Genomic DNA, 57,671 nt, shown 5'->3' with positions numbered 1-57,671 from the left:
TGCGCGCCCCGGAAAGATGTGCTGGTAGGCCGGGTTCACTAGTTGAAACACGAGGGCGGGGCCGTCGAGAATGACGATGGGCGCCGGGGCTTGCATAAACAGCTGCTCCAATTCCTGGCGCTGTACTTCGCGCTCCTGGCGGGCCAGGGCTTGCTCGGTGACGTCGAAGGCGAAAATAGAGACCCCCGCCACTTCCCCGTTTTCGCGGTAGGCCTGGTAGGTGAAGTTGAAGTAGTCGGTGCGGGGTGGCTGCCCAGGGGTAGGCTCCCGCACAAAGGGCACTTCCTGCCCGAAGTAGGTTTCGCCGGTTTGGTACACCTTATCGAGCAGCGCCACAAATCCCTGGTCTTTCAGCTCAGGCACGGCCTCCACCACGTTCAGGCCCACAATCTGGCGGCCGGGAAACAAGGCCTGATAGGTCGGATTAACGTATTCGTAGCGGTGGCCCGGGGCGCGCAGCAGTGCCACAAGCGCGGGGGTTTGCTCAAAAATCTGGTAGAACGCCAGGCGCTCGGTGGCCTGGTGTTGGGCCGCAACCAGCAACTCGGCATGCAGGGTCTCGGCCTGCTGCCGGGTCCGCACTTTATCGGTCACATCCACGATGAAGGCCAACACGCCTTGGGTCTGGTGCTGCTCATCCGTCAGGGGCTGATAGATAAAATCCTGGTAGCGTAGCTCCGGCTGGCCGGTGGCTGCGTCGAGGAGGTGAATGGGCTTCTCGGTGCCAATAAAGGGCTGGCCGGTGGCATACACCTGGTCGAGCAGGCCGATGAAGCCTTGCGCCACCACCTCGGGAAATACGTCGGCTACGGTAAGGCCTAGGTGCACGCGCCCGGCAGACAGGCTCTGGCAGGCCTCGTTGAAAAACGTGTAGTGGTGCTCGGGGCCGCTAAGGGTGGCAATGGCGGCCGGCACCTGCTGCATAATCTGCGTTAGCAAGCTTTGCTGGTGGTGCAGTTGCTGGGTGCGCTCCTGCACATGCGTTTCCAGCTCCTGGTTGAGCTGCTCGACCTGCCGGCGGGCGCGTACCTGCTCGGTTATGTTGTAGGAAAAGTCGAGGATGCCGTCGATACAGCCTTGCGCATTGCGCAGGGGGTGCAGGGAGAGATTAATGAATATCTGCTCGGGCTGGCCGTTGCCCTGAAAATCAAACCAGCCTTCCATTTCGGGTAGGTAGTGCGGCTCGCCGGTCTGGTACACTTGGTCGAACAGGGCCGCTACCCCTAGCCCTTCCGATTCGGGGGTGCCTTCGCGAAACGGCCGGCCCATGAAGGAGCGGTGCGGAAACAGGCTTTGGTAGGACGGGTTAACGAACTGGTAGATGTGGTCGGGGCCGTGGTAGACGGCCACGTAGGCGGGCAGCTGCATCAGTACCTCGTGGAAGCGCTGGCGCTGGGTTTCCGCCTCGATGCGGGCCACCTGCTCGGCGACCTGACTTTCGCGCAGGTGCGCCTGGGCCTGCACCTGGGCCGTGACATCGAGCACGGAATGGATGAGCTGCACCACCTGGCCCTGGGCATCGAGCACCGGGGCATTCAGCGGCTGCCAGTAGCGCTCCACGAAGTGGCCGGGGCGGGCGGGGTCAGGTACGTCGTAGCGCTGCTGGGCCATTTCGTGGGGCTGGCCGGTGGCTAGCACCTGCGTCAGCGAAGCGCGCAGGTTGTGCATGCTATTCGCTTCCGGGGTCTGCGGGTTGTCGGGAAAGACCTCAAACACGTACTTTCCCAATAAGTGCGCTCGCTCGGTCAGCGTGGCGGCTAGGTAGGCGTCGCTCACGGCTTCAATGACCAGCTCGCGCGAGAGCAGCAGGTAGGGCCGGGGCAGGGCGTTGAACAGGAGCCCTAGGTCTGGCGTAACTGGCATAAGCGAAAGTCAATAAAGTACAGAGCGATGATGAAGGTGCGTTACCTGCCCTAGGCGGTGGGCCATTCCTTCGGGAACCAGCAGCTGGCAGTAGTCAGGACAAAACGCGAATTGAGCGGAGCCTACCAGCTATTTAACAAAGAGGCAGCTTGCCTACGCAAAATGCTGCGCCAGCAAATCTGCCACCTTTTCCTTAGTCAGCGGCTTGTTGATAAAGCTCGCAATGGGTAGCTCCTGGGCGCGGGCCAAGTCGACGGGATGCAAGGAGGTAGTGAGCATCACAATAACGATGGGCTGCTGCGACAGCTGCATTTGCACGTACGCTTCCAAAAAGGCTAGCCCATTGAGCACCGGCATATTCATGTCGAGCAAAATGAGCTTAGGACACCCCGGCCCCCCAGCGTTGGTACAGCTCTGGGCGAGCGTGCGCAGCGCCTGCTCACCGTTTTCGGCTATGAGTACTTGCTCGGTCACCCCCATGCGCTGGAGCAATAGCTTGTTAAGAAAATTGGTGGTGGGGTCGTCATCGACCAGCAACACACTTGCTAAGGCGGACATATAGAAAGGATAAGTACTTAGATAGGAAAGGTAACGGTGAAGGTGGTGCCCACGTTGGGCTGGCTCGCCACGGCAATAGTGCCGCCGGCATTCTCAACCAGGCGCTTGGTGATGTACAAGCCCACGCCAGTACCCTCCACGTGGGTGTGCAGGCGCTGAAACAGACCGAAGAGCTGCCGCTGTTGTAGCGCGCTCATGCCTAGGCCATTATCCTGGACGGTGAGCACCACGGCAGGTCCCGTGCGCACTGCCCGTACCCGCACCCGCGACAAACGGTCCAGGGCGCGGTACTTGATGGCGTTGCTGAGCAGATTATAAACGATGCTGCGCAGATTGGCCGGCGAGAAAGAAACCACCAAGTCGGGAGCTACCTCGACCGTAAGCTGGGTGCCCGCCGCCGTTAGGGCCGGGGCTAGGTCGAGGCGAACGTTCTCCATCACCGCCGCGAGGACTACCGGCTCGGCGGGCCCGGCATGGGCTAGTTGCAGGCGTGATATGTCGGTGAGCTGGCCGATGGTGAACCGGAAGCGTGCCACCGTGGTGTCGAATAAACCTAGCAGTTCGGTCACCAGCGCGTCTTGCTGCACTTCGAAGGGCAGCGTGTCGCGCAGGGCCAGGCCAATGCTTTCGATGTTGGTAATGGGCGCTTTCAGGTCGTGCGAGGCCGTGTAGACGAACGTGTCCAGGTCCACGTTGGTGCGCGTGAGTTGGGTATTGCTCTCGTGCAGCTCCTCGTTGGTAGCCGTGAGTTCTTCGTTAATGGCCGCCAGCTCCTCGTTCAGACGCTGTACTTGCTGGCGGGCCCGTACCTGTTCGGTTACTTCCATTACAAACGCCAGAATGCCATTGATACCGCCCTGCTCGTCGCGCCGGGCCTGGTAGACGATGGTAAAGTAGCGGTCCTCCAGCTCGGCACTGCCGTCGGCGCGGGCCACGGGGATGAGCAGCTCTTGCTCCTGCTGCGTTTCGCCCGTTTCGTACACGTGGCGGAGCAGGGTTTCCACGTTGGTAGCGGCCATTTCGGGAAACACGTCAAAAAAGCGCCGGCCGACCAACTGCCGGTCAGGTACCATCCACAGGTAGCTGGCGTTGTGGAACTCATACACGAAGTCAGGTCCGGCCTGGATGGCGATGCCGATGGGCGCCTGCTCGAATACGCTTGTGAGCAACCGCTGCTGGGCTTCGCGCTCCTGCCGGGCCAGCACCTGCTCCGTGACGTTGAAGGCAAAAATGGAGATGCCCGCGATTTGGCCGGCCTCGCGGTAGGCTTGGAAGGTGAAGTTGAAATAGCTCGTGCGCGGCAGCTGGCCCTCGGCCGGTGTCGGCGTAAACGGCAGCTCGTCACCAAAAAACGTTTCGCCGGTCTGGTACACCTGGTCCAGCAGTGCCACAAACCCTTGCGCGGCGCCCTCCGGTAGCGCCGTAACATAATCTAGGCCCACCAGGGGGCGGCCTGCGAAGAGCTGTTGGTAGGCGGGGTTGACATACTCGAAGCGGTGCCCCGGGGAACGGAGCAGCGCCACGGCGGCGGGGGCTTGCTCAAACACCTCATAAAAGGCTTCGCGCTCGGCTACCTGGCGCTGGGCAGCGGCCAGCACGTCGGCTTGCAAAGCTAGGGCGGCCTGCGTGCGCTCGGCCACGCGCTCTTCCAGTTCTTGGTTGAGTTGCCACAGTTGCTGCTGCGTCTCGGCGAGCGTCGCGTTGGTCGTTAAGTACTCCTCGTTGCTGGCACGCAATTCTTCGTTGATGGCTGCCAGTTCCTCGTTGAGCGTCTGCACCTGCTGACGCGCGCGCACTTGATCGGTCACATCAATCGCCGAGGCGATCAGGCCCGTAATGTGGCCTCGCTCATCGTAGGCAGGCTGGTAGCTGATGTTAAAGTAACCCTGATAGGACTGGTGGGCCTGCGCAATGGTGACGAGCAGCTCCCGAAAATAGTACGGCTCTCCCGTTTGCAGCACGCCGGCAAACACGGCTTCAAAGCCTTGGCCCGCTAAGTCGGGCAGCGCCTCGAAGTGCGGGCGACCTATAATCTGGTCGAGGGGGCGGCCCCAAATCTGCCCCATGCGGGCATTGGCCAACTCTACCACGAACTCGGGGCCACGCAAGCGAGCCAGGGCAATAGGCGCCTGGGCGAAGATGCGCTGTAACTCGGTTCGTTGCGCTTCGGCCTCGGCGCGGGCGGCCTGCTCGCGGGCCTGGCTTTTACGCAGGGCCTCCGACGCCACGGATTGCTGCTCGGCCGTGTCGGAGAAACTTACCAGCAACAGGTCGCCGCTACGCTGGGCCGAGAGCAGAAAGAAGTTGTCGAGCCCGTCGAAGGAGTAATTTACCGCGTACTGCCCGGGTTGGCCCGACAGAAATGTATCGCGGTAGAAGGCAAAGATGCCCGTTTCCCGCGCGTTGGGATACAAGGTGCGAAACGTCTCGATTGGTTGGGCGGGCAAGCGCAGCATGCGCTGCGCTGCGGGGTTGAGCTGCACGTAGGCTAGGTCGACGAGCTCACCGCTTTCTTCGGCCGCGTACACGGGGCGAAACAGAATAATTCCCGTCAGCGAAACCGCGAGCAGCGCGTGCAGTAGCTCGTGGCTGGGGGTAAGGTCAGCTGGTAAGCCAGCTGGGGAAGGATACATAGACACTAAATAATAAAGGCAGCAGATAACAAGAACGGCCTAAGGTACCACATTACGCTCGTCTGCTGCGTTTAGGTCGTGTCAAACTTGTTGTCCGTCAATAGCTGCTGCTTTCGTTGAAGTTGTCCCGAGCTCTTGTTCCTGCAGCACTTCGGCCTGGCGAGAGCATCAGTACCTAGCTCCACCTGCCGCGCTCAAGGCCCGATTAACGAACCCCCTTACTCCGTGTTAAGCCAGCAGCGCGGGCAGGGTAATGACGAAGGTAGTCCCCACACCTTCCTGGCTGTGGAACGTGATGGCGCCTTCGTGCAACTCTACAATGGTCTTGATAATGGACATGCCCAGGCCCGTGCTACGCTCTCCGTGCAGGCCAGGGCGCTGCGCCTTGGTGAACTTCTCAAACAGCCCGGGTTGCAGCGCCTCAGGAATGCCGATGCCCGTATCGGTTACACGCACTACTGCTTGGCTTTCCTCACGGCTCACGGCCACCGTGATGGTGCCTCCCTCCGGGGTGAACTTAATGGCATTGCTGAACAGGTTGTTGATTACCTGCATGAACTTGTTTTGGTCCATCTCCACGTAGAGCGGCGTTTGCTCTGCCTGAAAGACAACCCGTTGGCCGAGCATACGCTCCCCGCCCTGGTACTGCTCCAGCACCAAGCGTAGTTTTTCCACCAGATCTACCCGCTCGCGCTTGAGGGTAATGTGCACCGAATCCAGAAACTCCTCGTCGATAAAGTCGCGAATCAGGTTCACGCTGTTCCCGCAGAGGATGCGCATGTGCTCGATCAGTCCCGTGAGTTCTGGATTTTGCAGCGGCGCCGTTACCTCGCGGAAATAGTCGCTCATCTGCTCCAGCACTGAGAAAGGACCGGCTAGGTCATGGGAGAGAATCTCCAGGGTGGTGTTCTTCTTGGAGTTGTACTTGTCGGCGTGCCAGAGCATGCGCTTGGTGGCCGTAATATCATCGACCAAGCCCACTACTTGCGTCGTACTCTCAGCCTCTACCCGCCGATGCGGCGTCACACAAAGGTGCTGGTCTTCTCCCTGGGGCGTGCGCAGGCGCAGCTCGAAGGGCTCGTGCAGCTGCCCGGCGCACCAGCGCTGCCAGCAGTCGGCGGCGTGTTCCTGATCATCGGGGTGCACGCGGGCGAGCAAGACCGGCAGCTCCTCGTTTACCTGGGCGCAGTGGCCTTGCAGCAGGTGCTCATAAGCCGGGTTCACGTAGCTAACGTGCTGCTCACCTAGCTCATAGACAAAGAAGAGCTGCGGAGCATCGTGCAGAAAGCTCTCGAAGGAAGCAGCGACAGAGGACATAAGCAGGGGAAAGCAGTACGTGGCTAAAGGTAGGTGCTTTCGCGAGAACCGGCGGGCGGTTGTGCCCAGGCGTTCTGTATTGCCCGTGCTGTCTGCGAGTAGGGGCTAGGTTTGGGGAAAATGCTCCTGAATTAAAGTCGTTACTTTTTCCCGGGTCAGTGGCTTGGTCAGGTAGCCGGCAATGGGCAGCCCTTGCATCTTCACCACATCCTGGGGGTTCAGCGACGTGGTAAGCATAATGATGACCACGGCCGGATTTTGCTCGGCGGGCCGCTGCGTGTAGGCTTGCAGAAACTCCACGCCGTTCATGCCCGGCATTTTCATATCCAGCAGAATAAGCGCCGGACAAGTGGGGGAGGCGCCAGCGGCACAGTGCGTGTGTAGCACCTCGAGGGCCGGCCGGCCATCTTGGGCCACTAGGATGGTATCCGTGACGGCCATGCGCCGCAGCAGTATTTGATTCAGAAAATTCGTGGTTTCGTCATCGTCCACGAGCAGGGTGCAGGAAATAGCCGCCATAGAAAAGCAGTAAGCAAAATAAAGAAACTAGCGGGTGACCGCTTGCGGCAGGAACACAAAAAACGTGGTGCCCGCGCCAATCTGGCTGTGTACTTCAATGCGGCCCCCGGCGTTTTCCACCATGCGCTTCACCATGTAGAGGCCAATGCCGGAGCCCTCCACGTGCGTGTAGAAGCGCTGAAACATGGTGAACAGCTTGGCCTGGTGCGCCGCCTCAATTCCTAGCCCGTTGTCATGCACCTCTAGCACGGTGTAGCCGGTTCGCACATGAGCGCGCACATCGATGTGGGGCGTGCGGTCCGGCGCGTGATACTTGAGCGCGTTGCTGAGCAGGTTGTAGACCACCGAGCGCAGGTTCTTCTCCGAAAATAGAATAGGCGGCGAGGCGGCAACCTCCACCCACAAGCGGGCTCCTACTTGCTCAATGACGGGGAGTAAATCTTGCCGGACCTCCTCTATCACCGCGGCTAGGTTCAGGGCGGCGGGTACGGGGGCGTGCTCTTTCTGTAGCTTCGTGACGTCGGTCAGGTGGCCGATGGTGCGCTTGAAGCGCTCCACCGCGCCGTGCATGCGCGCCAAGATGGGTTCGAGCGACTCGCCAGCGGCTAGCTCGGCGGGGAGTTCTTCCTCGAGCAGGTAGAGCAGGCCTTCAATGTTGCTGATGGGCGCTTTTAGGTCGTGGGAGGCCGTGTAGATGAAGTTGTCGAGGTCCACGTTGGTGCGGCGCAGCTGGTCGTTGCGGTCGTTGAGCGCCTGGTTCGTGACCTGGAGCTGCTCGGTGCGCTCCTGCACGCGGGCTTCTAGCTCCTGGTTGAGCTGCTGCACCTGCTGGCGGGCCCGCACCTGCTCGGTCACGTCGAAGGCAAAACTAAGCAAGCCGTCCACCTCTCCTTGCGCGTCGCGCAGGGCTTGGATAAAGACGTTGAAGTAGCGTTGCTCCAGCTGGCCGCTGCCGCTGAAATCTCCCCACGTTTCCTGCTCTAGGTCGTAATACGCCTGGCCGGTCTGGTACACATGGTCCAGTTTTTCCAGAATACTCTGCCCGTGCAACTCGGGCAGAGCCTCCCGGACCGGTAAACCTAGGATCTGGCGCGACGGAAAGAGCTGCTGATAGCGGGCATTGGCTAGCTCGTAGACGAGGGCGGGCCCGTGGTGCGTGGCCACGCTGGCGGGCAGCTGCATCAGCACCTCGTAAAAGTGCTGCCGCTGAGCCTCGGCATCGGCGCGCGCAGCCTTTTCGGCGGCTTGGCTTTCGCGGAGCGCCATTTCGACCGGGGAGCGGGGCTGGTCGGCGGTATCGGTGAAACTGACGAGCAGGCCCTGCCCCGAGCGCCGGGCCGCTAGGCGATAGTAGTTGTCGTAGCCATCGAGCTGGTAGTTGATGTTGAGCTCCCGGGGCTGGCCCGACTCAAACGCGTCGATGTGAAACGCGAGCGTGCCCTGCTGCCGGCTGTGGGGCCACTGCTGGTTGTGCGTGAGCGTCGGGCGCTCGGGCATCTGCATCATGCGCTGGGCCGTAGGATTCAGATACACAAAGGTGAAATCGTCGATTTCGCCCGCTGGGTCGTAGATCGGGGTGTAAAAGATGATTCCAGTAAGCGAGACAGCTAGTAACTCGCCGAGTATCTCGGGTGCAGGGCCAAAGGGTTCCAGGGCAGCAGCATCAGAGTAAAACGGAAACGGAACGGCAGGCATAAGGCAAGGGCAGCAGCAACGGTAGCACGTGAAGGTACGGGCTTCTAGGAGGATTGTAGGATGCTGCCAAGACTAGCCGGGTTTGCTGGAAGCTGCCAATCACCTTCCCAGGGGGCCTACGCGTACGCAAACTTCCTGGTTAAGCTAAGCAAATAAGCTGGCGTTAAGTCTACAGCAAACCTGCACGTGGGTGGAGTAGAGGCTGCAACTACTTGCTCCAGGGACCAGCCAGGCTCCTCAAACCAGCGGCTCCCGCCGGTGCACCAGCCGCTGCTTGAGCCACAAAAATGGCACCCCTAGGGCAATGATAAAGCCCCAGTCTGCCAGAAAGCGCTCCAGGCCTTCCCATGCTAAATCCAGGCGCCCTACCACGAGCCCGGCGCCGATCAGCGCCGCGGCCGGAATAAAAGCCATGGCAATCAGGGGCCCAGCCTGAAAGCTGCGCCGGAAGGCTGCCAGCATCACCACACCGGCCAGCGCCCCGGAAGCAGCCACCAGCAGCTCGGTTAGCTTGGGATGCGCCAGGTGCTGTACTTCCAAATTGCTCGCCAGCATTTGGCTACTGGTTTCCCCCGTAGCCACTAAGACGCCCATGGTGGCTGCCGCCGCCACGATGAGTACAGCATACCCGGCCAGCGCCGATTCCACGCCTCGCCGGATTAAGCTCCAATGACGCAGGACTAGGCCCAACGGTATTTTCGTCATCGGGTCGAAGCCCGGCGCAATCACGGCCGAGGCCACAAAGGCCACGGCTTGGGGCACCGGCTCGGACACGAGCCCCACGGCGGCGATGATGCCGCCCAGCGCCATCAGCAGCAAGTAGTTGGTGGTAATGCGGCCTTGGTGGCGCAGGCCACTTTCCATCTCTTCCCAAATCGCCTCGTCGCGGTCGTCATCTACCGTGTGGTGATCGGCCGGGGCAATGAAGCTGGCCACCTCGCTGGTGACCACGCTCAAGGCGTTGCGGTCGGGCACGGCCGCCCTGGCGCGGCGCAGCACCTCATCGGCCCCGCGGTTGAGCACGTGCACCGTCAACACATCCCCGGCCGGCTTCAGCGAGGCCCCGCGCAAGACGCTCAGGCCAATAACTTCGTCGAGGGCGGCTAACTCGTGCTGCAGGGTGTCGGTGACGGCGGCGGGGACGGTGAGTTCTAGGGTACGATGCATGAGTAGGAGTAAGGCGCTGAGACGCAAAAAGCCTACTGACAGAACCAGCAGGCTTTCACAAAAGGAAGAACCTGCCTCAAAGCAGGCGCCCCGCTCACTGTACGGCGTGAAAACCAAGAAGTTCTTACAGAAGAGCTAGGGTTGCTTGTGATACCCGTGGCATCCTGGAAGATCCATAACCCGCTGTTTGATTGCAGGGGCGTATAGCCAAGTCAGCTGCGGCACTGACCACTTCCCACACCCTCTAACCTTTTTACTGATCATGGCTAAGCTAAATGCGGCTGAGGCAGCCCCTCATTCTGCTAGCTGTACCCTGCTGCGGATAGGCGGAAGATAGACCATCGGCGTGCCGGCTACTCTCGCCCGGTGTAGTACCTAGGACGGGCAGCTGCTTCCTTGCTGGTGCCGCGCATGCTCTGGTCGGCCTTGTTCCACTGCTCAGGTAGCAGCTGCACGCCGGGGGAAAAGCTACAGGTGCCCAGTAAGGATTTTATAGCGCAAGTATATGGTGCGGGTGAGGCGAGTCGTAAGCGGTGGGCCCGGCGCCGGCCTATAAGTGCAGTCATTTGGCAGCGTAGCGTTAACTTTGCACCGTAAAAAGGGCACCAACACAATCGGTGTTGCGTTGTTGTCTTCCTGCTGAAAGCGAATAGCCTTAATTTGAGGCGGAAGCGCGGTTTTTATCAGCGGGTATCCTACTGCGGCCGGAAACTTTGGACTTCCGGGCGTTTTTCCAACTTCTATGAATACGACCAAAGGACGGGTGCTCGTCGCGATGAGCGGCGGCATCGACAGCTCGGTGGCAGCGGTATTGCTGCACGAGCAAGGCTACGAAGTAGTCGGCATGACCATGAAAACCTGGGACTACGCCACGGCGGGCGGCTCTAAGAAGGAAACGGGCTGCTGCTCCCTCGATTCCATCAACGACGCGCGGGCCATTGCCGTAGAGCTAGGTTTTCCGCACTACATCATCGACATCCGCGAGGAGTTTGGGGACTTCGTTATCAACAATTTCACCGACGAGTACCTGGCCGGCCGCACGCCCAACCCGTGCGTGCTCTGCAACACCCACATCAAGTGGGATGCCCTGCTGCGCCGCGCCGATCAGCTGGGCTGCGAGTTCATTGCCACCGGTCACTACGCCAACATCCGCGAGGAAAACGGCCGCTACGTGATTAGCAAAGGCCTCGACGACAACAAAGACCAGAGCTACGCGCTGTGGGGTATTTCGCAAGCTAGCCTGGCCCGCACGATGTTTCCGCTTGGCGGCATGCGCAAAACCGAAATCTACGAGGAGGCGCGCCGCCGTGGCTTCACCGAGCTGGTGAACAAGCCCGAGAGCTACGAAATCTGCTTTATCCCGGATAACGACTACCGCGGTTTCCTGCGGCGGCGCGTGGAAGGGCTGGAAGCCCGCGTAGCCGGCGGCGAGTTCATCCTGCGCGACGGCACCGTAATCGGCAAGCACGAAGGCTACCCGTTTTATACTATCGGGCAGCGGAAAGGCCTAGGTATTGCGCTGGGCTTCCCGGCCTACGTAACCGAGATTCGGCCCGAAACCAACCAGGTCGTGCTCGGCAACTACGACGAGCTGGCCAGCTCCCAAACCATCGTGGGCAAGCTGAACCTAGGTAAGTATGCCTCGCTGGAAGGTCGCGGCCTGGTGCCGAGCATCACCAAAATCCGTTACAACCACGACGGTGCGCCGGCGTTTCTGGAGCAGATCGGCGACAAGATTCACGTCTACTTCGAGCAGCCCGTGCACGCCATCACGCCCGGTCAGGCGGCCGTGTTCTACGACGGCAACGACGTGCTGGGCGGCGGCTGGATAGAACGGCACGTTATTGGCGAAGCTCCGGTAGCCACGACGGGCGCTACCGCGCTGACCGTCTGATTTATATAGATCATCACTAGCTCAGAGGGCGCCCTTCGGGCTAGTGAATTCTAGCTACCACCTAGGTTTCTGTTTGCTTCTATGCCGCAGCGGTTTACTTTTTTCCACGGGTTGCAGCGTGGGTTGTTGGGCGTGAGTCTGCTGGCGCTGGCCGCCACCACGGGCTGCAAAACGGAGCTGGAGCCGGGCCTGGAAACCGGCGCCGCGTATTACCCGGTGGAAGTCGGCACGTACCGGATTTACAACGTAATCGACAGCACCTGGAACAGCAACGTGATAGGCGTAACGCGCTACCAGTTTCGGGAGCGAATCACGGAAAGTTTCACGGATGCCGCCGGCAAGCTGGCCTACCGCGTGGTACGCTCCCGGCGCACGCTCACCACCGATGCCTGGAAAGATGACAGCGTGATGCAGGTAAACCCCTCCATGCAAACCGTGCTGCTGACCCGCAACAACCGGCGCACGGTGGAGCTGGTGTTTCCCGTGCAGGAAGGAACCTCCTGGAACCGTGATGCTTATAATACCCTGGATACCGTCACGTTTCATAACCGCAGCTACGTGCGCGCCGGTCAGCCCTTCGACGCCACTACCAACGGCCAAACTGTGCACTACGAGCAAACCGTGACCACGGAAGACAGCGGCGTGAACTCGGAGGGGCAAACCATCGACGATGGCATCCTGCAAGTAGCCAAGTTCCGGCAGGTGTACGCCCGGAACGTGGGCCTGGTGTACCGGGTGCGGCGGCGCTATTTCTACTGCCCCGTGGGCGCCTGCGTGCCGAACAAGTCGTACATCTACCTAGGTCGTGTGCGCTCGGAAACGCTGGTGGAATCTGGGAAGCTGTAGCGTTCCGGTAAGAAATAATTACAGTAAGCGAAGCGGCTGGCACAGGGTACCAGCCGCTTTTTTGTGCGCAATTTTATAGGATAAACCTAGATGGCTGAGCAAAACTTTTCGCAGGGAAAGTCAATTGTAAATGGGAATCCCTACATTTAACCACCAACCAATCAACATTCTATGCGCATTTCTACTCTTCTGTTGTCCTCGGGGCTATGGCTGGGGGCACTGGCTCCCGCGGCGGTAGCCGCCTCGCCTGCTACCGTTGTGGTAGAACCCACGGCGGTACATAAGTACCTGATCTATTTTAAGGACAAGGCCGGCTCGCCTTACAGCACGGCGCAGCCTCAGGCGTTTCTATCGACGCGGGCCATTCAGCGCCGCACCAAGCAGGGTATCGCCGTGCTGTCGCGCGACCTGCCCGTGAACCCCAGCTACGTGGCCCAGTTGAAGGCTGTGCCCGGCGTGCAGCTCTGGTACACCTCGCGTTGGTTCAACGCCGCCGTGGTATCCTGCGACGAAAGCGTGCTGGCCACCCTCAACGCGTTGGCTTTCGTGCGCAGCAGCCAGGTGCTGAACCTGACGGACGTGGCGTCTAACATCGTGAAGGACGAGCCCGAAGAAGCCGAAACAGCTACGGGCGCCAAGGAAGCCGGTAATCCGGCCGACTACGGCAACGCTTACATTCAGGCCAACATGATCGGGGCGGTGCGCGCGCACGACGCCGGTTTTCGCGGCGAAGGCATGCAGATTGCCGTGTTCGATGGTGGCTTTCCGGGCGTAAACACGGGTTCGCCGTTTGCGACGCTCCGCAGTGAGAACCGCATTGCCAGCGTGTTCAACTTTGTAGAAAAAAATACGTCGGTGTACACGCGCAGCAACCACGGCACCAATACGTTGTCGACGATGGGAGCCAGCCAGACGGGCCTGTTTATCGGCACCGCGCCCAAGGCAACCTACCGGCTGCTGATCACCGAAGATACCGACACGGAAAGCCCCGTGGAGGAAGCCAACTGGCTGATTGCGGCCGAGTACGCCGATTCGGCCGGGGTCGATGTCATCAGCTCTTCGCTGGGCTACACCACCTTCGATAATACGGCCCTGAGCCACACCTACGCCGACATGAACGGCCGCACCACTATCGTGTCGCGGGCTGCTACCATTGCGGCGCGCGTGGGCATGCTGGTGTGCAACTCGGCCGGCAACGACGGCACCGCCGCCTGGCGCTATATCGGCGCGCCCGCCGATGCCGACTCCATCATCAGCGTGGGCTCCGTTACCTCCACGATGGTGCGCTCTTCGTTTAGCTCTTACGGCCCCACGGCCGATGGCCGCATCAAGCCCGATCTGGCGGCCCTAGGTACTTCTGCGGCCGTTATTTCGCCTACGGGCACTTCGGTGCGCAGCAGCGGTACCTCGTTCTCGTGCCCGATTCTGGCCGGTATGGCTACCACTTTCTGGCAGGCCAACCCGCGGCTCACGGCCCAGCAGGTAATCTTCTACCTGAAGCGCTCGGGCAACCAGGTAAATGCCCCTGACAACAGCCTGGGCTACGGCATTCCCGATTTCGTAAAGGCCTATAACCTGGCGAACCCCAACATGCCGTTGGCTAACGCCCGCGCTTCGGCCCGGCCGCAGTTGGTGGTGTACCCTAACCCCAGCCACGGCGAGGAGCTAGCTTTGGTGCTGCCCACGGAGCTGCGCGGTCAGGCGCTATACGTGCGCATCTACGATGCGCGTGGTGCCTTAGTCGCTGAGCAGCAGCTCCGTGCTACCAGCGAGGCCGCGGTGACGCTGAAGCCCGGCCCGCTGACGCAGGGCGTGTACAACTGCACGGTGCAGTCGGAAAAAGCTGCTCCGCGTGCGGTGCGGTTTGTCAAGCTGTAGACCGGCCGATTAGGCACAGTACATAATCAAAAGCAGAAGCTTCGCAGGAGGCTTCTGCTTTTCTGTTTTCGGGCCTCACAATGTTGGGCTGGCCAGAGCGTTTACCCGGCGGCGGGCTTGGTTAACCAGCCAACAGAACCTAGGTTATTTTGCCTTAGGAATATGCGTTAGTTATCAGCAATTGTTACCAACCAGCACCGGCTACTGCTTACTTTCGTGCTATGAATGATACTGCTACCCGCCACATGGCGCCGCTGCTGGCCCCTTCGCTGCTGGCCGCCGACTTTGGCAACCTGCAAGCCGAAGTAGAACGCCTCGCCACCAGTGCTGCTGACTGGCTGCACTACGATGTGATGGACGGCCGCTTCGTCCCGAATATTTCCTTTGGCCCCGGCATTCTGCAAGCCGTGCACCGCCACGCCAAGCAGCCCTTCGACGTGCATTTGATGATCGAGGAGCCGCAGAATTACCTGGCGGCCTTCCGCGACGCGGGGGCGGCTGGCCTGACGGTGCACTACGAAGCCTGCCCACACCTGCACCGCGTGGTGCAGCAGATCAAGAACCTAGGTTGCCGCGCCGGTGTAGCCCTGAATCCGCACACGCCGGTGAGCTTGCTGGAAGACATTGCCGCCGACCTAGATGTGGTGCTAATAATGTCGGTGAACCCCGGCTTTGGTGGTCAAACTTTCATTCCCAACACCTTGCGCAAGGTGGCTGACCTGAAAGAGCTGCTGGTCGACTGCGGCTCGTCGGCGTTGATTGAGGTCGATGGCGGCGTAACGATTGATAACGCTACGGCCCTGGTGGAAGCCGGTGCCGACGTACTCGTGGCTGGCAGCTTCGTGTTTAACTCACCGGAAGGACCCGTGGCCACGCTGGCCAATATGCGGGCGCACCTGACGGCTACCATCGGCGCGCAAGAACAAGGGAAAGGCTAATGCATTCTATTTACCAAAGTGGCGTAAGAAAACCGCTGGTCTTGCTAGGATTGCTGCTCCTGCTGGCGCCGCTGCCGCTGGCGGTGGCGCAGCAGGTGGCGCGGGTACTCGTGTCGGGGGCGGTGCGCACGGCGGCCGGGCAACCGCTGGAGCTGGTGGTGGTAGGAGTGGAGGGCGAGCCCGGCGGCACCACAACCGACGCGCAAGGGCGCTTTTCCTTCAGCGTGGCGCGGCCGGCCGCAGGCACCAAACCGCTGATCCTCATTGCCCGGCGCGTGGGCTTTCAGAGCCAGCGCCTGCCCCTGAACCTAGGTGCTGCGCAAAACCTGACCATCATCCTGGGGACTGATAACCGGCTGAACAACGTGGTTGTGCGCGGCCGCTCCGATGAGGCCGACACCCGCGAGCAGGTCAGCGTCACGCACCTGGACCCACGTACGGCCAAGGAACTGCCTTCGGCCTTTGGTGATTTCAACAAAATTCTGACGACGCTGCCCGGCGTGGTAGCCAACAACGAGCTGACCAGCACTTACTCGGTGCGGGGCGGCAACTACGAGGAAAACCTCGTGTACGTGAACGGCTTTGAAATCTACCGGCCCTTTCTGGTGACGGCGGCGCAGCAGGAAGGCTTGAGCTTTGTGAACCCGGATTTGGTGAGCAAGATTGAATTTTCGACCGGCGGCTGGCAGCCGAAGTACGGCGACAAGCTGTCCTCGGTGCTGAGCATTGATTACAAGAAGCCCACCCGGTTTGAGGCGTCGGGCACGGCTAGTTTGGTGGGCGGCACGGCGCACGTCGGGGCCACCTCACCTAACAAGCGCATCAGCTACCTGGCTGGTATCCGCTACAAAAACGCGCAGTACGTGCTCCGTTCCTTGAAACAGGCGCAGGGCGGCTACAATCCAACGTTTTACGATGGGCAGGCCAACATTAACGTAGACCTAGGTCCGCGCAACAACCCCGAGCGCACGACCCTGGGGCTGCTCACGACCTTCGCCCACAACGATTACCGCTTCACGCCGGAAACCGGCGTCGCGACATTCAGTACCGGGCTGGATCAGCTAACGCGGGTGTTCATCGCCTACGATGGCCGCGAGCGAATGCAATATGATACCTACCAGGGGGGGCTGAACCTGCGCCACAACTTCACCCCGAACCTGCAAGGCGAGCTGCTAGTGGGCGCCTTAATTTCCCGCGAGTTTGAGTACCGCGACGTGGAGGCCGGCTATACCTTCGCCGACGTGAACCGCGACTCGGCTGACTACAACCAGCCAGTGCGCCAGCGTGACGTGGGTTCGCGCTTCGACCACTCGCGCAACAACCTCACGGCGCGTATTGCCACGCTGGAAGCGCGGGGACGCTGGACGCCCGGCCAGCACCACACCGTGCGTTGGGGCGTAAAGGGCGGCCGTGAAAAGATTCATGACACGCTCGACGAGTACAGCTTCGTGGACTCGGCCGACTATGTGCCTGACCGTCGCCGCTCCGTACTGCGCTCCGACCTGAACCTGGCCAGCTACCGCTACCAGGGCTACGCCCAGCATACCATCGACCTAGATTCACTGCACACGCTTACGTATGGCGTGCGGGCAAATTACTGGACCGTGAACGGGCAGCTGACCGTTAGTCCGCGGGTGCAGTACGCCTTCACGCCCCGGAAGCGCCCGAATGTGTCCTACAAGTTTGCGACCGGCGTGTACAACCAGCCGCCTTTCTATCGGGAGCTGCGCAACCAGGTGGGCAGCCGCGCCACGCCGCAGGATGTGCTCGTGCAACAGGCGCAACTGAACCCCGAGCTGCGAGCGCAACGCTCGCTGCACTTTATCGTGGGCAACGAAGTTCGCTTTAAAAACCGCTCCGGCCGCGACTTCAAGTTCACCGGCGAAGCCTATTATAAGTACCTCACCGATGTAGTGCCCTACGACGTGGACAACGTGCGGCTGCGCTACTACGCCAAAAACAACGCCCGCGCGTACGCCGCCGGCATTGAAGGCCGCGTAGCCGGCGAGTTCGTAAAAGGCGCCGAATCGTGGTTTAGCCTGGGCCTGCTTACCACCCGCGAAAACGTGGCCGGCGACTCCCTTACCGTTTTTAGCAGCGATGGCAACCCAGCTGGCAAGCAGCCCAAAGGCTACATTCGTCGCCCTACCGATCAGCGGGTGAACCTAGGGGTATTCTTCCAGGACCACCTGCCCAACAATCCATCGGTGCGGGGCTACGTAAATCTGGTGTTTGGTTCGGGCCTGCCGTTCTCGCCACCCGACCTACCGGAACTGCGCGGTACCAGCAAGCTCAGCCGCTCCTACAAGCGCGTCGACCTAGGTTTCTCCAAGGTTATTTCCCTGGGCAACACTCACGAGGCCAGCCGCCGTGCCGGGCAGCTGGAAAGCCTGTGGATTGGTTTGGAAATTCTTAACGTGTTGGCTGCGAATAATGTAGGGGGCTACAGCTACGTACAGGATATCAACGCCGTAACTTACTCCGTGCCCAACTACCTGTCCCAGCGCGTCGTGAACCTGCGGGTAATAGCTAGGTTTTAAGTGGTGAGGTGGTGAACTAGTGAGATGGTGAGTTTTCGTAGACTAATCCACCGTAGCAAAATCACCACCTCACCACTTAATATGCTTTTCCTTGCCACTCCGTCAGGCGCACGCGCATGTCGGGGAGCTGGTTTTTGAAAGCTACATCGTTTTTATCGCCCATTTTGAGGGCTTTGCGGCCGAACTCAATGGCGGTAGTGTAGTCTTTCTGGGAGGCTAGCAGCCGCGCCTTGATCCAGTTATTGCTGTACACGTCGTGCAGGCGGATCGACTCATTGATGTAGCGCAACGCTAGCTCGGCCTGCATGTTATTCTGCACCAGGTACTCGGCGGCCTGAGCCAGAAGCTGCCAGTTGCCGGGATTCTGCGTCAGCGTTTGCGTAATACCGGCCAGGGCCCTGCCGTGCACGTCACTTTCGATGAGCAGGCTCACGGTGCGTTTCTCCCAGGTCAGGTTGAGCTTGCCACCGGCGGGCACCACGTCGGAAAACCAGTACAGCAGCGTTTCGTGGAAAGGCGCTGGTTCGGAGGCAATAGGCAGGCGCACCAAGTCGTCCTTGGGGTCGTAGCCCTCGCTGCCCCAGTGCGTCGTCACGCGGTTCAGAATCAACTCCCAATCCCGTGCGGCGTGGGGCAGTACATAAAAGGAGTACTGGCCGGCCGGAACCACTTGCCCATTCACCGTTAGCGTGTCGGAAAACGTCAGGATGGTGTTTTCATTGGCACCCGCCCGCCACACTTCGTCCCACGGCACCAACTGGCCCCACACCGGGCGGCCTTTCACGCCGGGGGCGTGGTAGTCGACCGTAACCGTTGCCAACCCCAGGGCTTGTTGAAGCACCACGTGAGGGCTGGCCTGGGGCAGAGGCAGTTGCACGCTGGCCGTTGGTTGGGCGGAAATTGCTGAAAGTGGAGCAGTTGGAGTATCCGAGGCTGTCGTTTGCGCCAGGGCGGGCGAGCCAACAAGCGTCAAACCCAGACAACAACCAGCAAGCAGACGAGGGAACAACATAGGCAGGCGCAAGTAGGTGGAGGTAGGAACGCAGCGTAAGTCGGAAAACCAACAAAACAATAATGCCAGAAACGACTTTACTAAGCACAGGAGCTGTAAAGGTCCGCTTTCTTGCTAATTTTTTGAAGGAAAAGTTTTCATACCTCACCAGAGCGCTTACTTTTGCTCCGCAATTCAGTCCTATGTCTCTCGCCGCGCCACTCTTTCGCACTCCTGGTTTTTGGGCCGCCCCTGCAGTGGGCTTGGCCACCAGCGACCTGCGCGCGCCGCACCATCATGAGCACGGGCATCATTCCTCTTTCTAGAGGAAGCACACAATCATATTGCCCCCGTTGGGGAACTACGCTGGTTCCCTGGTCGCCCGAAAGGCGGCCCTGGCTGCTTTTGCCGTTTTCGGCCGCTCGCCAATTTCTACTACTCTCCGTTAGTGAATCCGAATGTTGAGCTGCCCGAAGCCAATTCAACATTCAACCCTCAACATTCAACATTTCCCTTATGATCCGTCTGGCCATCCAGAAGTCGGGCCGCCTGAGCGAAGATTCCCTGAATCTGATTCGTGAGTGCGGTATTTCGTTCGTCAGCAGCACGTATAAGCTCAAGACGGAAGCCACCAATTTTCCCCTGGAAATTCTGTTCCTGCGCGACGATGACATCCCCGGCTACGTGCAGGACGGCGTGGCCGACCTAGGTATTGTGGGGCAGAACGTATTAGTCGAAGCCGGTTTTCCGGCCCTGGAAGTCGAAGCCCTAGGTTTCAGCAAGTGTCGGTTGTCGCTGGCCGTACCGCGCGGCGAGGAATACAGCTCGGTAGCTAGCCTCCAAGGGAAGAACATTGCGACTTCCTACCCCGAGATCCTAGGTCGTTACTTGGCCGGCGAAGGCGTGCAGGCGCAACTGCATACCATTAGCGGCTCGGTGGAAATTGCCCCCAGCATTGGCCTGGCTGATGCCATCTGCGACATCGTGTCGTCGGGCTCGACGCTGCTTGGCAATGGTTTGCGCGAGGTAGAAACCGTGTTCCGCTCCGAAGCGGTGCTCATTGCCAATCAAAACCTAGGTGCCGAAAAGCAGCACCTGCTGGAGAAACTGCGTTTTCGGATGCAGGCCGTGCGCCGCGCCCGCCGCAACAAGTACATCATCCTAAATGCTCCGGTTGCCGCCCTCGACCAGGTGAAAGCGCTTTTGCCCGGCATCAAGTCGCCCACTGTGACGAAGCTCGCCGAAGAAGGCTGGGTATCGGTGCAGTCCGTGGTAAACGAGGATGACTTTTGGCACGTAACGGACCAGCTCAAGGCCGTCGGTGCCGAAGGCCTTCTAGTACTCCCCATCGAGAAAATGATTTCGTGATATAGCTGCTAGCTGTTGCTATTTAGCTGTTAGCTTCTGTTCAAACAGGAAAGATAAAACAGCTAATAGCCAACAGCTAGCAGCTAATAGCTATTAGCTGCCCATATGCAAGTCTTTCACTATCCCGTTCCGGCCGAGTGGCCCGCGCTACAGCAGCGCGCCGCGGCTGGCGAAGCCCGCCAGGTGGAGGAGCGTGTCCGCCAGATTTTTGACGATGTGCGCCAGCGCGGCGACGAAGCCCTGCGCCAGTACGCCGCCGAACTCGACGGCGCCACGCTTACCGAACTACGGGTCAGCCCGGATGAAATTGGGTCGGCCGTGGCGCAGGTGCCCGCCGATCTGCAAACGGCCATTCGTCAGGCGCACGCCAACTTGTGGAAGTTTCACGCCACTCAGCGTGCAGAGGAACCTAGGGTCGAAACCATGCCGGGCGTGACGTGCTGGCGGCGGTCGGTGCCGGTGCAACGGGTGGGCTTGTACATTCCCGGCGGCTCGGCGCCGCTGTTCAGCACCTTATTAATGCTAGGGGTGCCGGCTCGGTTGGCGGGCTGCCCGGAAGTTGTGCTCACCACGCCGCCCCAGAAAGATGGCTCGGTGAACCCCGTGATTCTGTTCACGGCTCAGCTGCTCGGTATCCAGACCATCATCAAAGCGGGTGGCGCGCAAGCCATTGCGGCGCTGGCTGGTGGTACCGACAGCGTGCCGGCCGTCGATAAAATTTTCGGGCCCGGCAACCGCTACGTCACGGCGGCCAAGCAGCTCGCCACTCAGCACGGCGTGGCCATCGATATGCCGGCTGGTCCGTCGGAGGTACTGGTTATTGCCGACCGCACGGCCGATCCGGCTTTCGTGGCCGCCGATCTGCTCAGTCAAGCCGAACACGGTCCCGATTCGCAGGTGCTGCTGCTGACCGATTCGGTGGAGTTACTGCCGCTGGTAACGGCCGAGGTAGAGCACCAGCTAGCCGAGTTGCCGCGTCGCGATGTTGCCGCCCGCGCCCTGACCGAAAGCCGCGCCATCCTGCTGCGTACGCCGGAGGAAATGTTGTTCTTCTCAAATCAGTACGCGCCCGAGCACCTTATCCTGGCCGTGAGCGACCCGGAAGCGTTGGCTGCTGGCGTGACCAGCGCCGGCTCCGTATTCCTAGGTCACCTCACGCCCGAAGCCGCCGGTGACTATGCCTCCGGCACGAACCACACCTTGCCCACCGGCGGCTACGCCCGCAACTACAGCGGCGTGTCGCTCGACTCTTTCCTGAAGAAAATTACCTTCCAGCGCATCACACCCGAAGGCTTGCTGCACGTGGGTCCGGTGGTCGAAACGATGGCCGAAGCCGAAGGGCTGCACGCCCACGCTCGCGCCGTGACCTTGCGCTTGGAGTCTATTAACAATTAACATTTACCAATTACCAATGAGAAACAGAATGCTGCATCGCTAGGGCAAGCTACTGTAGCGCTCCAAAAGGTGCGAACTAGCTTCCGCGGCTTGCCCACCGCTCCGCCCGACTTGTTTGTTAATGGAGAACTGTTAAATGATACCTGTTAAATGGTAATTGAAAATCTGGTTCGCCCGAATATCCGGGCGATGAAACCGTACTCGTCGGCCCGCGACGAATTTGAGGGCGAAGCCCACGTGATGCTCGACGCCAACGAAAATAGCCTCGGCAGCGCCGGCCCCGAGCGCTTTAACCGCTACCCCGATCCGCACCAGCGGGCCGTGAAAGCGGCCCTAGCGCCGCTGAAAAACGTAGCACCCGAGCAAATTTTCTTGGGTAACGGCTCCGACGAAGCCATCGACTTGCTCGTGCGCCTGACCTGCGTGCCCGGCCAAGACAGCATCCTGATCTTGCCGCCCACTTACGGCATGTACGAGGTGGCCGCCAACCTCAACGACGTGGCCATGGAGCGCCTGCCGCTCACTGCCGACTTCCAACTCTCGCCCGAAATCGTGGCGCAGGTGGTGGCTTCCAAGGCCAAGTTGGTGTTCATCTGCTCGCCCAACAACCCCACGGGCAATCTGCTCTACGCGGATGCCGTGGAAGAAATTTTGCGCGGATTCGGCGGGTTGGTCATTGTGGATGAAGCCTACGCCGACTTCACCACCGCCCCGAGCTGGACGACGCGCCTAGCCGAGTTCCCCAATCTGGTCGTGATGCAAACCTTCTCCAAAGCGTGGGGCCTCGCCGGGTTGCGCCTCGGGATGGCATTCGCCTCGCCCGAAATCATCGGCTACCTCAACAAGATCAAGCCTCCTTATAATATATCGGAGGCCACGCAGCAGCATGCGCTGGCCGCGTTGCAGGATGCCGAGCGCTTCGAAGCCATGCGCACCGGGCTGTTGAAAGGCCGCGACTGGCTGGCTGAACGCCTGCCGTCGGTGGGCATTGTGGAAGAAGTATTCCCCTCGGATGCCAACTTCCTGCTCGCCCGCTTCCGCCCCGATGCTACGGCCGTGTACGACTACTTGCTGGAAAAAGGAATCGTGGTTCGCAACCGCACGACCCAGCCCGGTTGTGCTGGTTGCCTGCGTCTGACGGTGGGTACGCCCGCCGAAAACGAGGCGTTGCTCACGGCGCTTCAAGAGTTCGAAAGCTAGGTTCGGCGGGTATGCAGCTCGTGGTGTTCTGCGGCATTCAGGCAACGGGAAAGTCAACCTTTTACCAGCGCCAGTTTTTCCATTCGCACGTGCGCATCAGTATGGATCTGTTGCGCACGCGCCACCGGGAGCGGCGAATGCTCGCGCTGTGCCTCGAAACCAAAATGCGTTGCGTGATTGACAACACCAACCCGACCCGCACCGAGCGCGCCGCTTACATTGAGCCGGCGCGGGCGGCGGGCTTTGAAGTGGTCGGCTACTTCTTTCAGTCGATAGCCGCGCAAGCCTTGGTGCGAAACCGGCAGCGCCCGTTTGAGCGGCAAGTGCCGGACCGGGGTATTAAAGGCACGCGCAACCGCCTGGAGCCCCCAAGCCGCGCGGAAGGATTCGACCGCTTGTACTTCGTGCGCATCGGGGCGGATCAGGAGTTTATAGTTACCGACTGGCACGATGAAGTTTGATGAGCTGGATTCGTTTGTCATGCCGGGCGGAGCGAGGAATCTGAGTTTATACTCTGGAAGATAACCTAGGTCTAGTACCCGGATTCCTCGCTCCGCCCGGCATGACAAACTCCGGCCCGCAGAAAAACCCGGCTCTGTGCCGCCTAACAAAAAAGCGAAGCTGTAGCTTCGCGCTTGCAGCCTACCACGCGAACTATTCCATTCGCGCTTCTTATGAAAAAAGTCCTCTTTATCGACCGCGACGGCACCATCCTCGTGGAGCCGCAGCCGAGCCAGCAGATCGACGCGCTGACGCCGGATAAGTTTCAGTTTCTGCCGGGCGCTATTTGCAACCTGGCCCGCATCGCCGCCGAGCTTGACTTCGAGCTGGTGCTGGTGAGCAACCAGGACGGCCTCGGCACCGACAGCTTTCCGGAAGACACCTTCTGGCCGGCCCACAACCTGATGCTCGACATTCTGCGCGGGGAAGGAGTGGCGTTTGCGCGCGAGCACATCGACCGCAGCTTCCCGCACCAGAACCTGTCAACCCGCAAGCCCGGTATCGGCATGCTCACCGAGTACCTGGCGCCGGCCGCCGGCTACGACCTGCAAAACTCCTTCGTCATCGGCGACCGGCTCACCGACGTGGAACTGGCCCAGAACCTAGGGTGCCAATCGATTTTGCTGCGCGAAGAAGCGGACCCGCGCGCCGCCCTCACGACGACGAGTTGGGCTGACATTTTTCAGTTTCTGCGGTTGCCCGCGCGCCGCGCCGTGGTGCAGCGCGACACGAACGAAACCAAAATCCGCGTGGAGCTGAACCTCGACGGCGCGGGTCGCCCGGCAATGCACACCGGCCTAGGTTTCTTCGACCACATGCTCGACCAGCTCAGTAAGCACTCGGGCGTCGACATAAAGATTGAAGTACAAGGCGACCTGCACATCGACGAACATCACACCATCGAGGACACGGCCATTGCGTTGGGCGAAGCTTTCACGCAAGCACTCGGCGACAAGCGCGGCCTCGCACGCTACGGCTTTTTACTTCCCATGGACGACGCCCTGGCACAAGCCGCCATCGACTTTTCTGGCCGGCCGTGGCTGGTGTGGGAAGCAGAGTTTAAGCGCGAGCGGGTAGGCGATATGCCCACCGAACTGTTTTACCATTTCTTCAAGAGCTTCTCCGATGCGGCCCGCTGCAACCTGAACATTAAGTGTGAAGGGCAGAACGAACATCATAAGATCGAAGCCATTTTTAAGGCCGTAGCCAAGTCCATCAAGATGGCGCTCGTGCGTGATGCGGCTAAGATGGAGATACCGAGCACCAAGGGGGTTCTTTAGTATTTATCCATTTGTTAAAACAAATGGATAAATACTATTGTGTTGATCTTCAATGGGCTTTGGTGTTTGTTTTTCTTGTGCGCAAGCGAATGCTAGGTTTAACTAACAGTCTATTCAGGGGAAGAGCACAAGGTAGTTGAAGTGTATAAACAAATGAGTAAAACACGATTGTTTCTCAAATGGAAATAGCGGTTATAGATTACAAAGGCGGCAACGTACAGTCCGTTTTGTTCGCGTTGGAGCGGCTAGGTGTGCAAGCCACACTGACATCGGATGAGGAAGTCATTCGCCGCGCCGATAAGATTCTGTTTCCCGGCGAAGGCGAAGCAGCCTCGGCGATGAGCGAGTTGCGTGCCCAAGGCCTCGACCGGTTGCTGCCGACGCTGACGCAGCCGTTCTTGGGCATCTGCCTGGGTATGCAGCTGCTCGGCACGCACAGCGAAGAGAATGATACCGAGTTGCTGAACATCCTGCCTTTCGAAGTAAAGCGCTTCCCGGCCGACGCGCAGCACAAGGTGCCGCACATGGGCTGGAACACGTTGCAGCGCCTCCGCTCGCCGCTGTTCGACGGTCTGAATGCCGAGGATTACGTGTACTTCGTGCACAGCTACTACGCCCCGGTCGGCGACTACACCATTGCTGAAGCCGAGTATCCGGCGCCCTTTAGCGCGGCCGTACAGCACCGCAACTTCTACGCCGTGCAGTTTCACACGGAGAAGAGCGGCCCGGTTGGCACGCGTATTCTGGAGAACTTTCTGAAGCTGTAAAATAGGGCTTAGTGCCTAGTTGTTCTTCTCTTGTCAGGAGGACTACCTAGGTCAAGCACCAAGCACTAAAAACGAATGGAAATAATACCCGCTATTGATCTAATAAACGGCCAGTGCGTGCGGCTAACGGAAGGGGACTTTGCTCAGCAAACTACCTACGACAACGACCCGCTCGCCGTGGCCCAGCGCTTCGAGCAGCACGGCGTGCGTCGCCTGCACCTGGTGGACCTCGACGGCGCGCGCGCCAAGCGCCCGGTGAATTTGCCGGTGCTCGAGCGCATCGCCCATCACACTAAACTGACGATCGACTTCGGTGGTGGCTTGCAGAGCGAAGAAGCCGTGCGTCAGGCTTTCGGCGCTGGCGCCGCTCAGATCACCGCCGGCAGCATTGCCGTGCGCAAACCCGAAACAGTTACAAACTGGCTGCGAACCTTTGGCGCGGAGAAGATTATCGTGGGCGCTGACTTCCGGAATAATTATATTTCCATTAACGCCTGGGCCGAGCAAAGTGAGCGGACACTGGCCGAGTTTATAGGCGAGTACCTAGGTTTCGGGGCCACCACGTTCGTGTGCACCGACGTGAGCAAGGACGGCAAGCTGCAAGGGCCCGCGCTGGAGAGCTACCAGGCGCTGCGCACGCAGTTTCCGGCGGCCCAGCTGGTAGCCAGCGGCGGCGTAACTACCATTGCCGACGTGGAAGCGCTGGCCGAGGCTGGCTTGTACGGCGCTATCATTGGCAAGGCCATCTACGAAGGCACAATTCAGCTGGAGGACTTGCGCCGGTTTTTATAGGTTGGTTTATGGTTGTTTGTTTTTGGTTTTTGCCTCTTCTGCATTCTCTCAAAAGGAGAAGAGTTGGCAGCCAAGATCAACCGGAACAAAAACCATAAACCAAAAACAAACAACCATAAACCAAATGTTAACCAAACGCATTATTCCCTGCCTCGACGTGAAAGACGGCCGCACCGTAAAAGGGGTGCGCTTCGAAGGCCTGCGCGACGCCGGCGACCCGGTGGCCCTAGCTTCGCGCTATGCTCGCGAAGGCGCCGATGAGCTCGTCTTCCTCGACATCACGGCCACGAACCAGAAGCGGCAGACGCTGGTGGCGCTGGTGCGCGACGTGGCCCGCGAGCTGGACATTCCCTTCACCGTGGGCGGCGGCATCGGCACGGTAGCCGATGTGGAGGCGCTGCTGCTGAATGGCGCCGATAAAGTGAGCATCAATTCGGCCGCGCTGCACCGCCCCGAGCTGATTGATGAGCTAGCTCGTCGCTTCGGCTCGCAGTGCATTGTGGTGGCCGTGGATGCACGCTACACGCCCGAAAACGGCTGGCAGGTGTACACCCGCGCCGGCACCCACAATACGGGCTACAACGCCGTGGCCTGGTCGCGCGAAGTTGCCGAACGCGGCGCCGGGGAGATTTTGCTGACATCTATGAGCAATGACGGCACCAAGGATGGCTTCGCTCTGGATCTGACGGGTGCAGTATCGCAGGCGGTTTCCGTGCCCGTGGTGGCCTCGGGCGGCGCCGGCAGCAAGCAGGACTTTACGGCCGTCTTCCAGCAAGCCAATGCGGATGCGGGCTTAGCGGCCAGTATCTTTCACTTCGGCGAAATCGGTATTGCGGAGCTAAAGCAACACCTGCGCGCTGATGGTATTCCGGTGCGACTTTGATTTTGTTTTTCGTTGTTGGTTGCTTGTTTTCCGTTGTTAGTTCCTCGCTTATATAGGCAAGAACAACAAACAACAATTGATAACGAGCTACTCAGAAAGTAGCCTACGACGAAAAACGAATAACCAGCAACAAAAAACGAACAAGATGGATTTTGAAAAAATGAATGGCCTGCTGCCGGCCGTGGTGCAGGATGCGGCGACCGGGCAGGTGCTGATGGTGGGCTACGTGAACGAAGAAGCCTGGCAGAAAACCCAGCGCGAAGGCCGCGTCACGTTCTTCTCGCGCTCCAAAAACCGCCTCTGGACCAAGGGCGAAACCTCCGGCAATTTCCTGCGCGTGGTAAGCACGCACGAGGACTGCGACGGCGACGCCGTGCTTATCCGCGCTATTCCGGACGGCCCCACGTGCCACCGCGGCACGACCAGCTGCTTCGAGCAACCTGAGCAAACGGCTTTACCAACGGCACCCATAGGCTTTCTGGCCGAGCTGGAGCGCCTGGTGCAGCGCCGCCGCGACTTCCCCGAGGAAGACCCCAAGTCGTACACGGCGTCCCTGTTCCGCAAAGGCATGCCCAAAATTGCCCAGAAAGTAGGAGAGGAGGCCGTCGAGACGGTCATTGATGCCGTGGCCGGTAACGTGGAAGGCTTGAAGGGCGAGGCGGCCGATTTGCTCTATCATCTGCTGGTGCTGCTGGCCGGTTCGGGCCTCACGCTGGAAGATATTGTGGCGGTGTTGCGCCAGCGCCATACCACGATTTCGGCCGGCGTGCGGCGGGAAGACAGCTGAAGATAATAATGGTATGGTGGCACCTGGCTAGGTGTTCGTGGTCGATGTTAGAGATGATTTACTAGCCTGGGATTCTGTTTTATAGGTTATATTATAGTAGGATTATATAGATAATGTCAGCTGGGAATATAAAAATAAGGCTTTTTGATTTATTCTATAAAAAGCTGCTTGTGTTATTAACTAGTAGTTAATAACATGAAATAAAGCGTGGAATTCGTGCTAGAGGAGTAGAATGCTATTAAATTTTGCAATTGGTTAGCTTTTTGAGATAGTATAATTATCTTGCTTACAGCTGAGCCTAGGCTCAGTAGGCTTTCTGATTCATTCTTTGCTACGCCATTATGCTTCCTTCCCCTGTTGTACATGCTATGCGATTCTGGCAAGATATGCTGGGCCAACAACACGAAACGCCACGCTCTTTCCTCTGGGAAAATGTAGAAGACATGGAGCCAGACGAAGCCGGTCCAATCGATTGGAAAAACCAAGAAGCGAAAACCCGCATCTACTTCAAGGGCGATAAGGTGATTTGCGTGTTAGGGGACTATGCTTATTGGCGGCGTCAGTGGCAGGCTTTTGCCAAGTGGCACGCGGTGGCGCTGAAGCAGGTAGGCTTGAACTAATGAGATAATAACAGAACGCGCTCCGGCGCGTTCGTTGTTTGTGCCAGTTGCCTAATGCTCGGTGAGTGGGCGAACATCATTGTTCCTTGCTGAGAGCCATAAAGCTAGGTTGCATGTTTAGTGCCGGGTTTTCTGTCTACCTTGCACCCCGATTTGCCCAGCTTCTATGCCCACGCCAACGACTGCCAACGCTTACCTAGCTACCCAAACGCTCACCGTGCTGGTTCCCGTATACAACGAGGAAGAAAGCCTGCCGCAGTTTGTGGTGGAAATGAACAAGTTTCTTGAGAAAACGCCCGTGGCCACCACGGTGCTCTTCGTCAACGACGGCTCCACGGATAAGTCCCTGGCCTTGCTGCGCGACATCTGCCGGCAGGATAGCCGTTACGAGTTTATTTCGCTGGCCAAAAACAGCGGCCTGAGCACGGCCATCAAAGCGGGCATCGACCATTGCCGCTCCACGCTCATCGGCTACATCGACTCCGATATCCAGACCACGCCGCTGGATTTCCTGCAGTTCTTTCAGTATTTCCCGCAGTTCGACATGGTCAATGGCATTCGGGCCAAGCGGCAGGATACGGTGGTGAAGAAAATGTCGTCGAAGATTGCCAACACCGTGCGCCGCACCCTCATCAACGACGGCATTCAAGATACGGGCTGCCCCTTGAAGATCATGAAGATCGAGTACGCGCGCCGGATTCCGCTGTTCCACGGCATGCACCGCTTTCTGGGGGCGCTGGTGCAGCTGCAGGGCGGCAAGGTGAAGCAAATTCCGGTGCAGCACTTCCCTCGTTTTGCCGGCACGGCCAAGTACAACCTCTGGAACCGCGCCTGGAAGCCCCTGGTTGATACGTTTGGCTTCCGCTGGATTCGCTCACGCTGGAAAAACTACGAAATCGGGGAGCAGCACCGCGGTGGCAGCGCCACACCGGCCGCGTAAGGGCTGCTGATCATGAAGCTAGATGTTTCCCTGGTCGCCAATGGGATTGGCCTGACCTCGCAGCTGCTGTTTTCCAGCCGCATCATTCTGCAATGGATTCAGAGCGAACGGGCCAAGCGCGTGCTGGTGCCTACCTTGTTCTGGCAGATCAGCTTGGTGTCGTCGTTTCTGATGATCGTGTACGGCATGCTACGCCACGACCCGGTTATTCTGGGCGCGCAGCTCATCAGCTACGGCATCTATATCCGCAACCTGCAACTGCTGGGCGAGTGGCGGAAGCTAAATGGCTTCTTCCGGGCGGGGGCTTACGTGTTTCCACTGGCTATGATCGGGTGGTTTGTTGCCGGAACCTCGTTCTTTAGTTTGCAAAGCATGCTTAATAACCGCATTCCGCGGGGCGTGCTCGTGCTCGGGGCCGTCGGGCAAACCATCTTTTTGCTGCGCTTCGTTTATCAATGGTTGTATTCGGAGCGGAAGGGCGAATCGGTGCTGCCGTTAGGGTTCTGGGGGGTAAGCTTGATTGGCTCGGCCCTTATCCTTACTTACGCCTTGCTGCGCCGCCCGATTGATATCGTGTTGATCTTAGGGAATGTGCCAGGACTGGTGGTGTACGCGCGGAACGTGGTGCTGCTCCGCCGCGAAATCAAAAGCCTGAGGGTGGAAGAAATTGAGAAGTAAGCTACCTGAGAAGGATAGAAAACGACAAGGGCCCCGAACAGTGCTGTTCGGGGCCCTTGTCGTTTTCTAGGGAAAGGAACTAGGGCTAGTTGGTAGTAGTCAGGGCATGCGTGCGCTCCCATTCTACAAACTGGGCTAGGCCGTCGGCCAATGAGGTCTGGGGGGAGTAGCCGAGTAGTTGACGTGCTTTGTTGATATCGGCGTAGGTCACGTCTACGTCGCCGGCCTGCATGGGCTGAAAATGCAGCTCGGGCGTGACGCCCACGGCCTCGCCAATGGCGTGAATCAGGTTGAGCAGCGTCACGGGGCTGTTGTTACCTAGGTTCACGGTCTGGTACACGCCGCTGTGGCTGAGTAGGTACTGCACGCCGCGGGCAATGCCATCGACGGTATCCGCTACGAACGTATAGTCGCGGGCCGTGCTGCCGTCGCCGAACACCGGAATAGGCTGCCCGGCGCGCAGCAGCCGCACAAACTTATGAATCGCTAGGTCGGGGCGTTGGCGCGGGCCATACACGGTGAAGAAGCGGGCGTTAATAACGTCCAGCTTATAAAGGTGATGGTAGGTGGCGGTGAGCTGCTCGCCGGCCAGCTTGGAGGCCGCGTAGGGCGAAATGCAGGAAGCCAGCAGGTTCATGTCTTCGCGGAAGGGCCGCTCGGGCGTGTTGCCGTACACTGAAGACGAAGAGGCAAAAAATAGTTTTCCAATGCCCCGCAGGCGCATCCACTCGAGTAAGTGGGTGGTGCCAATTACGTTATTTCCCAGGTACGCAATCGGCTGCCGCACCGAGGGGCCCACGCCGGCTTTGGCCGCCAGGTGCACCACCAGGTCGATGGGGTCGGCGGGCAGGGCGTCGGCCAGGGCTTCGGCGCCGCGCTGAAGCTCTACTTCGTGAAAGCTGAACAAGGGATGATGCGCAAAGCCGGCCATGTTGGCGAGCTTGAGGGAGCGGTCGTAGAAGGGATCAAAGTTATCCAGGCCCACCACGCGGTACCCGTCCGCCAGGAGCCGTTCGCAGAGGTGAGAACCAATAAAGCCTGCGCAGCCGGTGACCAGAACAGAAGCCATAAAAAAGAAGAGGAAGCAGCTAGGGGAAAGCCCGCCGAAGTCGGGGCGCCAAAGGTAATGGGAAATAACTATCTGCGCTTGACTTGGGTTTAAGGGGCTTTATACGGACTTTCGCCCAAATAGAAAGCCCGTAACCGGGGCACATACATGACAAGAATGACTACCTATAGAAGAGCGGTACGGCTGGTGTTGTTGGGCCTGGCCGCAGCGGGGTGTTCCGAAAATGCGCCGACCAGTTCGCTGCCTTCCGAGCAAAAGATAACGGTGGTAGGCCACGCCGGGTCCGGGTTTTTCACGCCCATCAATCCCTTTAATCCGTTGCCACCCAGTAGTCTGGCCGGGGTGCAGCGGGCGCTGGCTCGTGGGGCCGATGGGGTGGAGATTGACGTGCGGCTGAGTCGCGACAGTGTCCCATTCCTCTACCACGACCCAACGCTGAACACCATGTCGAGCGGGCAGGGATGCGTAAGCCAGTACACGGCCGCTGAGCTGGAAAAGCTAGCTTACCGGGGAGGGTTCATCTACGACTTGTTTCATGACGAGCGGCTGATGCGCTTGCAGGCACTGTTGGATAAGCTGCCGCAGGGCAGCAACGCGCCCGTCATCCACCTGGATCTGCACGAGGATGACAAGTGCGCCGCGCCGGGGGCACCTTCCCGCTCACCGCTGCTGGCGCGGGCGCTGGCGCGCCTGTTACATAAGTACCCTATTCCGGCGGAGCGGTTGCTGATTTTAACCACCAACGCGGAAACGTTACGCTACCTGCGCACGCTGCTCCCAACCGCGCCGCTGGGGCTTGAAATCACCAACAACTTTGAGCCCGGTCTTCAGCAGGCTATCCAGGACAAGGTGCAGGCCGTGGTAGTGGGCAAAGACGTGATTACGCCCGAGCGGGCCGCACAGGCGCAGGCGGCGGGCTTGCAGGTGGTCGTGTTTGGGGGGCGTTCGGCCAAAACGGTGGCGCGCCTGGTCAGTTGCCACCCCGATGTCATTGAAGTGGATAATGTACCCGAACTGCTCACGCAGCTGGGACGCTCCGTGGGGTCGGAGTAGATAGCATATCCAGCTTTCAACTTTACGCGTTACTTGGGAGCCAGGGTTGTCGGGTGATAACCGTGCGGTGCTTTGCTTTATTATATTAGTCTTTCTCGTGTCATTTGGCCAAATAGGTACCCGGTATCGGGCATTTCGGCGGCTAGCCTCGGTGCTGGTCGTGTGTGGATTTAGTTTTTTCGTGCACGGTTCGGCGCCGGAAGTGAGTCTAATGGAGTCGCGCAACTTTGTGGCCGCCCGCGAGATGGTGGCGGGCGGTTCGTGGCTCATTCCGACCATGAACCACGAACTGCGCCTGGCTAAGCCTCCGCTACCGACCTGGGCAGTGGCTGCCGTGCAGCTGGTTTCGAGCCCCACAGAAAACCTAGGTATCCTCCGCCTGCCCGCGGCCCTGATGGCCACCCTGCTGGTGCTGTTCTTCTGGGGGCTGGTAAAGGAGTTGGTCGCGAACCGGGCTGCCGAGCTCGACGCGCCAGGGCGCACCGCGTGGCTTAGTGCGCTGGTGCTCGCCAGCAGTTTGCTGGTCATCACGACGGGCCGGGAGGGACAGTGGGATATTTTTGCCAATAGCTTTCTGGTTGGGGCCCTCTGGCTATTGGTTCGGGGTTGGCGGAGCGCCGGTTCCGCTTATGCTAGCTTCGTTGGGGCAGGCCTGCTGCTGGGCTTATCGATTCTGAGCAAGGGGCCGGTGGCCCTGTATGGGGGGTTGCTGCCGTTTTTAGGCTGCTATGCTTCGCGGCTGAATGAAGAGCGTGCTGGTCTTCCTAGCCATAAGCGTGGAGCCCTGCTTGCCGCGCTAGTAGCCCTGGCTGTGGGAGGCGCCTGGCCGCTGTATATTCTCTACCATGTGCAGCCCGCGGCCCTTGCCGTAGCCCAAACGGAGGTAACAGCTTGGCGCGAGCGACACGTTCAGCCCCTTTGGTACTACTGGAATTTCTTTGCTTTTAGCGGGGTGTGGGTAGTGGCTGCGTTGGCTGGTCTGGCGGCACCGTATGCCCGGCGTCGGCTGACACCCTTTCTGCCGTATGTTTTTGTCCTGGGGTGGTTGGTGTTCTCCCTGGTACTGTTGAGCCTGGTGCCGGAGAAAAAGGAGCGGTACATGCTGCCATTATTGCCGCCGTTGGCCTTGCTGGCGACCGGTGCGCTGCGCTACTGGGAAACGGCGTTTGCCCGGCAGCAGGCAACCCATACCGACCGGCGCTTGCTGCGGTTTTGGGCGGGGGTGTTTACCCTGGCCTGCCTGGCGGCTCCGGCGGCAATGATAGGAGCGAGGCTACCCGGCTTTGGGCCGACTACGTTACGATTTGGGGCTACGGTAGTCGTTTGCGGTGGTTTGACATTGCTGGCTATTCGAGGCGGGTGGCAGCAGCGCCCGGCGGTGCTCATGCTAGGTTCCTTTACGTTGCTGGCGACGCTCATTACGGTGCTGTTGCCGGCGTACCCGCACTGGGAAGCCAGGCACGGCGAGCCGGGCCTGCGGCGACTGCGCGACGCCCGGCATCAGCCCGCCATTCAGGGGCTGCCGTGGTATAGCTTAAAGGAACTGCACGTAAAGCAGGTGTGGGCTGCCGGTAGAGCCGTACCGCTATTGCCCAAAATGGCCGCTGCGTGGAAGCTACCAGCGGCGCTTTTCGCGGATACGTCCGACATAACCGGTGCACCCGCGCTGAAGCGCCGGCGGGTGCGTATCGAGCGAGTCGATAGCTTCTTCCTGGGTCGTGAACGCAAGAACGGTAAGTGGTTTATCTTTTTATTGAAGCCCAAACGGTAGAAGGAAAGGTCGGAGGCTGTCTTATTTCATTTAACATAATATTTAAACGATAGCAAAATATAAGTGGGAGCACCCTATAAGAAGGAGTAGCTCCCGCTCAATCGTGTTAGCCTTATTTCAGCTGCTTGCGAATCTTCTCGAGCAGAATATTCACAATAGCTAGGTCTTCTACGTCCTGAATAGCTAAGGTAGAGTTAATACCAGGGCCTATGATGTGGACGGAATAAACGCCCACGCTTGTGTTTGGGTCCATATTCAAAGGCGGTAAAGGATTGGTGTTGCGTCTTTGGGTTTGGTTTGTTGTCGTCAGCGTGCCGCCATCAGCTTCAGGGCTAGCAGTAGGCGCAGTTTGTGTACTGCTAGCCTGCGTGGCTTCCGTAGGGATAGGAATAGAGGCTTCTGGTAATAAGCTTTCCGACTCTTCTAAGTCGTCTGTATCCAAACCAAATAAGCTGGATACGGCATCCCGCCCGCGTAGCGGCGGTACATGGCCAGTATCAGCAGGAGATCTATTTACTACAGGGGTAAATGGCTCGCTACTAGGGGCAGCAGCAACTTGTGTTGCTGGTATAAGGGTAGGTACCGCGTTGCCGTTATTCGTAACCGCTCGCAATGCGTTGAGTGGCATTTCTGTGCTGGCCAACTCCCGGCGGGGCGTTTGTTGGGCGGCGAGTTGGTCAATGTCGGCCATAATGTTGCGCTCATCCAGTACCCCAACCATCCGAGCACCATCAACGAAGGCTTTGGAAACATTCTGCGCATTGATTTCCTCCACACCGAACTCGCGAATAAGAATCACGTCGAACATGTGCACAGGTAACTCCCGGTTACGGAACTTCCGACAGATCTGCGTGAACAAAGGTGGATTCAGGAACGCCTCCCGATGGTATATCTTTTCCTCCTGCTTGTCATAAGCATGTTTGATGCGTCGGAACAGATTGGTCGTAGTCAGCAACTCTCGCTTGCTGGTAACTAATCCAAACTTAACGGCCGAGCCAATAATGGCCTTGAAGGAACCACTCACTTTGCGATTGAGCTTACGGGCACAGGTGTCGATGGCGCATTTGCCACCGGTATCATCAACTACTTCGGCTACTTCCCAGGCACTGGCATAACTAGTACGTGGGTAGTCTATAGTCTTAGGCATTGTTCTAGGTAGGTTTAAATACAGTACAATATACGAGCATAACTAAAGTAAGTATATAAAAGTGGTTAAAAGTATAAAAAAGTACATATATTATTTACTATTTTGTACTTTTTTATACTTTAATTTACTTATGTAATAGCTTTATGTATTATGCTGCCATATAACTGCCTCACAGTAAAATCTATAATAATAACACATATAAAAAAATAAATACCATCCTCTAAAGCCGGGGAGGGCGGACCGGAGCAGGGGAGGAGTGCCCCTTATTTAATGCTCACAGCTACACACAGAACACCTTGCTTACCTTACCGGGCGTTTTGAGGAAGCCATAGCAAGTGTTTACATTGAGGCCACTATAGCCTCATACAGGCTCGATTCGCGTCAAGAGCGAAGGTGCGTATGATTCATGACCAAATACCTCAATGCCTTGAAACCTGCAGTGGTTGTCACGAAATAGGTTTTTAGGTATGCGCTACGAAATCGAATGACAACTTGATTTTGTAGACACTAAATCACTAACAGACCTAAAGTCAGCGAATATGTGCAGAGTAGCTAAGGTAGGTCAGAAATTTCGGCCAAAGACATAATTTCCACACTGGACATCATGCATGCATCACAACACTAAGTACAAGAAGTTCAGCAAGAGTTGTCACGCTGATAAACGGCCACAAAGCCGGAAACTATCCAAATGTTGTCTACTACACACAATAGTACTCTCGGCCGTGTTGTAGCGAAACGTTGAAGCTATTTTCTAGCCGAACCAGCAAATTAGGCTTATACAACCTAGCTATTTTCGCGCACTCAATTTGTCTTATAATTTATATTATGTTAAGTAGACTTTTCGAGAAACAGCCCGTACTGCTGCACGGGCTATTTTGACTTCACTCCCAGCGCTATTACTTCGCTGAATTCATTTTCGTGTTCATCTTCTCCGCATCAGCCGTGCGGCCGGTTTGCGTGTAGGCTTTCTGCAAAGCGCTCATCGTAGCCCGGTCATTCGGGTTGGCTTGCAATGCCGCTTCAAAGTACGGAATAGCCTGCTGCACGTACTTCTTGGCCTCCGCTTCTTTGGTTTTGCCTTGCTTCTGGTACGTGGCGAGGTTCATCTTATTGACCGCCTTGAAAATATCCGCGCCTTTGTTGAAGTAGTAAACGCCAACGTTGAATTGCGCATCAAAATTCTTCGGCTCAATTTCCACCGCTTTCTGGTACGAAGCCAGTGCCTGATCAGGCTGCTTCAGCTTGTCGTATACCGAACCGCGCACGGTGTACAGGTTCGAGTTCTGCGGATCCAACTCAATGGCATGGTTAAGCTTATCAATCGCTTGTTTGTCCTGGCCCGAACTGATTAGATGGTTTAGATCCTCCAGTACAAACGACTTGCGGTTTGGGTATGCCTGCAAGGCCTGCTGCAAAACCTTCGTCGCCTCGGCGTCGTTCTTTTCCTGACGAGCTATCTGCAACAGCCGCTCGTAGGTTTGCGCGGAAGCTTTGTAGCCTGGAATGGCCAGCAGCTTGTTGTATTCTTCTTTGGCAGTCGTATAATCCTGCTTGCCTTCCGCGGCGTATGCCGCGTACACGTACGCCGTCGTATCCTGGGGCATATACGCCTGCGCCTGTCGGTACGACTTGATAGCCTCGTCGAAATTCTTGGCGTTGTAGCTTTCTACACCAGCATTCAATGCCAAGCCGTAGGCGTTCTTGTTCAGGCCTTCCAGCTTGGCCACCGCCTGTTTGCCAAACTCGCTGTCTTTGCCTTCCAGCTCAACAGCTTTCTTATAGGAGTCGCTGGCTACCTTATTCGGGTCCACATCGGCGACAAGCTTCTTGTAGATGGGGCTGTTGGCAATGCCTTCGTAAATCTCCCCGCGCGTGTACCAGGTTTTGGCTTTACCCGAGGTTTTCTCGTTGGTAATAGCTTTATCAATTTCGGTACGCGCCTTATCCAGTGTGCCTTGCTTCTCGAAAAGCTGCGCATTCGTAACGGCCGAGTTCTGGGCCGAAGCGGTGTGCAAAGCGGCCGCAGCGGCCAGCGTCAGAATAATCTTCTTCATGGAATTATAACTGAAGAACAGGTGAAGTGAGTGGAAATTGCTGCCTTAACGGGCGAAAGCGCCAGTTTAGTTCAGCTTGTAGAACGTTGCGCCAGATAAGCCGGGGATTGGCAGCTGACAGGTTTTATCCTGCAATACTACTACCAATCCCCGAAATATTCCTTACCTAGGTCAGTTTGCGCTCAGTGCGTCCGGATCGGTGAGCGCTGCTACATCAGCATCCGGCGTGGTGTCGGGGTCTACCCCGGTCGGGTTCTCATCGGTGGCTTCCACATCAGAGTCCTTCTCTTCAGCGGCCACTTTGGCTACCGACGAGATTTCATCCCCCTCGTTTATTTTAAGCAGCCGTACGCCCTGCGTAGCCCGGCCAATGGTGCGCAGATCCGCCATGCGCAGACGGATCGTAATGCCCGACTTGTTGATAATCATCAGGTCGTCACCGTCGTTCACATCCTTGATGGCCACCAGCGCGCCGGTTTTCTCCGTCACTTTCATGGCCTGTACGCCCTTACCACCGCGGTTGGTGATGCGGTACTCTTCCAGTTCGGAGCGCTTGCCGTAGCCGTTTTCCGACACCACCAGCAATTCCTGACTTGTATCCGAAATGCAGACCATACCGACTACCCGATCGTTGTCGTCGGTCAGGGTGATACCGCGTACGCCGGCGGCACTGCGGCCCATCGAGCGCACTTTTCCCTCGTGGAAACGAACCGCCCGTCCGGAGCGCAAAGCTACTACCACTTCGCTGTTGCCGGTGGTGAGCTGCACATCCAGCAGTCGGTCGCCTTCGTTGATGGTAATGGCGTTGATACCGGCCGTACGTGGGCGCGAATACGCTTCCAGCGGGGTTTTCTTTACCGTTCCCTGCTCCGTGCAGAACATCAGGTAGGTGTTTTCCAGATAATCGGGGTCACGTAGGCCGCGCACGTTCAGCACCGAGCGCACGTTGTCTTCGCGCGGAATCTCGATCAGGTTCTGAATCGGCCGTCCTTTGGCGTTCTTCCCTCCTTCCGGCACCTCATACACCTTGAGCCAGAACACGCGACCTAGCTCGGTAAAGAACAGCAGGTATTCGTGGGTGGTGGCCACAAACAAGTGCTCCGTGAAGTCGTCCTGCTTGGAAGCCGCACCGCGCGAGCCAACGCCGCCGCGGCTCTGCGAACGGTACTCATCCAGCGGCGTGCGCTTGATGTAGCCTTCGTTGGAGATGGTAATGACCATGCTCTCGTCGGCAATCATGTCCTCCATGGAGAAGTCGCCGCCGGCGTACTCGATCATGGTGCGGCGGGCATCACCGTACCGCTCCCGAATGTCGTTCAGCTCATCCTTGATGATCTGGCGCTGCAGCTCCGGCGAGGCCAGCACGTCGTTGAGATGGTCGATCAGGCGCGTCAGCTCGTCGTATTCCTTCACGATCTTGTCGCGCTCCAAGCCCGTAAGGCGCTGCAAGCGCATGTCCAGAATCGCACGGGCCTGTACTTCGCTCAGCTTGAAGCGGTCGATGAGTTCGGTACGGGCAATTTCCGGGTCGCGCGAGCCGCGGATCAGAGCAATTACCTCATCCAGGTGGTCGAGAGCAATGAGCAGGCCTTCCAGGATGTGGGCCCGCTTCTGGGCTTCGGCCAGTTCGAAGCGGGTGCGGCGCACCACCACTTCCTCGCGGTGCTCCACGAAGTGCTGAATCAGGTCGCGCAGGTTCAGCGTCATGGGCCGGCCTTTCACCAGCGCCACGTTGTTCACCCCGAACGACGATTGCAACTGCGTGTACTTATACAGCTGGTTGAGCACCACGTTGGGCATGGCATCGCGCTTCAGGTCATACACAATACGCATGCCGTCGCGGTCCGACTCGTCGCGCAGGTCGGCAATGCCTTCGATGCGCTTCTCGTTGATGAGCGCCGCCGTTTTCTCGATCATCGACGCCTTGTTCACCATGTAGGGAATCTCGGTGATGACGATCTGCTCTTTACCCGTGGGGGTCGTTTCGTAGTGAGCTTTGGCACGCACCACAATGCGGCCGCGGCCGGTCTCAAACGCCTGCTTTACGCCCTCGTAGCCGTAGATGGTGCCCCCGGTCGGAAAGTCCGGCGCGGTGATGTACTCCATCAGCTCGGCAATGGTGATGTCGGTGTTGTCGAGGTAGGCAATAATGCCGTTCACGACCTCCGTCAGGTTGTGGGGCGCCATGTTGGTGGCCATGCCCACGGCAATACCCGACGTGCCGTTCACCAATAGGTTCGGAAACTTGGCGGGCATCACGCTGGGCTCTTCCAGCGAGTCGTCAAAGTTGGGTTGAAAGTCAACCGTTTCTTTGTCTAGGTCGCCCATGAGCTCGTCGGCCAGCCGCTTCAGGCGGGCCTCGGTATAACGCATGGCCGCCGGCGAGTCGCCGTCGACGCTACCGAAGTTACCCTGTCCGTCCACGAGCGGGTAGCGCAGGCTCCAGTCCTGGGCCATGCGTACCATGGTGTCGTACACCGAGGAGTCGCCGTGGGGGTGGTACTTACCTAGTACTTCCCCCACGATACGGGCACTCTTTTTGTAAGATTTGTTGTAGGATACGCCCAGTTCGCTCATGCCGTAGAGCACGCGCCGGTGCACGGGCTTCAGGCCGTCGCGCACGTCGGGCAGGGCCCGGGAGATGATGACCGACATCGAGTAATCGATGTAGGCGCCACGCATCTCGTCTTCAATGTTAATCGGAATGATCTTTTCGCCTTCCGCCATAGAGAAATCTGAGTCGGCCTAGGCTCCGGCGAAGGAGCTTTCGGCACCGGTGAATTAAGTACTGCGAGAAGCCCGCAAGATACGAAAAAACCCCGATTTTGCCTAGCTCCGGCCTACTTCAGCGACTTGCTTTTATCCGATTTGTGGCGGTCCGTTTTCTGGCTGTGCACCTTGATTTTTTCCCCGATGGCGGGGTTCTGTTTTTTCCATAGCGGCTGCCCGCGGTACTTGGCGCCGTCGTGCAAATGCACCTTGCGCGTGTGGCAGGAAGCAATGGGGCAAGTGCGGCAGGAAGCCACCGTCAGCAGAACGGTAAGCGGCAACACCAGCCGGGTCAGAAGTAAGTGTAAGCGTAGGTTCATCAAGCGTCAAAGGTTGGGAGGTGACGCGCAGCCTGCGCAAAAGCCGGGCCGGGGTGGGACTTTTACGCTCCAATAAGATTCCTTCTCTACTTTTGACTGGTCTATTATGCCTCAGGAAATATACGTCCTGCTTCTGTGCGCCTAACCTAAACCACCTCACTCTTAGTATTGCTTGTTTCCACTACTCCAAACGCATGAAAATTCTCTTATCTGTTCCAGGTTATACTCGTACTAACCCCATGACCCATTTTGCCGCCACAGCGTTACGGTTACTAGGGCATGAAGTAGTTGTATTCAATTATGAGCGCGAGAACCAGGTAGAGCGGGTGCGCGAGAAGCTAGGATTCCGACAGTTTCTGGCCTACAAAAACCGCCAACTACTGGCGTTAGCCGAGGCCACTAAGCCTGATGTTTTCTTCACCATCTACGGCCGCAACCACGATGCCGCTACGCTGCAGGAGCTAAAGCGCCGTGGCTTACCCACTATCTGCTGGTGGCTAGATGATCCCATATCACTGGCCCAGAATTACATTCCGTTACACCTCTATGATTTTTTCTTTTCTAACAGCCGCGGCACGGCACCGGTCTACCGCCACTACGGAGTGGACACGCCGCGCTTCCTGCCAGTTGCTGTCGACCCGGCTATCCATCGACCGCTGGAAGACATTGAAAAGCAATACGACATCGTTTTTGCCGGTGACTGGCACCCCACTCGCGAACGGGTGTTGCTGGAGCTAGCACGCCACCATCACCTGACGATTATCGGGCCCTGGCAGCGCCGAATCCCCAAAAATTCGCCTCTTCGCCCGCACTTTCTACGTTTCGGCTACTTCACGCCAGACGAAATGGCGTTACTTTTTAATCAGGCTCGCATTGTGCTCAACGTGCATCAGTGGTATCAGCGCTGGACGTATGGCATCAATCCGCGCCTGTTCGAGGCTAGTGGCTGCCGTGCCTTTCAACTCACCGATAGTAAAGAAGAGATACCTGAATTATATCTGCCAAACGTTGAGATGATCTTATACGATGATGCTGCCGCGTTGCCTGAGCTACTTACGCACTACCTTGCCCACCCTGATGAGTGCGCCCGTATTGCCAACAACGCCTACACCCGCACCCTGCGCGACCATACCTATGTGCATCGCATGGAACATATGCTGCGCGTGTGCGGCCTGAGCGGATAGCCAGCCCTTCATGGTAGGCAAGGTTCAACTTCTCTGCACCGCCATATCCTCTCCCTCCCACTCCTTGAGAAACTGCGCCAGAAACGCTTCCATGAACCGCTGCCGCTTCTCGGCCACTTCGCGAGCCGCCGGCGTGTGCAGCCGCTCCCGCAGGTGCAGCAGCTTCTCGTAGAAATGATTGATGGTCGGGCCGGCGTTCTTTTTGTAGCTTTCAAAGGAGTCGTGCTGCACGGGTGGGACGCTTGGGTCGTGCAGGGCGCGGCCTTTGTGGCCGCCGTAGGCGAAGGCCCGCGCTACGCCGATGGCGCCAATGGCGTCGAGGCGGTCGGCATCCTGCACCACCTCCCCTTCCGGCGTGCTCATCGGCGTGGGTACACCTAGGCCTTTGAAGCTGATTTCGCGGATGATCGTCTCCACGCGCTGAATGACTTCTTCCGCCGCACCTAGGCTCAGCAGCCAACGGCGCGCTTCGCGGGGACCGGCTTCCTCATCGCCACCGTGAAACTTCCAGTCGGCTACGTCGTGTAGCAGGGCACCTAGCTCGGTTACGAGCGGATCGGCACCGGGCACGCGCACGGCCAGCGCGCGGCTGGTTTGCCACACCCGGCGGATATGCTCCCAGTCGTGGCCGGAGCCTTCGTGTAAGAATTTTTCGCGGACGAAGTCGGCCGTGCGGGTAATGAGTTCCTGGGGTTCCATAAGCGTAAAGCAGCGGCCGTAGGTAAAAACAAGTGGCCGCCGCACAAAGCAACACGATAATGACGAGACTAACCTAGGTTCAGTCATAAGAGCCACTAGAACGTCATTCCGACCAACGGGAGGAATCTCGCGTGCTGACATTGTGGTAGTAATTTCCTACCGATTGGAGTTACTACTACACGCGAGATTCCTCGTTGCCTCGGAATGACGTTCTGGTATACCGGAATCTTCCGGCGTAATTAATCGTTGTTCCGTATATTGCCTTCAAATGACAGTTTTAAAATACGCAAATGACAGCTATTCGTAAAACGCCGGTGGCCACGATGGTCGAGCTGATGGGCGGCGGCAGCGTTATTCCGCAGCTGGTGCACAATGAGTTAGACCTGCTGATGGTCGCCGTGAAAGGCCTTTCAGTGCAGGCCCTGCGGACATTGCAGCGCCGGATGCAGTTTTCCAACAAGGAGATAAGCGAGCTGCTGGCCATCTCGGAAAGCACCCTCGCCCGCCGCGAGCAAAGCAAGCGCGCCCTCACCCGCGACGAAGCCGAAAAAACGATTCAGCTTTCGGCCGTGATGGCCAAAGGGCTCGACGTGTTTGAGGACGAAGAAGATTTCCGGCACTGGCTCGAAACCGACAACGTAGCCTTGGGTGGCATCCGGCCCAAGGAGCTGCTGACCTCCGCCATCGGCCGCGACCAGGTGCGCGACCTGCTCGGGCGGATTCAGTACGGGATTTACTCTTAAGGCCGGCCGGCGTATGCGCCTCTACCGGCTGGGCAAACACCCTTACATTCTGGACACTACCGGCCAGGGCGGGCTCTTCCACAATGGCCGCTGGCACGAGCAGGGCACGCGAATTCTCTACACCTCCGAGCACCTTTCGCTAGCCAAGCTGGAAGTGCTGGCGAATGCCTCCACGCTGCCCAAAAACTACTTCGCCCTGACGCTGGAGGTGCCCGACGAGGCTACGGTTAAGACGGTACCCGTAACGGAGCTGCCACCGAACTGGGCGGCCTTGCCCTATCCGCAAGAGCTAGCCCTTATCACCCGCGAGTGGATTGAGCAAGGCCGCTATTGGCTGATGCAGGTTCCCTCGGCTCACTCCCCAACGGAGTGGAACTACCTGTTTAATCCGCTCCACCCCGAACACGCCCGGCTCCGGGTGGTTTCCGTCGAGCCGCACCCGTTTGACCCGCGGCTGAAGAACTAGTCAAGTAGCCCCCAGCGCCATCAGGCGGCCAGCTCCTTTAGGTAGCCAGGAGGCACCTGATCCACTAGCCATACCCCGTTGCCCGACTCGTAGAAGACTGCTCCGGCCTTGTGCAAAGCGGCGGCATCTACGACCAGCACCACCGGCTTACCGCGCCTGCCGCCCACGCGCTGGGCCGTTTCCACGTCGGGCGAAAGGTGGACGTGGTGGCGGCTCATCTTCTGCAAGCCCTCGCGCCAGATGTCGGGCAACGCCGCGGCTACGGTGCCATGATAGAGCACTGCCGGCGGAGCCAGTGGCGTGAGCTGCAAATCGACGGGTACGCTGTGGCCCTGCTGCGCCCTGATCAGGGTGCCGGTCGCATCAAAGGCAAAGCGCTTTTTGTCGCTGCTCTCCACAATTTCCGCCAACTCCAAATGAGTAAGCATTAAATTATGACGCGCACAAGCTACCAGCAGATCGTCCACCGCCACCCAGCCACCTTCTTGTAGCTCCAAGCCTATGGCCTGCGGATCGTGTCGCAAGTACTTGCTTAAGAACTTACTAATCTTAACATTATCGTTTTTATTCATTTGTTTAAGACTGAATATATTTCAACATTTGTTTAATAATTCATCGCAGCGCAGAGAGGAGCATTGGGGGGTTCAGGAAGCAAACCTGTTTGCGCGTACGAAGGGGACTAAAGGTACTATCCATTGCTCAACCTCGAATAAATGGGCTCTGCGACAACCCATACTTGCGCTAACCTAGGTTGCCCAAGCATAGAAAAGCGAGGCGGTGCGGATGACCATCTCCTCAGGCAGCACGACCAGGGCTATTGCGAATATTTCGGGGTCGGGTAAATCCGTGCGGTTGAGCTTCGGCGTAAGTGCCGTCAACTTTATCAAACCGTCTTCTTTCTTTACCCCTTCCCTTCCCATGAAAAAGCAATTGTTCTCCCTCGCTTTTGTTACCATTCTCGGCGCCGCCACTACACAGTCAGCAGTTGCCCAAGCCAAACTGACACCCGGCACCGTGCTCGTCGGCAGCGAGGCCATGTACCCCAACAAAACCATTGTTGAAAACGCGGTAAACTCGAAAGACCACACCACGCTGGTAGCAGCCGTGAAAGCGGCCGGTCTGGTAGAAACCCTGCAAGGCAAAGGCCCGTTCACGGTTTTTGCGCCCACCAACGCGGCCTTCAACGCCCTCCCCGCTGGCACCGTCGAAACCTTAGTGAAGCCCGAAAGCAAGGCGACGCTGACCAAGATCCTGACCTACCACGTAGTAGCCGGCAACCTGACGGCCGATAAGCTGATGGCCGCTATCAAAGCCGGCAAGGGCACCGCGTCGCTCAAAACCGTGAGTGGCGGCATGCTGAAGGCCATGATGAACGGCCCCAAAAACATCGTGCTCCAGGACGAAAAGGGCAACGTCTCTACTATCTCAACATACGACGTGTTGCAAAGCAACGGCGTGATTCACGTCATCGACAATATTCTGATGCCCTAACCTAGCTAACCTAGGTCAGGCCGCCCACTTCCTTATATAAAAGCCCCGTGTCCTTAAAAGGACGCGGGGCTTTTGTTTTGACTGGCCGCCTAAGGAGTGCGCAGCATTCGGCTTCAGCGCAAACACAAAAGGTGACTTGTCCTCCGACAGGTCACCTTTTTTATCTATGAAATGTAATTAATTCATTTTTAGGCAGTTGCCGTGTTAAGAACGGTCGGCGCCATCAGCATGAGAGCAAGTACAGAGAGTAAGCCCTGCTGGGAAGGAGCGGCACTGGCAGCAAGTACAGGAGTAGTCGTCATCGCAAGTAGGTGGGATAAAGTAGATTTCTATTCAAAAGTAATTCCACTTTACACCTAGGTCAACGCCTACGAACACGTGTTTGTGACTACTAATATTCTTTTAATTTTATTGCACTATACCAGCTCACTACGTTGATTATAGCGCAATATCCCACTTTAACCCTCTTTTGTCTGTGTCGTAAAATAGCATATTTGTGACAGTGGCGAGCCTAGGAAAGTACCATTTATCACCCGTTCTTTGAACCACGAAAAAGGCCCGTACCGGGTACGGGCCTTTTTCGTTACGTATTGGAGGAAGTTACATGTTCCAACTCATCCGGATCATGATCCGAGAAGGAGAGGAAGCCGCGGACGCCCTGGTGCAGCTGCGCGTGCGGTAGGCATTTGATGGGCTTGTCGGCGGTCGGGTCGACGAGCATCACCTGCAACAGTTCGCCACTGCTGTCGGCTTTGAGGCGAACTAAATCGCCGATTTCGAATTGGGGCATGAATAAATTGGTACAAAAAGGTGTGTGAACTGAGGTGGTGCGCGCGTAGAAACCTAGCTTTGTCATGGCACCGGGCTGACAGGCTGGCAATGAAAGACCAAATATATTGATGCAAATATTTATATTATAATAAATAATATAATTTTATCCGATCTCAACAGCACTGCCGACTAGCATGCCTATTAAGCCTACAGAATTGCACCTTTCCGCGTAAGGCAAGCCGGTAAAAATCCTGCACGGCTTCTTCGTAATCCTGCACGGTTCCTACCGAAGCGTTCGGGTTCCTTTGCAGACCGCAACTACTCGCCCATCGGGGGTGTTTAGGAAATGCGGGCTCAGGAATTGACCCGTTCAACCAACTGTATGGAACCCTCTGCTTCTCCGACGCAAACCACCACCCTCGCCATTGAGGGGATGACGTGCGCCTCCTGCGCGGCCTTTGTGGAGAAGGCCTTAACGCGCACGCCGGGCGTGCAAACCGCCCACGTTAATTATGCCACCGAAAAAGCGGTGGTCGAATATGAGCCGACCCAGGCCTCGCCCGATACATTGAAAGCGGCCGTGCTCAATGCCGGCTACGGCGTGGCCTCGCCCGTAGTGGCACCAATCGCGGCTCTGGCAGCCACGCCACCAGCCGCCGACCAGCCCAAGGCCGCCGCTTATCAGGCCTTGAAGCGCCGGTTCTGGGTGGCAGCCGGCCTTACCGCGCTCATCATGCCGCTGTCGATGCTCATGCTGTGGCCGGCGCTGGCGGCCCACCTCGCGATGGCCGGCCTCAACTACCTGCTGCTGGTACTCACGCTGCCGGTCATTCTTTATAGTGGGCGCGAATTTTACATAGCGGCCTGGAAAGCCTTGCGCCACGGCACGGCCACCATGGATACGCTGATTGCGGTGGGCACGGGCGCGGCTTTTCTGTACAGCGTAGTCGCGACCCTAGCCCCGCACGCGTTCATGCAGCGCGGCCTGATGCCGGAGGTGTATTATGACACCACAGCCACCATTATTGTCCTTATTCTGCTGGGTAAGGTGCTGGAAATGCGCGCCAAAGCCCGCACGTCGGCGGCCCTGCGGATGCTGATCGGGTTACAACCCCGCACGGCGCGGGTGGTGCGCCACGACCAGGAGCTGGATCTGCCCATCGAAGAGGTGCAGCTCGACGACATAGTGGTGGTGCGCCCCGGCGAGAAAGTCCCGACGGATGGCCTGGTGCTCAGCGGCCACTCGGCCGTGAACGAGGCCATGCTGACTGGCGAAAGTCTCCCGGTCGAGAAAAAAGAGGGCGACGCGGTTTTCGGGGCCACCCTCAACCAGACGGGCAGCTTCCGCCTGCGCGTGACCAGCGTGGGGGCCGATACGATGCTGGCCCGCATTGTGCGGCTGGTGGAAGAAGCCCAGGGTTCGCGCGCACCCATCCAACGGCTAGCCGACCGCGTCAGCGCGGTGTTCGTGCCGACGGTGCTGGCTGTTGCGCTGCTTACGTTCGTGGTGTGGTTTGCCCTCGCTCCTACCGGCGAGCGGCTGCCCCTGGCGCTGGTCAATTTTGTGGCGGTGCTCATCATTGCATGTCCGTGCGCGTTGGGGCTGGCCACGCCCACGGCCATTATGGTAGCCACGGGCAAAGGCGCCGAGCACGGCGTACTGATTCGCAACGCGGAAGCGCTGGAAACCGCTTACCGCGTGACGGCCGTGCTGCTCGACAAAACCGGCACGCTCACCCGCGGCGAACCTAGGGTTACGGACCTGCGAATAATGCCCGGTACGGATGAGACGCGCTTGCTGCAGCAAGTGGCCGCCGTGGAGCGGCAATCGGAGCACCCGCTGGCGGGGGCTGTGCTGCGCTACGCGGAGTCGCAGACGAAAACCAGGCTCTCCATTACTGATTTTCAGGCTGTTGCCGGGCAGGGTGCCAGGGCCACGGTGGAGGGTGAGACGGTGCTCATCGGCAACCGGCGCTTGCTGGCGGAAGCCGGGATAAACCTAGGTTCTGAGCTGGAAATCCAGGCCCAGGCGTTGCAAGCGCAAGCCCAAACCGTGCTTTACGTCGCCCTGAACGGCCAGGCCGTGGCGCTGCTGGCCGTGGCCGATACGCTCCGCGATACCTCCGCCGAGGCCGTGCGGCAGCTCCAGAACCTAGGTCTGGAAGTGGTGATGATGACCGGCGACAACGCCCACACGGCCGCACAGGTGGCCAGCCAGGCAGGAATCAAGCGATTTTTTGCCGACGTGCTGCCCGCCGACAAAGCCGCTCAGGTGCAGCAGCTGCAAGCCGAAGGGCACGTAGTGGCAATGGTCGGCGACGGCATCAACGACGCGCCCGCGCTGGCCCGCGCCGATGTGGGCCTGGCCCTTGGCGCCGGCACCGACGTGGCGATGGAAGCGGCCGGCATCACGCTCATGCGCAACGATCTGCGCGGCGTGGTCACGGCCATTGCCCTCTCGCGCCAGGCCATGCGCACGATCCGGCAAAACCTCTTTTTCGCGTTTTTCTACAACGTACTCGGCATTCCGGTGGCGGCGGGCGTGCTGTATCCGCTGTTTGGGGTGCTGCTCTCGCCGATGCTGGCAGCCGGCGCCATGGCGCTTAGCTCGGTTTCGGTGCTCACGAATTCGTTGCGCCTGCGGCATTTCGGGAACCGTTAGGCCCGGATATGGTTTTATAAGAGCACATTACTTAGCTTCACGCCGAGGCAAGCGCCCACACGTTTCGTTACCTAGGTCTGGGGACCCAGGCCTTGTCATCCGGCAGAATTCCATATCTTCACCTCATGTCACACGAAGTCGCCAACCTCACGCTCGCGGAAGCCACGCGCCACGCGCCCTTCATCGAATACGCCCGCTGCCTGGATGCCAGCCAGCGCCCCGGCAACCACGTTGGCGATTGGCCCGAAGAAGGCCTGTTCTATCCGGTCCGCGTCGTCGACTCGCACCTGGAGGGCATGCCGCTGGTGCACGTACTTGGTTTTCAGGGGGAAGCACCCTACTATAATGCCTACGCCCCGCACCGCTTCGAGCTGATGTACACGGTGTGGCTCAACTAAGCTCCCGCGTAATTCAAAAGGTATTTTCCAGGAAGGCTAGGGCAACCTAGCCTTCTTTTTTTGTTGAATGCACAACACAAAAGGGAAGCCAGCGTGGCTCCCCTTTTGTGCTTACGGCCGAAACGGCTACTTCTTCCCCGGCGCTTTCTTAATCACCGGGGCCTTCTTAACGGGCACTTTCCAGGCTGGCGCTCCTTTCCGAACCGGCGCTCCTTTCCAGATGGGCGCCTTGCGCAGCACGGGCGCTTTCTTAGTGGGTGCGGCGGGCCTTGCTGCCATCGGCACCGGACCGTACCGGGTTTCGGCGGGGTTGGCGTCGCCGGGCAGGTAAAGGTCGAAGTCGACGCGGCGGTTCAGGGTCTGGCCTTGCGGCGTGGTGTTGGACCGGATGGGTCGGGTTTCGCCGTAGCCGCGCGACTCAATCCGGTTCCCGGCGATGCCTTTGCTGAGCATATAGGTGCGGGCCGCGGCGGCGCGGTCCCGGGAGAGTTGCAGGTTATAGGCGTCGTTGCCCACGTTGTCGGTGTGTCCCGTGATACCTAGGTTGTAGTCGGAATACTCGTTCAGGATGCTGACCAGCTCTTGCAGCTTCGGGTACGAGCTAGGTTTCAGCACGGCCTTGTTGAACTCGAACTGAATGTACTTGGTGGCCTCGTTGAGCACCTTCCTGGTTTCCGCTTTAATCTCGGGGCAGCCGTGGTTTGCGGCCGGACCGGGCCGGTTGGGGCAGCGGTCTTTGCTATCAGGCACGCCGTCGCCGTCGGTGTCGCGGGGGCAGCCGTTGGCATCGACGGGTGTGCCGGCGGGCGTGTTCGGGCACTTATCGTTGGGGTCAATCACGCCGTCGGCATCGGTATCGGGGCAGCCCTGCCGCTCGGGGCGGCCGGGCGTATCGGGGCACTTATCGTCACCGTCGCGGATACCGTCCCCGTCGCGGTCGGGGCAGCCTTCCAGCGTGACCACGCCTTTTTCGGTCGGGCACTTATCCTGGTAATCCGGCACGCCGTCGCCGTCGCCATCCAGGGGGCAGCCGTTCGCGTCGACGGCAACCCCGGCGGGCGTGCCGGGGCACTTGTCTTTGCGGTCGGCGACGCCGTCGTGGTCTGCATCCCTGGTTTTGCCCAGCCCGAAGGTCAGGCCCGCCGTGTGTTGCAGGTAGCGGTCGTTGAGGGTGCCTTTCCCCGCGACGCCATCCACCCGGTCGCTGAGCGGATAGTGCTGACCGGTTTGCACGAACAGCGAAAAGCCGGGCGAAAATTGCAGCTTAATACCGGCTGCGCCCATGAGGTCGAAGGCGTAGATATCGACGTTGGAGGGCGCTTGGGTTTCATCGGTGAAACGCCGGTCGGTGCTGGCGAAAAACACGCCGGGCTGCACCACCAGATAGGGCGCAAAAAAGGCATCTTCCTTCAGCGCCCAGCTATTGTTCAGCTTCAGCCTGAGCGGGATGCCCACGTTCACCACGTTGGCATCAAACCCGCGCACGGTCTTGTTCTCCAGAAAATACAGCTCATTCCTGGGCGGATCGGCGTTGAACTTCATGTCGCCGTAGCTGGCCGACAAGCCAATAGCCAGCCCCCGGGTCACGTAGCGGTCGAGGGTGAGGCCCACACCGTATTCCACTTTGTTGCGCGTAAACCACTCCGAACCTAGGTCGCCGTGGTACTGCAAGGTGCTGCCGTAGATACTCAGGGCAGTTTTTTTGTCGGCACTTTGCGCGTTGCCCTGCGGCGCCGCAGCGGCCCAGAAGCCCAGACCCAAAGCCAACGCGCGGAGCAGGGTAAGCGATAGTCTCATCGAGAGGAAATTAAGAAGACAGTACTTTACTAAGACAAAGTCCTATACTTTGGCCGCCCGATAAAGTTGTTGGAGCCAAGTCGTGGCTGGCCGTGCTTGAGCAGTAGCGCCCGCTCAATGCGTATCAAAAGCCAGACTCCCACGGCAAGGGAGCATCACCGCCATGTCTGCGCTTAGAAGTCCTTTTGCATACAGACGCTGTTTTCCACGCCAACGTACTGGCCATAGTTGGGAATGCCGTGATAGCCGCTTTTCTGGTAAAGGCGAATGGCTTCGGGCTGCTTCTTGCCCGTTTCCAGCACGCAGCCGCGGTAGTGCAGCGTCTGCGCCCACTGCTCCAGCGCGGTCAGGATTGCCGGCGCGATGCCCTGGCCGCGGTGCGCGGGCTGCACAAACATCCGCTTGATTTCAACCAGCTCGCGGGTGAACTCCTTAAAGGCCCCGCAGCCCACCGGCTCAGCCCCTAGGTACGCTACCACCACGTGCCGGATGGCATCTACCTTGTTGAACTGGGCGTAAAAAGTGTGCTCGGCGCCGTCGCGCACTTGCAGGTCCTGGTCGAGCAGGTGCACCAGGGCGCGAAAGTCGGCGCTGTCGGAAGTGGTTCTGGTCAGGTGCAGCATAAGCGAGGAAGAACAATGGTTAGTTGATGAGCGCCCGGCAACAAACCGGCTGCGCTTTCGCGCTTTTCCCCTCTATCCCTAGCTTTGCTGAACCAATCGGGCGGGGCGCGGCTTGCAAACAGCAAGGCGCGGCTAAAATACCGCTAGCTTTGTATCTTTCTGCCCTTTTGCTGCCTTACAATCGTTATTGCTCTCGCTGCTTATGAAGTTTTTGCTGACGCTGGTTCTGACGCTGTGCTGGCTGAGGCTGTGCGCGCAGGAGCCCTCGGAGCAACAACTCTACACCGATGCCAAGGCCGGCTGGAAGCTCACCTACCCGCGCGGCTGGCAGTTCCAGCGCCGCGAAGACTCGCCCGAGAAAACTGAAACAACCTTTTACGTAGGCCCGACCCGGGCCGCCGCGCCAGCCGAAGCCACGCTGATCGTTCGCCCGCTCCCCGAGAATCAGAAGGACCGCAACCTACTTGCTTTCGGGCAGTTAGATTCCGTATGGCAAGCTATTCGGGCGCTGCCCCAGCCCCACGTACTCCGCCTGGAGCAGCGCGACCTAGGTCGGTACCAGGAGCTAGACTACGAGTATACCTACACGCCCAAACCCGGTAGTGCCGAGCGCTTCCGCGTGGTGGGCCGCCGCGTGTGGCGCGGCGGCTACGCCTACCGCCTCGAGTACCGGGCCGCCCTCAGCCAGGACCGCCGCTACCAAAACCTAGGTCAGCAGCTGGTGGAGTCGTTTGGCTTTACCCGCAGCGCCGCCCTGCCCAGCCGCCGCTACGACGAGCAGATCTGCGACGACAAAATGTACGGCATCGCGGCCCTGCGCGTCCACGACGGCATCTGGGAGGACGACTGTCGCTCGATCCACCAGTTTTCGGTTTCCAACCCGTCGGCCAGCCCCAAGATTCACGACCGGGTGCTGCCGTTTCAGTCCTATGCCTTGGCCAAGGGGTTTGATAACTGCCTGTATTCGGTGACCAAATCGCCGACCAACGCGCCCGAATACGTGTACCGCTACAACCCCGCCACCCGCCAGGGCGAATACACGCCCTGGCGGCTCCCGGCGCAAGGCGGCGAAAGTGTGTGGATTTCGGCCGCCACCGATGAGCACGGCGACTTGTACTTCATCACCTCCAACGGGGGCAAGCTGGTGAAAGTCAGCCCCGCCGATGGCTCCGTGAGCGTTGTTTGGGCAACTGACCCGGTGCGGCAGGCGCCATATTATTCCTCCATTGCCTTCGCCGGGGCCGGCACGCACGCCAACTTTTGCCTCGATGACACGAACACCATCTACCAGGTTTACAGCACCGATGGCTCCCTGCTGAAAGTCGACCTGGCTACCCGCCAGCCCGCGCCGGAGATGCTCAAGCTGGAGGGCCTGCCCCAGCGCGGGGGCTACAGCGACGTGCTGCTGCAAAAGGACGCAGCCGGCCGTCAGCTCTATCTGGCCGGTCCTAAAGCCCTGTACCGGGTTAATCTGGATAAGCACCAAGCCTATCAGGTGCGGCGCGGCATCTACACCGACCTGGCGGGCTGTAGCCTGTTTGCCGTCCGGACGCGGCAGGAAGCCCCTCCCCGACTGCCTGCCACCGCCACCTGGCGGGGCCGCGTGCTCGATGCCGCCACGCTTCAGCCGCTGGCGCGCGCGCAGTTGCGCCTACGCGCCGGCGGCGGGTCGGCAACGGCGGTGCCGCTCGCCCCGGACGGCAGCTTTGCCTTCCCGACGAAGTCCAACCAAGCCTACACGGCGCAGGTGCAGTTCGCCGGCTACTGGTCGTCCGATACCACATATACGACCGGCTTTGGGCCCTACGTGCAGGACGTGCTGCTGCGGCCGCTCACCGTCGGCGCTACCTTATCGCTTGAAAACGTGCATTTTGAGCAGGGCGAAACGGTGCTGCTTTCCTCCTCCTTGCCCGCTCTCAACCAGCTGGTAACCCTGCTGAAAAACACGCCCGGCCTGGCCATCGAGCTACGCGGCCACACCGACAACGTCGGCGACTCGCGCAAAAACCTGCTGCTCAGCCAGCGCCGGTCGGCGGCCGTGAAGGCCTATCTCGTCAGTCATGGCGTGGCCGCCGCACGCGTCACCAACATCGGCTTGGGCGGCGCTGAGCCTAGGGCCAGCAACCAGCGGGAAACAACGCGCCGGCTCAACCGTCGGGTAGATTTCAGGGTGGTGCGGGTGAAGTAACCTAGGTTGTTAGTCTATCCTGTTTGAAAACCCTACTCACTTTCCAGGCACCTAGTAATCAGCTGCTTTTTGGTTTTTCGCTCCTGCTTGCGCGTGTCCGATTTAGCCTGAGCGCCGTAACGGCTCCTATCCGAGCAAAAGTGCATTTCGCTGTACTTTAAACGGGAGCCTGGCCGAAGCATCAGGCCTTTGAGATGGCAGGTTTCGTAGCCGCATTCGTGCTTTGAGTAAGTACCAAAGTTTCGATGCCTTAGCTTCTTGCTTGCGAGTATCCGTTGCTGATTGAAGCGAATGTCATCCCAGGCTTTTCTTTCATCTGCTACAGTAAGCTCAGCACCTAGGTTACACAGCAGGAAATAGGTGTCAGGGTCTTTCAGCTGTAAGAAATCAAAGGTTGTAGTAAAAGCAGCAGTAGCCAAGTCTCTGACTTGGATCTTCTGTTCTAAATCCAGCTTTTGATTTTCCAGGATTGACCTGAACAAACCTAGGGTATTGAAGTTGGTAAATTTCTTATACTGCTCCAGCAGATAAACGTATTCGCTGTAGGTGAATGTGTTTAATTTTCTGTTGATCTTCATAGGAGCAGGCAATTTAGCTTGCGTAAGCGGCGGCGGCTATATACTACGCTTGTTTTTCGAGCACGTACACCTGTAACTGCCTGCGCGTCTGAAAACCTAGCTTTTCGTACAGGGCGCAGGCATTGGCGTTATCGGCAAATACGTGCAGAAACGGGGTGTGTCCGGCGGCGAGAATGAGGCCTATCTGGTGCCGCATCAGCTGGGCGGCGTAGCCTTTTCCGGTGTAATCCGGGTGGGTACACACCGCGCTTATCTCGGTGTAGGGCGTTGGTTGCAGCCGCTGCCCGGCCATGGCCACTAGCTGCCCGTCCTGGAAGATGCCGTAGTAGCTCCCAAATACAATAGTGCGGGCCAGGAATGGACCGGGATTGGTGAGGGCCGTAAGCGTGCGCATGGCCGGTATGTCTTGGTCGTGCAAGGCTACCAGCTCCGTGCGGCCCAGAGCTGGGGCCGTCGGCGACTGGTACACCATCTGCAACAAATCCTTCTGCACTAGTATCTTCCAACTTGCAGGAATAGTAACGGCACCCGCCGTGAAGAGCACCGCAGGCGCTCCGAAGGGGGATATTTCGTACAGACTGGCAAAGGCACTTCCCGAGTAGTTAGACAAGCCGGCAAAGGCGCCGATATCCTTTGGTAAGTAGCGGGCCTGCTCATTGCCGATAGCCAGGTGTTGGTTGCCAGTCAGCAAGGCGTTCCAGATAGGATTATCTAAGATGTGTTCCATGAGGAGGGAAGGGGAAGTAGCTAATTGCGACGGGAAGGAAGAGCATAGCCCGTTATAGTGCCCTAACCACGATGCCCGTCGTGGCCTTTTGGGCATAGGTCTAGGTTAAGCGCGTCTCACATCTGAGACTTTTTACCTAGCTTTGCAATCCACGGCATGCAAGATACCCAGCAACATATCGTCGAGGCCGCTATTCTTGTGTTCAACGAGGACTACTCGGCGCCACTAGAGAAAGTAGCGGAAAAGGCGGCCGTCACCCGGCGGACGCTGCACCGCTATTTCAAGGGGCGCGAAGAGCTTTTGACGTGCTGCGAGCAGGAGATGCGGCGCAGCTGCAACCTAGCTATGACCGCAGCCTTAGACAGTTCCGACGACCCGCTGACGCAGCTCGAACGTATGCTCTACGCCGGCGTGGACTGCGGAGCGAAGTACTCGTTTTTCAGCAAGCTACATACCCGGCCCGAGCACAGCCACTCGGCGCACAACGCCGAGTGTGCCGAATACGACGCCATGTTCAGTCGCTACCGGGCCGTTATTGCCAAGCTTCAGCAGCAAGGCGCCATCAGTCCTCATATTACAGCGGAGTGGGTAATGATGTTGTTTAGCGGCGTTGTGGCTGCCACGATCAATGCCGATTCCTTCGGAGCTGTAGCCAAGAACAGCCTCAAGCAGTTCGCCTGGTTCTCGTTTAGCAAGGGAATTGGGCTCTAATATTTTTTGATCTTTTATGTCCCATTTTTGAGACATTTGGCTTACGTTTGCGACATACAAATACATTCTGATGATGGAAAAGCAAGAGCAGTTTGATGTAGTTATCGTGGGCGGAAGCTATGCGGGGTTGTCGGCCGCTATGACCCTAGGTCGCGCTATTCGGCAGGTGCTGGTGTTGGATACGGGTCAGCCCTGCAATCATCAGACGCCGCACTCGCACAACTTCTTAACCCAGGACGGCAGTACGCCGGCTGCCATCGCAGCGCAGGCCAGAGCACAGGTGCAGGCCTATCCCACGGTACAATTTCGCCACGAAGCCGCCGCAGCTGTGACCGGCACCGACAACCACTTTATCGTGACTACCGACACCGGCGCAACGGTAGAAGCGCGCAAGCTGCTGTTTGCTACTGGCGTCCGCGACTTGCTGCCTGCTATTCCGGGCTTTGCTGAGAGTTGGGGGATTTCGGTGATTCACTGCCCCTACTGCCACGGCTACGAGTACCGCGGCCAACCGACCGGCATGCTGACCAGCGGCGCTACGGCCATGGAATGGAGCCAGTTGATTCGCAACTGGACCGATCAGGTGACCATCTTCACCAACGGAGAAGCTAGGTTTTCACCCGAGCAACACGCGCAGCTCGCCGCCCGTCAGATTGCCGTGGAGGAAACGCCGGTGCAGGAAATTATTCATCAAAACGGCTACCTCACGCACATCGGGCTGGCCGACGGCCGCCAGGTGCCGCTCACGGCTTTCTACGCCCGGCCGGCGTTTGAGCAGCACTGCTCGCTGCCGCGCACCCTAGGTTGTGCCCACAACGAAGTGGGGCGGATTGTAGTTGATAACATGCAGAAAACCAGCACGCCCGGTATCTACGCCGCCGGCGATGCCACGGCACCCCAGCGAGCCGTCAGTATTGCCGTGGCCGGTGGCATGGCCGCCGGGGCGTTTATCAACCATGACCTGCTGGCGACGGATTAGGAAGCATCGTAAACTCGGTACGACAACCCCGTACGTCAACAAAAGCCTTGTGCATTGCCAGCCCAGATGGATGAGTTGTACTTAGCCGGCCGCTGTAATCAGGATGATACCGTTCAGCTCTACGTCCGTGTAGGGCGTTATTTCCGCCTTCGTCTTCAGCACTTTAACATCCCGAATCTGCTGCGGGTTGATCTTCTGCATCTGAGCCGCCGGGATGGGCACGCCATTCAGCAGCACCAGAATCTTGTAAAACTTGTCGGCCGCATTCTGCCGTTCGACTGTCGCGTTGACTAAGGCCGCGTCGAGCTTCACCGGCGCGGCGGCTTCAGCAGGGCTCGGTGTGTTCTTCTGAAAAGAACCTGAAACGGCCACCAGACCAGGGCCAGGTGTCGATAGCTCTTTCTCGAAATCAGCTATTTGCTTGCTAAAAAGCTTGCGACCTAGCTCCGGCGTTTGCTCCCGCAGCAGCTGCTTTACGTCGGCCTCGGGGCTGTGGGCCAGCAGGTATTCCAGCAGCGCACCGCCGACGGGGTATAGCTGATCGTCGGAATAGGTTTGGGGCTTCTCCCACATTTGCCACACGTCTACGGTGCCGCCGGTGGCTTGCCGGGCCAGCTCCATCCGGTCGCGGGTGGTTTGGTCGAAGCACACAGCAATGCCTTCGTTGATAAGGCGCGTTTGAGGGCTGGGTTGCAGACCGTAGAAGGTTAGTACGTGCGCCGTTTCGTGGCCTTTCGTCTGCCCCTTCAGCGCATGCGTGGTGAGGAGCTCCGGCACGGTGAAACCTAGGTTTTGGCCCAGCATTTTGGTGGCCAACGCGCGCTCATCCCACACGTAGTAATCTATTTTGCGGGGCAGCGGGGCCTGAAAGAAGCGGTTGCTGCGCTCATAAGCCCGCTCGTGCGCCGCGGTGAATTCTTCTACCGAACCTAGGTGCTCGGGAGCCTGCAAGTGAAAGCGGTAGTGCGCCGTTTCTACGAACCTCCAGCTAGCCGCTAGCTCTTGCGCCCGCAGCATGCCCAGCCGCCGGGTGGCGTAAGCCGTTACGTTTTTGGTTGCCGCAGCGGCTACTACGTGCTCGAAGGCTTGATTGGCTTTCGCGTAGTCCTGCAAAGCATAGTAGCAGGTACCTAGGTAGGCCTCACTCCAAGCCTGCACGTCGGGCGAGCTTCCGGCGGCTGTCAGGCTTCGTGTCAGATAAGGAATGGCCGCCTGAAACTGTTGCTTGTCGGTGTACGCCCGCCCCACAAACATGCTAACCCCATTCTGTTCGCCGTGCGTGCGCAATTCCTTCTCGCCTAAGGAAATAGCAGCGGCCAGCTGTCCGCTTGCGTAAAGCTTACCTAGCTCTTCAACCACGGCCTGGGCCTGACCAAAGCGGGGGAAAGCGGCCACCAGGCACAGGCATACTATGCGTAAAG

At 58.6% G+C, this 57,671-nt stretch carries 51 protein-coding genes (1 of these 51 only partly in view); 28 read left to right on the top strand and 23 right to left on the bottom strand.

Annotated features, from left to right (window positions below; translation table 11 throughout):
- From IEX74_RS09775 to IEX74_RS09740, 8 genes are all read right to left on the bottom strand, one after another.
- Positions 1-1,863: the 5' portion of a PAS domain-containing sensor histidine kinase gene (locus IEX74_RS09775; protein WP_188813572.1), read on the bottom strand. Its footprint begins 1,035 nt before the window's first position; only the first 1,863 of its 2,898 coding nucleotides appear in the window; its start codon is at positions 1,861-1,863; its stop codon lies off the left edge, out of view.
- A gap of 153 nt (positions 1,864-2,016) precedes the next feature.
- A complete protein-coding gene (locus tag IEX74_RS09770) occupies positions 2,017-2,421 on the bottom strand; it encodes a response regulator (protein WP_188813571.1) in 405 nt (134 codons plus the stop codon).
- Between the two features lie 17 nt (positions 2,422-2,438).
- Complete coding sequence (locus tag IEX74_RS09765) at positions 2,439-5,054, bottom strand: PAS domain-containing protein (protein ID WP_188813570.1); 2,616 nt, start codon at positions 5,052-5,054, stop codon at positions 2,439-2,441.
- Between the two features lie 228 nt (positions 5,055-5,282).
- Complete coding sequence (locus tag IEX74_RS09760; protein ID WP_188813568.1) at positions 5,283-6,371, bottom strand: PAS domain-containing sensor histidine kinase; 1,089 nt, start codon at positions 6,369-6,371, stop codon at positions 5,283-5,285.
- A gap of 105 nt (positions 6,372-6,476) precedes the next feature.
- Complete coding sequence (locus tag IEX74_RS09755) at positions 6,477-6,890, bottom strand: response regulator (protein WP_188813565.1); 414 nt, start codon at positions 6,888-6,890, stop codon at positions 6,477-6,479.
- A gap of 27 nt (positions 6,891-6,917) precedes the next feature.
- Positions 6,918-8,585, bottom strand: a complete 1,668-nt coding sequence (locus IEX74_RS09750; RefSeq protein ID WP_188813564.1) for a sensor histidine kinase — start codon at positions 8,583-8,585, stop codon at positions 6,918-6,920.
- A gap of 237 nt (positions 8,586-8,822) precedes the next feature.
- Complete coding sequence (locus IEX74_RS09745; protein ID WP_188813561.1) at positions 8,823-9,752, bottom strand: DUF389 domain-containing protein; 930 nt, start codon at positions 9,750-9,752, stop codon at positions 8,823-8,825.
- Positions 9,753-10,105: 353 nt separating this feature from the next.
- On the bottom strand, positions 10,106-10,318 hold the full coding sequence (locus tag IEX74_RS09740; RefSeq protein ID WP_188813559.1) for a hypothetical protein: 213 nt from the start codon (positions 10,316-10,318) through the stop codon (positions 10,106-10,108).
- 176 nt (positions 10,319-10,494) lie between these two features.
- Here IEX74_RS09740 and mnmA point away from each other — a divergent pair, with 176 nt between their 5' ends.
- The 5 genes from mnmA to IEX74_RS09715 all read left to right on the top strand — a co-directional run bounded on the left by mnmA (position 10,495) and on the right by IEX74_RS09715 (position 17,848).
- Positions 10,495-11,646 (top strand): tRNA 2-thiouridine(34) synthase MnmA, encoded by a 1,152-nt coding sequence (gene mnmA, locus IEX74_RS09735; RefSeq protein ID WP_188813557.1) that lies wholly within the window; start codon positions 10,495-10,497, stop codon positions 11,644-11,646.
- An 81-nt stretch (positions 11,647-11,727) separates the two neighbouring features.
- Positions 11,728-12,492, top strand: a complete 765-nt coding sequence (locus tag IEX74_RS09730; protein ID WP_188813555.1) for a hypothetical protein — start codon at positions 11,728-11,730, stop codon at positions 12,490-12,492.
- 171 nt (positions 12,493-12,663) lie between these two features.
- A complete protein-coding gene (locus IEX74_RS09725; RefSeq protein ID WP_188813553.1) occupies positions 12,664-14,370 on the top strand; it encodes a S8 family serine peptidase in 1,707 nt (568 codons plus the stop codon).
- A 245-nt stretch (positions 14,371-14,615) separates the two neighbouring features.
- Positions 14,616-15,308: a ribulose-phosphate 3-epimerase gene (rpe, locus tag IEX74_RS09720; RefSeq protein ID WP_188814108.1), complete on the top strand. Its 693-nt coding sequence runs from the start codon at positions 14,616-14,618 to the stop codon at positions 15,306-15,308.
- 41 nt (positions 15,309-15,349) lie between these two features.
- Complete coding sequence (locus IEX74_RS09715; RefSeq protein WP_229755183.1) at positions 15,350-17,848, top strand: TonB-dependent receptor; 2,499 nt, start codon at positions 15,350-15,352, stop codon at positions 17,846-17,848.
- A gap of 76 nt (positions 17,849-17,924) precedes the next feature.
- Here IEX74_RS09715 and IEX74_RS09710 read toward each other — a convergent pair whose 3' ends face one another.
- The gene (locus IEX74_RS09710) at positions 17,925-18,860 is read right to left on the bottom strand and encodes a DUF2911 domain-containing protein (RefSeq protein WP_188813549.1); all 936 of its coding nucleotides are present in this window, start codon (positions 18,858-18,860) and stop codon (positions 17,925-17,927) included.
- Positions 18,861-19,346: 486 nt separating this feature from the next.
- Here IEX74_RS09710 and hisG point away from each other — a divergent pair, with 486 nt between their 5' ends.
- From hisG to IEX74_RS09650, 12 genes are all read left to right on the top strand, one after another.
- Positions 19,347-20,207, top strand: a complete 861-nt coding sequence (gene hisG, locus IEX74_RS09705) for an ATP phosphoribosyltransferase (protein WP_188814107.1) — start codon at positions 19,347-19,349, stop codon at positions 20,205-20,207.
- Positions 20,208-20,312: 105 nt separating this feature from the next.
- Positions 20,313-21,602, top strand: a complete 1,290-nt coding sequence (gene hisD, locus IEX74_RS09700; RefSeq protein ID WP_188813548.1) for a histidinol dehydrogenase — start codon at positions 20,313-20,315, stop codon at positions 21,600-21,602.
- 150 nt (positions 21,603-21,752) lie between these two features.
- Complete coding sequence (gene hisC / locus IEX74_RS09695) at positions 21,753-22,802, top strand: histidinol-phosphate transaminase (RefSeq protein WP_188813546.1); 1,050 nt, start codon at positions 21,753-21,755, stop codon at positions 22,800-22,802.
- An 11-nt stretch (positions 22,803-22,813) separates the two neighbouring features.
- A complete protein-coding gene (locus tag IEX74_RS09690) occupies positions 22,814-23,263 on the top strand; it encodes an AAA family ATPase (RefSeq protein ID WP_188813543.1) in 450 nt (149 codons plus the stop codon).
- Positions 23,264-23,476: 213 nt separating this feature from the next.
- Positions 23,477-24,583, top strand: coding sequence for a bifunctional histidinol-phosphatase/imidazoleglycerol-phosphate dehydratase HisB (hisB, locus tag IEX74_RS09685; RefSeq protein ID WP_188813541.1), 1,107 nt, complete (start codon positions 23,477-23,479; stop codon positions 24,581-24,583).
- 179 nt (positions 24,584-24,762) lie between these two features.
- Positions 24,763-25,350: an imidazole glycerol phosphate synthase subunit HisH gene (gene hisH, locus IEX74_RS09680; RefSeq protein ID WP_188813539.1), complete on the top strand. Its 588-nt coding sequence runs from the start codon at positions 24,763-24,765 to the stop codon at positions 25,348-25,350.
- Between the two features lie 75 nt (positions 25,351-25,425).
- A complete protein-coding gene (hisA, locus tag IEX74_RS09675; protein ID WP_188813537.1) occupies positions 25,426-26,142 on the top strand; it encodes a 1-(5-phosphoribosyl)-5-[(5-phosphoribosylamino)methylideneamino]imidazole-4-carboxamide isomerase in 717 nt (238 codons plus the stop codon).
- Positions 26,143-26,266: 124 nt separating this feature from the next.
- Positions 26,267-27,025, top strand: coding sequence for an imidazole glycerol phosphate synthase subunit HisF (hisF, locus tag IEX74_RS09670; RefSeq protein ID WP_188813535.1), 759 nt, complete (start codon positions 26,267-26,269; stop codon positions 27,023-27,025).
- 79 nt (positions 27,026-27,104) lie between these two features.
- Positions 27,105-27,812 (top strand): bifunctional phosphoribosyl-AMP cyclohydrolase/phosphoribosyl-ATP diphosphatase HisIE, encoded by a 708-nt coding sequence (gene hisIE / locus IEX74_RS09665; protein ID WP_188814106.1) that lies wholly within the window; start codon positions 27,105-27,107, stop codon positions 27,810-27,812.
- 368 nt (positions 27,813-28,180) lie between these two features.
- Complete coding sequence (locus IEX74_RS09660) at positions 28,181-28,432, top strand: hypothetical protein (protein WP_229755181.1); 252 nt, start codon at positions 28,181-28,183, stop codon at positions 28,430-28,432.
- Positions 28,433-28,598: 166 nt separating this feature from the next.
- Positions 28,599-29,372 carry a glycosyltransferase gene (locus IEX74_RS09655; protein ID WP_188813531.1) on the top strand — a complete coding sequence of 258 codons (774 nt, stop codon included), beginning with the start codon at positions 28,599-28,601 and terminating at the stop codon, positions 29,370-29,372.
- 12 nt (positions 29,373-29,384) lie between these two features.
- A complete protein-coding gene (locus IEX74_RS09650) occupies positions 29,385-30,050 on the top strand; it encodes a lipid-A-disaccharide synthase N-terminal domain-containing protein (RefSeq protein WP_188813529.1) in 666 nt (221 codons plus the stop codon).
- 85 nt (positions 30,051-30,135) lie between these two features.
- Here IEX74_RS09650 and IEX74_RS09645 read toward each other — a convergent pair whose 3' ends face one another.
- Positions 30,136-31,119, bottom strand: coding sequence for a GDP-mannose 4,6-dehydratase (locus IEX74_RS09645; RefSeq protein WP_188813527.1), 984 nt, complete (start codon positions 31,117-31,119; stop codon positions 30,136-30,138).
- A 156-nt stretch (positions 31,120-31,275) separates the two neighbouring features.
- Between IEX74_RS09645 and IEX74_RS09640 the strand changes: the two genes are divergently transcribed.
- Together IEX74_RS09640 and IEX74_RS09635 are read left to right on the top strand one after the other, a co-directional pair.
- Positions 31,276-32,172: a glycerophosphodiester phosphodiesterase gene (locus IEX74_RS09640; RefSeq protein ID WP_188813525.1), complete on the top strand. Its 897-nt coding sequence runs from the start codon at positions 31,276-31,278 to the stop codon at positions 32,170-32,172.
- A 160-nt stretch (positions 32,173-32,332) separates the two neighbouring features.
- Positions 32,333-33,943 (top strand): ArnT family glycosyltransferase, encoded by a 1,611-nt coding sequence (locus tag IEX74_RS09635; RefSeq protein WP_229755180.1) that lies wholly within the window; start codon positions 32,333-32,335, stop codon positions 33,941-33,943.
- Positions 33,944-34,055: 112 nt separating this feature from the next.
- On the opposite strand, the gene IEX74_RS09630 is transcribed toward IEX74_RS09635, so the two are convergent.
- The 4 genes from IEX74_RS09630 to IEX74_RS09615 form a co-directional block, all read right to left on the bottom strand.
- Positions 34,056-35,090, bottom strand: a complete 1,035-nt coding sequence (locus IEX74_RS09630; protein WP_188813522.1) for a hypothetical protein — start codon at positions 35,088-35,090, stop codon at positions 34,056-34,058.
- Between the two features lie 896 nt (positions 35,091-35,986).
- On the bottom strand, positions 35,987-37,144 hold the full coding sequence (locus IEX74_RS09625) for a tetratricopeptide repeat protein (protein WP_188813521.1): 1,158 nt from the start codon (positions 37,142-37,144) through the stop codon (positions 35,987-35,989).
- 171 nt (positions 37,145-37,315) lie between these two features.
- Positions 37,316-39,871: a DNA gyrase subunit A gene (gene gyrA / locus IEX74_RS09620; protein ID WP_188813520.1), complete on the bottom strand. Its 2,556-nt coding sequence runs from the start codon at positions 39,869-39,871 to the stop codon at positions 37,316-37,318.
- Between the two features lie 113 nt (positions 39,872-39,984).
- Positions 39,985-40,233, bottom strand: a complete 249-nt coding sequence (locus tag IEX74_RS09615) for a hypothetical protein (protein WP_188813519.1) — start codon at positions 40,231-40,233, stop codon at positions 39,985-39,987.
- A gap of 194 nt (positions 40,234-40,427) precedes the next feature.
- Here IEX74_RS09615 and IEX74_RS09610 point away from each other — a divergent pair, with 194 nt between their 5' ends.
- Complete coding sequence (locus tag IEX74_RS09610) at positions 40,428-41,417, top strand: CgeB family protein (RefSeq protein ID WP_188813518.1); 990 nt, start codon at positions 40,428-40,430, stop codon at positions 41,415-41,417.
- 24 nt (positions 41,418-41,441) lie between these two features.
- Here IEX74_RS09610 and IEX74_RS09605 read toward each other — a convergent pair whose 3' ends face one another.
- Positions 41,442-42,116 carry an HD domain-containing protein gene (locus tag IEX74_RS09605; protein WP_188813517.1) on the bottom strand — a complete coding sequence of 225 codons (675 nt, stop codon included), beginning with the start codon at positions 42,114-42,116 and terminating at the stop codon, positions 41,442-41,444.
- A 290-nt stretch (positions 42,117-42,406) separates the two neighbouring features.
- Here IEX74_RS09605 and IEX74_RS09600 point away from each other — a divergent pair, with 290 nt between their 5' ends.
- On the top strand, positions 42,407-42,859 hold the full coding sequence (locus IEX74_RS09600) for an Xre family toxin-antitoxin system antitoxin (protein ID WP_188813516.1): 453 nt from the start codon (positions 42,407-42,409) through the stop codon (positions 42,857-42,859).
- A 13-nt stretch (positions 42,860-42,872) separates the two neighbouring features.
- Positions 42,873-43,325, top strand: a complete 453-nt coding sequence (locus IEX74_RS09595; RefSeq protein WP_188813514.1) for an RES family NAD+ phosphorylase — start codon at positions 42,873-42,875, stop codon at positions 43,323-43,325.
- A gap of 20 nt (positions 43,326-43,345) precedes the next feature.
- Here IEX74_RS09595 and IEX74_RS09590 read toward each other — a convergent pair whose 3' ends face one another.
- Positions 43,346-43,897 (bottom strand): RNA 2'-phosphotransferase, encoded by a 552-nt coding sequence (locus IEX74_RS09590; RefSeq protein WP_188813512.1) that lies wholly within the window; start codon positions 43,895-43,897, stop codon positions 43,346-43,348.
- Between the two features lie 174 nt (positions 43,898-44,071).
- Complete coding sequence (locus tag IEX74_RS09585; protein ID WP_188813509.1) at positions 44,072-44,212, bottom strand: hypothetical protein; 141 nt, start codon at positions 44,210-44,212, stop codon at positions 44,072-44,074.
- Between the two features lie 31 nt (positions 44,213-44,243).
- Between IEX74_RS09585 and IEX74_RS09580 the strand changes: the two genes are divergently transcribed.
- On the top strand, positions 44,244-44,816 hold the full coding sequence (locus tag IEX74_RS09580; protein WP_188813507.1) for a fasciclin domain-containing protein: 573 nt from the start codon (positions 44,244-44,246) through the stop codon (positions 44,814-44,816).
- A gap of 583 nt (positions 44,817-45,399) precedes the next feature.
- Here the strand turns inward: IEX74_RS09580 and IEX74_RS09575 are convergent.
- Positions 45,400-45,606, bottom strand: coding sequence for a hypothetical protein (locus IEX74_RS09575; RefSeq protein ID WP_188813505.1), 207 nt, complete (start codon positions 45,604-45,606; stop codon positions 45,400-45,402).
- A 363-nt stretch (positions 45,607-45,969) separates the two neighbouring features.
- Here IEX74_RS09575 and IEX74_RS09570 point away from each other — a divergent pair, with 363 nt between their 5' ends.
- Together IEX74_RS09570 and IEX74_RS09565 are read left to right on the top strand one after the other, a co-directional pair.
- Positions 45,970-48,249 (top strand): heavy metal translocating P-type ATPase, encoded by a 2,280-nt coding sequence (locus IEX74_RS09570; protein WP_188813503.1) that lies wholly within the window; start codon positions 45,970-45,972, stop codon positions 48,247-48,249.
- A gap of 125 nt (positions 48,250-48,374) precedes the next feature.
- The gene (locus IEX74_RS09565; protein WP_188813501.1) at positions 48,375-48,647 is read left to right on the top strand and encodes a hypothetical protein; all 273 of its coding nucleotides are present in this window, start codon (positions 48,375-48,377) and stop codon (positions 48,645-48,647) included.
- Between the two features lie 126 nt (positions 48,648-48,773).
- On the opposite strand, the gene IEX74_RS23430 is transcribed toward IEX74_RS09565, so the two are convergent.
- Together IEX74_RS23430 and IEX74_RS09555 are read right to left on the bottom strand one after the other, a co-directional pair.
- Positions 48,774-50,444: an OmpA family protein gene (locus IEX74_RS23430; RefSeq protein WP_188813499.1), complete on the bottom strand. Its 1,671-nt coding sequence runs from the start codon at positions 50,442-50,444 to the stop codon at positions 48,774-48,776.
- Between the two features lie 173 nt (positions 50,445-50,617).
- A complete protein-coding gene (locus IEX74_RS09555; RefSeq protein ID WP_188813497.1) occupies positions 50,618-51,067 on the bottom strand; it encodes a GNAT family N-acetyltransferase in 450 nt (149 codons plus the stop codon).
- Between the two features lie 202 nt (positions 51,068-51,269).
- Between IEX74_RS09555 and IEX74_RS09550 the strand changes: the two genes are divergently transcribed.
- Positions 51,270-53,255 (top strand): OmpA family protein, encoded by a 1,986-nt coding sequence (locus IEX74_RS09550; RefSeq protein WP_188813495.1) that lies wholly within the window; start codon positions 51,270-51,272, stop codon positions 53,253-53,255.
- Between the two features lie 32 nt (positions 53,256-53,287).
- Here the strand turns inward: IEX74_RS09550 and IEX74_RS09545 are convergent, their stop codons facing one another.
- The gene (locus IEX74_RS09545) at positions 53,288-53,833 is read right to left on the bottom strand and encodes a hypothetical protein (protein WP_188813493.1); all 546 of its coding nucleotides are present in this window, start codon (positions 53,831-53,833) and stop codon (positions 53,288-53,290) included.
- 43 nt (positions 53,834-53,876) lie between these two features.
- Positions 53,877-54,560 carry a GNAT family N-acetyltransferase gene (locus tag IEX74_RS09540; RefSeq protein WP_188813491.1) on the bottom strand — a complete coding sequence of 228 codons (684 nt, stop codon included), beginning with the start codon at positions 54,558-54,560 and terminating at the stop codon, positions 53,877-53,879.
- A 156-nt stretch (positions 54,561-54,716) separates the two neighbouring features.
- On the opposite strand from IEX74_RS09540, the gene IEX74_RS09535 reads away from it, so the two are divergent.
- Positions 54,717-55,271, top strand: a complete 555-nt coding sequence (locus tag IEX74_RS09535) for a TetR/AcrR family transcriptional regulator (RefSeq protein ID WP_188813489.1) — start codon at positions 54,717-54,719, stop codon at positions 55,269-55,271.
- A gap of 70 nt (positions 55,272-55,341) precedes the next feature.
- Entirely contained in the window at positions 55,342-56,250 is a 909-nt protein-coding gene (locus IEX74_RS09530) for an NAD(P)/FAD-dependent oxidoreductase (RefSeq protein ID WP_229755179.1), read from the top strand.
- 81 nt (positions 56,251-56,331) lie between these two features.
- Here the strand turns inward: IEX74_RS09530 and IEX74_RS09525 are convergent, their stop codons facing one another.
- Positions 56,332-57,645: a tetratricopeptide repeat protein gene (locus IEX74_RS09525; RefSeq protein WP_188813486.1), complete on the bottom strand. Its 1,314-nt coding sequence runs from the start codon at positions 57,643-57,645 to the stop codon at positions 56,332-56,334.
- Positions 57,646-57,671 lie beyond the last annotated feature (26 nt).

Source organism: Hymenobacter cavernae, assembly GCF_014641455.1.
GTDB classification, from domain to species: domain Bacteria; phylum Bacteroidota; class Bacteroidia; order Cytophagales; family Hymenobacteraceae; genus Hymenobacter; species Hymenobacter cavernae.
This window is presented reverse-complemented; position numbering and strand designations above follow the sequence as displayed.

Coding starts and splice junctions, on each gene's coding strand:
- IEX74_RS09770 (WP_188813571.1), bottom strand. CDS start 2,421: ATGTCCGCCTTAGCAAGTGTGTTGCTGGTCGATGACGACCCCACCACC.
- IEX74_RS09765 (WP_188813570.1), bottom strand. CDS start 5,054: ATGTATCCTTCCCCAGCTGGCTTACCAGCTGACCTTACCCCCAGCCAC.
- IEX74_RS09760 (WP_188813568.1), bottom strand. CDS start 6,371: ATGTCCTCTGTCGCTGCTTCCTTCGAGAGCTTTCTGCACGATGCTCCG.
- IEX74_RS09755 (WP_188813565.1), bottom strand. CDS start 6,890: ATGGCGGCTATTTCCTGCACCCTGCTCGTGGACGATGACGAAACCACG.
- IEX74_RS09750 (WP_188813564.1), bottom strand. CDS start 8,585: ATGCCTGCCGTTCCGTTTCCGTTTTACTCTGATGCTGCTGCCCTGGAA.
- IEX74_RS09745 (WP_188813561.1), bottom strand. CDS start 9,752: ATGCATCGTACCCTAGAACTCACCGTCCCCGCCGCCGTCACCGACACC.
- IEX74_RS09740 (WP_188813559.1), bottom strand. CDS start 10,318: ATGACTGCACTTATAGGCCGGCGCCGGGCCCACCGCTTACGACTCGCC.
- mnmA (WP_188813557.1), top strand. CDS start 10,495: ATGAATACGACCAAAGGACGGGTGCTCGTCGCGATGAGCGGCGGCATC.
- IEX74_RS09730 (WP_188813555.1), top strand. CDS start 11,728: ATGCCGCAGCGGTTTACTTTTTTCCACGGGTTGCAGCGTGGGTTGTTG.
- IEX74_RS09725 (WP_188813553.1), top strand. CDS start 12,664: ATGCGCATTTCTACTCTTCTGTTGTCCTCGGGGCTATGGCTGGGGGCA.
- rpe (WP_188814108.1), top strand. CDS start 14,616: ATGGCGCCGCTGCTGGCCCCTTCGCTGCTGGCCGCCGACTTTGGCAAC.
- IEX74_RS09710 (WP_188813549.1), bottom strand. CDS start 18,860: ATGTTGTTCCCTCGTCTGCTTGCTGGTTGTTGTCTGGGTTTGACGCTT.
- hisD (WP_188813548.1), top strand. CDS start 20,313: ATGCAAGTCTTTCACTATCCCGTTCCGGCCGAGTGGCCCGCGCTACAG.
- hisC (WP_188813546.1), top strand. CDS start 21,753: ATGGTAATTGAAAATCTGGTTCGCCCGAATATCCGGGCGATGAAACCG.
- IEX74_RS09690 (WP_188813543.1), top strand. CDS start 22,814: ATGCAGCTCGTGGTGTTCTGCGGCATTCAGGCAACGGGAAAGTCAACC.
- hisB (WP_188813541.1), top strand. CDS start 23,477: ATGAAAAAAGTCCTCTTTATCGACCGCGACGGCACCATCCTCGTGGAG.
- hisH (WP_188813539.1), top strand. CDS start 24,763: ATGGAAATAGCGGTTATAGATTACAAAGGCGGCAACGTACAGTCCGTT.
- hisA (WP_188813537.1), top strand. CDS start 25,426: ATGGAAATAATACCCGCTATTGATCTAATAAACGGCCAGTGCGTGCGG.
- hisF (WP_188813535.1), top strand. CDS start 26,267: ATGTTAACCAAACGCATTATTCCCTGCCTCGACGTGAAAGACGGCCGC.
- IEX74_RS09660 (WP_229755181.1), top strand. CDS start 28,181: ATGCGATTCTGGCAAGATATGCTGGGCCAACAACACGAAACGCCACGC.
- IEX74_RS09655 (WP_188813531.1), top strand. CDS start 28,599: ATGCCCACGCCAACGACTGCCAACGCTTACCTAGCTACCCAAACGCTC.
- IEX74_RS09650 (WP_188813529.1), top strand. CDS start 29,385: ATGAAGCTAGATGTTTCCCTGGTCGCCAATGGGATTGGCCTGACCTCG.
- IEX74_RS09645 (WP_188813527.1), bottom strand. CDS start 31,119: ATGGCTTCTGTTCTGGTCACCGGCTGCGCAGGCTTTATTGGTTCTCAC.
- IEX74_RS09640 (WP_188813525.1), top strand. CDS start 31,276: ATGACTACCTATAGAAGAGCGGTACGGCTGGTGTTGTTGGGCCTGGCC.
- IEX74_RS09630 (WP_188813522.1), bottom strand. CDS start 35,090: ATGCCTAAGACTATAGACTACCCACGTACTAGTTATGCCAGTGCCTGG.
- IEX74_RS09625 (WP_188813521.1), bottom strand. CDS start 37,144: ATGAAGAAGATTATTCTGACGCTGGCCGCTGCGGCCGCTTTGCACACC.
- gyrA (WP_188813520.1), bottom strand. CDS start 39,871: ATGGCGGAAGGCGAAAAGATCATTCCGATTAACATTGAAGACGAGATG.
- IEX74_RS09615 (WP_188813519.1), bottom strand. CDS start 40,233: ATGAACCTACGCTTACACTTACTTCTGACCCGGCTGGTGTTGCCGCTT.
- IEX74_RS09610 (WP_188813518.1), top strand. CDS start 40,428: ATGAAAATTCTCTTATCTGTTCCAGGTTATACTCGTACTAACCCCATG.
- IEX74_RS09605 (WP_188813517.1), bottom strand. CDS start 42,116: ATGGAACCCCAGGAACTCATTACCCGCACGGCCGACTTCGTCCGCGAA.
- IEX74_RS09600 (WP_188813516.1), top strand. CDS start 42,407: ATGACAGCTATTCGTAAAACGCCGGTGGCCACGATGGTCGAGCTGATG.
- IEX74_RS09595 (WP_188813514.1), top strand. CDS start 42,873: ATGCGCCTCTACCGGCTGGGCAAACACCCTTACATTCTGGACACTACC.
- IEX74_RS09590 (WP_188813512.1), bottom strand. CDS start 43,897: ATGAATAAAAACGATAATGTTAAGATTAGTAAGTTCTTAAGCAAGTAC.
- IEX74_RS09580 (WP_188813507.1), top strand. CDS start 44,244: ATGAAAAAGCAATTGTTCTCCCTCGCTTTTGTTACCATTCTCGGCGCC.
- IEX74_RS09575 (WP_188813505.1), bottom strand. CDS start 45,606: ATGCCCCAATTCGAAATCGGCGATTTAGTTCGCCTCAAAGCCGACAGC.
- IEX74_RS09570 (WP_188813503.1), top strand. CDS start 45,970: ATGGAACCCTCTGCTTCTCCGACGCAAACCACCACCCTCGCCATTGAG.
- IEX74_RS09565 (WP_188813501.1), top strand. CDS start 48,375: ATGTCACACGAAGTCGCCAACCTCACGCTCGCGGAAGCCACGCGCCAC.
- IEX74_RS23430 (WP_188813499.1), bottom strand. CDS start 50,444: ATGAGACTATCGCTTACCCTGCTCCGCGCGTTGGCTTTGGGTCTGGGC.
- IEX74_RS09555 (WP_188813497.1), bottom strand. CDS start 51,067: ATGCTGCACCTGACCAGAACCACTTCCGACAGCGCCGACTTTCGCGCC.
- IEX74_RS09550 (WP_188813495.1), top strand. CDS start 51,270: ATGAAGTTTTTGCTGACGCTGGTTCTGACGCTGTGCTGGCTGAGGCTG.
- IEX74_RS09545 (WP_188813493.1), bottom strand. CDS start 53,833: ATGAAGATCAACAGAAAATTAAACACATTCACCTACAGCGAATACGTT.
- IEX74_RS09540 (WP_188813491.1), bottom strand. CDS start 54,560: ATGGAACACATCTTAGATAATCCTATCTGGAACGCCTTGCTGACTGGC.
- IEX74_RS09535 (WP_188813489.1), top strand. CDS start 54,717: ATGCAAGATACCCAGCAACATATCGTCGAGGCCGCTATTCTTGTGTTC.
- IEX74_RS09530 (WP_229755179.1), top strand. CDS start 55,342: ATGATGGAAAAGCAAGAGCAGTTTGATGTAGTTATCGTGGGCGGAAGC.